Annotated in this window: 38 protein-coding genes, 3 tRNA genes and 1 pseudogene; 9 read left to right on the top strand and 33 right to left on the bottom strand. The window is 55.3% G+C overall.

The window, feature by feature from the left end; genetic code table 11:
* From N6P30_RS21000 to proB, 5 genes and pseudogenes are all read right to left on the bottom strand, one after another.
* Positions 1 to 802 (bottom strand): RNA-directed DNA polymerase (locus N6P30_RS21000; protein ID WP_260629975.1); only part of this gene is annotated, 802 nt, incomplete at its 3' end.
* A 315-nt stretch (positions 803 to 1,117) separates the two neighbouring features.
* Positions 1,118 to 2,290, bottom strand: a pseudogene (locus tag N6P30_RS21005) (tyrosine-type recombinase/integrase).
* 165 nt (positions 2,291 to 2,455) lie between these two features.
* Positions 2,456 to 2,531 (bottom strand) — tRNA-Thr (locus tag N6P30_RS21010).
* Between the two features lie 111 nt (positions 2,532 to 2,642).
* A complete protein-coding gene (gene proA, locus N6P30_RS21015; protein ID WP_023293205.1) occupies positions 2,643 to 3,896 on the bottom strand; it encodes a glutamate-5-semialdehyde dehydrogenase in 1,254 nt (417 codons plus the stop codon).
* 11 nt (positions 3,897 to 3,907) lie between these two features.
* Positions 3,908 to 5,011, bottom strand: a complete 1,104-nt coding sequence (gene proB, locus N6P30_RS21020; RefSeq protein ID WP_008501877.1) for a glutamate 5-kinase — start codon at positions 5,009 to 5,011, stop codon at positions 3,908 to 3,910.
* 304 nt (positions 5,012 to 5,315) lie between these two features.
* On the opposite strand from proB, the gene phoE reads away from it, so the two are divergent.
* Positions 5,316 to 6,368, top strand: coding sequence for a phosphoporin PhoE (gene phoE / locus N6P30_RS21025; RefSeq protein ID WP_008501878.1), 1,053 nt, complete (start codon positions 5,316 to 5,318; stop codon positions 6,366 to 6,368).
* Between the two features lie 135 nt (positions 6,369 to 6,503).
* Here the strand turns inward: phoE and crl are convergent, their stop codons facing one another.
* The 3 genes from crl to gpt form a co-directional block, all read right to left on the bottom strand.
* Positions 6,504 to 6,905 (bottom strand): sigma factor-binding protein Crl, encoded by a 402-nt coding sequence (gene crl / locus N6P30_RS21030; protein WP_008500249.1) that lies wholly within the window; start codon positions 6,903 to 6,905, stop codon positions 6,504 to 6,506.
* Positions 6,906 to 6,962: 57 nt separating this feature from the next.
* Positions 6,963 to 8,207 (bottom strand): esterase FrsA, encoded by a 1,245-nt coding sequence (frsA, locus tag N6P30_RS21035; protein ID WP_008500250.1) that lies wholly within the window; start codon positions 8,205 to 8,207, stop codon positions 6,963 to 6,965.
* A gap of 106 nt (positions 8,208 to 8,313) precedes the next feature.
* Positions 8,314 to 8,772 (bottom strand): xanthine phosphoribosyltransferase, encoded by a 459-nt coding sequence (gpt, locus tag N6P30_RS21040; RefSeq protein WP_003863205.1) that lies wholly within the window; start codon positions 8,770 to 8,772, stop codon positions 8,314 to 8,316.
* A 260-nt stretch (positions 8,773 to 9,032) separates the two neighbouring features.
* Between gpt and pepD the strand changes: the two genes are divergently transcribed.
* A complete protein-coding gene (pepD, locus tag N6P30_RS21045) occupies positions 9,033 to 10,490 on the top strand; it encodes a cytosol nonspecific dipeptidase (RefSeq protein WP_023293206.1) in 1,458 nt (485 codons plus the stop codon).
* A gap of 76 nt (positions 10,491 to 10,566) precedes the next feature.
* On the opposite strand, the gene dinB is transcribed toward pepD, so the two are convergent.
* The 8 genes from dinB to N6P30_RS21085 all read right to left on the bottom strand — a co-directional run bounded on the left by dinB (position 10,567) and on the right by N6P30_RS21085 (position 17,774).
* Positions 10,567 to 11,625: a DNA polymerase IV gene (gene dinB / locus N6P30_RS21050; protein ID WP_023293207.1), complete on the bottom strand. Its 1,059-nt coding sequence runs from the start codon at positions 11,623 to 11,625 to the stop codon at positions 10,567 to 10,569.
* A gap of 108 nt (positions 11,626 to 11,733) precedes the next feature.
* Entirely contained in the window at positions 11,734 to 11,937 is a 204-nt protein-coding gene (gene nqrM, locus N6P30_RS21055; protein WP_023615899.1) for a (Na+)-NQR maturation NqrM, read from the bottom strand.
* Positions 11,937 to 13,160 (bottom strand): NADH:ubiquinone reductase (Na(+)-transporting) subunit F, encoded by a 1,224-nt coding sequence (nqrF, locus tag N6P30_RS21060; RefSeq protein ID WP_023293209.1) that lies wholly within the window; start codon positions 13,158 to 13,160, stop codon positions 11,937 to 11,939. The genes nqrM and nqrF overlap by 1 nt, the downstream gene beginning before the upstream one ends.
* A 10-nt stretch (positions 13,161 to 13,170) precedes the next feature.
* Positions 13,171 to 13,767, bottom strand: coding sequence for an NADH:ubiquinone reductase (Na(+)-transporting) subunit E (gene nqrE / locus N6P30_RS21065; RefSeq protein ID WP_008500255.1), 597 nt, complete (start codon positions 13,765 to 13,767; stop codon positions 13,171 to 13,173).
* Between the two features lie 6 nt (positions 13,768 to 13,773).
* Positions 13,774 to 14,412, bottom strand: coding sequence for an NADH:ubiquinone reductase (Na(+)-transporting) subunit D (locus N6P30_RS21070; RefSeq protein ID WP_008500256.1), 639 nt, complete (start codon positions 14,410 to 14,412; stop codon positions 13,774 to 13,776).
* On the bottom strand, positions 14,405 to 15,199 hold the full coding sequence (locus N6P30_RS21075) for a Na(+)-translocating NADH-quinone reductase subunit C (protein WP_023293210.1): 795 nt from the start codon (positions 15,197 to 15,199) through the stop codon (positions 14,405 to 14,407). Before N6P30_RS21075 ends, N6P30_RS21070 begins: the two co-directional genes overlap by 8 nt.
* The gene (locus N6P30_RS21080) at positions 15,192 to 16,427 is read right to left on the bottom strand and encodes an NADH:ubiquinone reductase (Na(+)-transporting) subunit B (protein WP_023293211.1); all 1,236 of its coding nucleotides are present in this window, start codon (positions 16,425 to 16,427) and stop codon (positions 15,192 to 15,194) included. Before N6P30_RS21080 ends, N6P30_RS21075 begins: the two co-directional genes overlap by 8 nt.
* Before the next feature lie 3 nt (positions 16,428 to 16,430).
* Positions 16,431 to 17,774, bottom strand: coding sequence for a Na(+)-translocating NADH-quinone reductase subunit A (locus tag N6P30_RS21085; protein WP_023293212.1), 1,344 nt, complete (start codon positions 17,772 to 17,774; stop codon positions 16,431 to 16,433).
* A 298-nt stretch (positions 17,775 to 18,072) separates the two neighbouring features.
* On the opposite strand from N6P30_RS21085, the gene dpaA reads away from it, so the two are divergent.
* Positions 18,073 to 18,813: a peptidoglycan meso-diaminopimelic acid protein amidase gene (gene dpaA, locus N6P30_RS21090; protein ID WP_008500261.1), complete on the top strand. Its 741-nt coding sequence runs from the start codon at positions 18,073 to 18,075 to the stop codon at positions 18,811 to 18,813.
* Here the strand turns inward: dpaA and N6P30_RS21095 are convergent.
* Both N6P30_RS21095 and lpcA read right to left on the bottom strand, forming a co-directional pair.
* On the bottom strand, positions 18,784 to 19,551 hold the full coding sequence (locus tag N6P30_RS21095) for a class II glutamine amidotransferase (protein WP_008500262.1): 768 nt from the start codon (positions 19,549 to 19,551) through the stop codon (positions 18,784 to 18,786). The genes dpaA and N6P30_RS21095 overlap by 30 nt on opposite strands.
* 48 nt (positions 19,552 to 19,599) lie before the next feature.
* On the bottom strand, positions 19,600 to 20,178 hold the full coding sequence (gene lpcA / locus N6P30_RS21100; protein ID WP_008500263.1) for a D-sedoheptulose 7-phosphate isomerase: 579 nt from the start codon (positions 20,176 to 20,178) through the stop codon (positions 19,600 to 19,602).
* Between the two features lie 239 nt (positions 20,179 to 20,417).
* Between lpcA and fadE the strand changes: the two genes are divergently transcribed.
* Positions 20,418 to 22,862, top strand: coding sequence for an acyl-CoA dehydrogenase FadE (fadE, locus tag N6P30_RS21105; RefSeq protein ID WP_023293214.1), 2,445 nt, complete (start codon positions 20,418 to 20,420; stop codon positions 22,860 to 22,862).
* 108 nt (positions 22,863 to 22,970) lie between these two features.
* A complete protein-coding gene (locus tag N6P30_RS21110; RefSeq protein WP_008500265.1) occupies positions 22,971 to 23,741 on the top strand; it encodes an amidohydrolase in 771 nt (256 codons plus the stop codon).
* A gap of 57 nt (positions 23,742 to 23,798) precedes the next feature.
* Here the strand turns inward: N6P30_RS21110 and N6P30_RS21115 are convergent, their stop codons facing one another.
* The 9 genes from N6P30_RS21115 to dnaQ form a co-directional block, all read right to left on the bottom strand.
* Positions 23,799 to 25,400, bottom strand: a complete 1,602-nt coding sequence (locus tag N6P30_RS21115; RefSeq protein WP_023293215.1) for a gamma-glutamyltransferase family protein — start codon at positions 25,398 to 25,400, stop codon at positions 23,799 to 23,801.
* Positions 25,401 to 25,409: 9 nt separating this feature from the next.
* The gene (locus N6P30_RS21120) at positions 25,410 to 26,285 is read right to left on the bottom strand and encodes an ABC transporter permease (protein ID WP_023293216.1); all 876 of its coding nucleotides are present in this window, start codon (positions 26,283 to 26,285) and stop codon (positions 25,410 to 25,412) included.
* A 2-nt stretch (positions 26,286 to 26,287) separates the two neighbouring features.
* Positions 26,288 to 27,229 carry an ABC transporter permease gene (locus N6P30_RS21125; RefSeq protein WP_008500268.1) on the bottom strand — a complete coding sequence of 314 codons (942 nt, stop codon included), beginning with the start codon at positions 27,227 to 27,229 and terminating at the stop codon, positions 26,288 to 26,290.
* An 18-nt stretch (positions 27,230 to 27,247) separates the two neighbouring features.
* Complete coding sequence (locus N6P30_RS21130; RefSeq protein WP_023293217.1) at positions 27,248 to 28,762, bottom strand: ABC transporter substrate-binding protein; 1,515 nt, start codon at positions 28,760 to 28,762, stop codon at positions 27,248 to 27,250.
* Positions 28,763 to 28,764: 2 nt separating this feature from the next.
* A complete protein-coding gene (locus tag N6P30_RS21135) occupies positions 28,765 to 29,847 on the bottom strand; it encodes an ABC transporter ATP-binding protein (RefSeq protein ID WP_023293218.1) in 1,083 nt (360 codons plus the stop codon).
* Positions 29,844 to 30,857 carry an ABC transporter ATP-binding protein gene (locus N6P30_RS21140; protein ID WP_023293219.1) on the bottom strand — a complete coding sequence of 338 codons (1,014 nt, stop codon included), beginning with the start codon at positions 30,855 to 30,857 and terminating at the stop codon, positions 29,844 to 29,846. Before N6P30_RS21140 ends, N6P30_RS21135 begins: the two co-directional genes overlap by 4 nt.
* Positions 30,854 to 31,573: a FadR/GntR family transcriptional regulator gene (locus tag N6P30_RS21145; RefSeq protein ID WP_021242871.1), complete on the bottom strand. Its 720-nt coding sequence runs from the start codon at positions 31,571 to 31,573 to the stop codon at positions 30,854 to 30,856. Before N6P30_RS21145 ends, N6P30_RS21140 begins: the two co-directional genes overlap by 4 nt.
* Positions 31,574 to 31,959: 386 nt before the next feature.
* Positions 31,960 to 32,036, bottom strand: a tRNA-Asp gene (locus N6P30_RS21150).
* 132 nt (positions 32,037 to 32,168) lie between these two features.
* Positions 32,169 to 32,900: a DNA polymerase III subunit epsilon gene (dnaQ, locus tag N6P30_RS21155; RefSeq protein WP_025912581.1), complete on the bottom strand. Its 732-nt coding sequence runs from the start codon at positions 32,898 to 32,900 to the stop codon at positions 32,169 to 32,171.
* A 64-nt stretch (positions 32,901 to 32,964) separates the two neighbouring features.
* Here dnaQ and rnhA point away from each other — a divergent pair, with 64 nt between their 5' ends.
* Positions 32,965 to 33,432: a ribonuclease HI gene (gene rnhA, locus N6P30_RS21160; protein ID WP_008500276.1), complete on the top strand. Its 468-nt coding sequence runs from the start codon at positions 32,965 to 32,967 to the stop codon at positions 33,430 to 33,432.
* On the opposite strand, the gene N6P30_RS21165 is transcribed toward rnhA, so the two are convergent.
* The gene (locus tag N6P30_RS21165; RefSeq protein WP_008500277.1) at positions 33,433 to 34,149 is read right to left on the bottom strand and encodes a class I SAM-dependent methyltransferase; all 717 of its coding nucleotides are present in this window, start codon (positions 34,147 to 34,149) and stop codon (positions 33,433 to 33,435) included.
* 32 nt (positions 34,150 to 34,181) lie between these two features.
* Here N6P30_RS21165 and gloB point away from each other — a divergent pair, with 32 nt between their 5' ends.
* Positions 34,182 to 34,940, top strand: a complete 759-nt coding sequence (gloB, locus tag N6P30_RS21170; protein WP_021242868.1) for a hydroxyacylglutathione hydrolase — start codon at positions 34,182 to 34,184, stop codon at positions 34,938 to 34,940.
* A gap of 68 nt (positions 34,941 to 35,008) precedes the next feature.
* Positions 35,009 to 36,373 (top strand): murein transglycosylase D, encoded by a 1,365-nt coding sequence (mltD, locus tag N6P30_RS21175; RefSeq protein ID WP_023293221.1) that lies wholly within the window; start codon positions 35,009 to 35,011, stop codon positions 36,371 to 36,373.
* A gap of 52 nt (positions 36,374 to 36,425) precedes the next feature.
* Here the strand turns inward: mltD and N6P30_RS21180 are convergent, their stop codons facing one another.
* From N6P30_RS21180 to N6P30_RS21190, 3 genes are all read right to left on the bottom strand, one after another.
* On the bottom strand, positions 36,426 to 37,199 hold the full coding sequence (locus tag N6P30_RS21180; RefSeq protein WP_023293222.1) for a class I SAM-dependent methyltransferase: 774 nt from the start codon (positions 37,197 to 37,199) through the stop codon (positions 36,426 to 36,428).
* A 76-nt stretch (positions 37,200 to 37,275) separates the two neighbouring features.
* Positions 37,276 to 38,076, bottom strand: coding sequence for an endonuclease/exonuclease/phosphatase family protein (locus N6P30_RS21185; RefSeq protein ID WP_025912579.1), 801 nt, complete (start codon positions 38,074 to 38,076; stop codon positions 37,276 to 37,278).
* Between the two features lie 136 nt (positions 38,077 to 38,212).
* Positions 38,213 to 39,388, bottom strand: coding sequence for an MFS transporter (locus N6P30_RS21190; protein ID WP_023293223.1), 1,176 nt, complete (start codon positions 39,386 to 39,388; stop codon positions 38,213 to 38,215).
* Positions 39,389 to 39,492: 104 nt separating this feature from the next.
* On the opposite strand from N6P30_RS21190, the gene yafC reads away from it, so the two are divergent.
* The gene (yafC, locus tag N6P30_RS21195) at positions 39,493 to 40,398 is read left to right on the top strand and encodes a DNA-binding transcriptional regulator YafC (protein ID WP_023293224.1); all 906 of its coding nucleotides are present in this window, start codon (positions 39,493 to 39,495) and stop codon (positions 40,396 to 40,398) included.
* A gap of 29 nt (positions 40,399 to 40,427) precedes the next feature.
* On the opposite strand, the gene dkgB is transcribed toward yafC, so the two are convergent.
* Positions 40,428 to 41,231, bottom strand: a complete 804-nt coding sequence (gene dkgB / locus N6P30_RS21200) for a 2,5-didehydrogluconate reductase DkgB (protein ID WP_008500284.1) — start codon at positions 41,229 to 41,231, stop codon at positions 40,428 to 40,430.
* Between the two features lie 160 nt (positions 41,232 to 41,391).
* Positions 41,392 to 41,468: transfer RNA gene (locus N6P30_RS21205), tRNA-Asp, on the bottom strand.
* Between the last annotated feature and the right edge of the window lie 9 nt (positions 41,469 to 41,477).

Raw genomic sequence — 41,477 nt, forward strand, 5'->3', positions numbered from 1 at the left:
TTAGCCCTTCATTTTCCATTAATTTTTTACTAAGTAAAGTTAAAGTCTTATGAGCATCCTCTCTTGAGTTACAAAATATAATAAAATCGTCAACATAACGCTTGTAGTTAACCCTATTCATAGACAATAGCTTATCAATGGAATCAAGGGCTAGCTCTGCTAATATTCTTGATGAAGGACACCCAACTGGCACTCCATATGATTTTGTTTCACTAAATGTCTGTAGCAATTTCTTAATTTTACCAGAGTATTTTTTATTAGGATCTATTCTGTCTAGTGCATTTTCTAAACGATGGTGATATATACGTGGATAGAAATCTGCTATATCGCATGTAAGTACATACTTAATTTCATCTTTAGCACATTCGACAATGCTGTCTTCTTGGTATTTTCTCCATGAAATATCCTTATCAAAAAGTGAGCCCGCAGCAAGGTTTGGATTGAAACGATATGAATAAACAGACGTATTAGTAGATCTTATTTTCTCTATATCTTCAGCGATCTTCAAAACTAGACCAAGAAAAAAAGCATTCCAGAATGGATCAATTTGCGTTGCCCACCTGTAACCATAATAGCCGATGCTAGAAAAGCTATTAATCATGTTTGGTGGGACCTCTGTCCGTTTATTTTCAAAGTCATCAAATGTTTGCATTAATGCAGTTTTTACGATTTCCTTACGGTCTTCAAATAGCCGACTTTCAAATGGATATGGGAAAATATCTGTATCGCCGTGTCTAATAATATTTTCTAACGCGAGATCGAAACAATTCTCTAGCTTACTACTATCAAATTCATTGCTCATTACTATCTCCTTGAGTTAATTATTTCTTGTCCCACTATTGTAATAGGTGAGTCCATGATTATGAATAAAGCACATGACAATATGCTATACATACTTAAATTTCACTTTTTGAGAAAAGCAACTTATATTTCGCAAAAATACAGTTTCCATTCATTAGACGTGGTGCTTGGAATAGCTCAAAGGTTATATTCAACCATCGCGTAATAATATAATGCAAACAATGATAAGAAGAAATCAATACATTAATAACGGTTTTATAGGAGTTTTGGGAATAACCTTTATTTGAATGTGTAGCAATGTACATAATATTCTCACTTACCCCTTAATCAAAACGTAACTTGAATACCACTGCATCATATCCTGGCGCCGCTCAATATATTGAGCATGATTATAAGTACCTCTGATATTATTTTTATCTGTGTGAGCAAGCTGCATTTCAATCCAAGCCGAATCGTATCCTTTTTCATTGAGGATGGTAGATAAAGAATGTCTAAAACCATGACCGGTTACTTTCCCACCATAGCCAATACGTTTGATAATCTGATTTATACTCGCCTCACTCATAGGCTTGTTCGGATCGTTCCGTCAAGGAAAAACATAACGATAGTTTCCTGTCATGATCTTGAGTTCATTAAGTAAATCTAACGCTTGAGTCGACAATGGCACAAGATGCGCCCTACGCATTTTCATCCTTTCTGTAGGAATTATCCAAAGAGCGTTATCTAGATCAAATTCTGACCATGACGCTGCACGTAATTCGATGGTTCTAACACCTGTAATCATGAGTAATTTCGTTGCTATCTGGACAAGCTTACTCCCGGAGTAACCCTCTAAGGCACGCAGAAAATCAGGTATCTCATCAGCTTTTAGGAACGGGAAATGATTAGATTGGTGTACTTCGAGAGCGCTGTAAAGCTCTGCCGCAGGATTGTACTCCGCCCTACCTGTTGCAATTGCGTAGCGAAACACTTCGGAGCAAGGCTGACGTACTTTCCACACTTTCTACAACGCACAACGTTTCTCAATTTTACGCTGTACGTTCAGCAGCTCCAGCGGTTTAATCTTTCCCACAGGCCTTGTTCCAACATAAGGAAAAATGTCGTTCTTAAACGCTTCCATGATGTCTGATGCATATCCTGCCGACCATTTAGCAAATTTAAGTTGATGCCACTCTCTGGCTATCTTTTCGAAGGCGTTCTCTGACTCTGCTTGCATAGCCAGCTTTTGCTCTTTTCGAACCTCACAAGGGTTCTTTCCTTCTGCCACAAGTTTTCGCGCTTCATCACGACGGGAACGAGCATCGGCAAGGGTGATCGTTGGGTAAACGCCAAGCGAGATCATCTTGGGTTTACCGGCATAGCGATAGCGAAACCGCCAGCTCTTGCTTCCATTAGGTTCTATAAGCAATGACAAGCCTTGCCCATCCCCAAGCGTATAGGGTTTATCTTCAGGCTTAGCGCGGCGAATCTGCACATCGTTTAAAGGCATGTGTATAGGAATCCAGGACCGAACTGGACCATATACACAATCCTATACATATTCTGTATATATTCTGTATCGGTTTTTACTGGATGGTTACGGACAATGATGCACTAAAAAGACAGTAGAATTTTTACAAATCAGGCTATTTACGGACGTTTGAGGAATTTGAAATGGTGCCGATAATAGGAGTCGAACCTACGATCTTCGCATTACGAATGCGCTGCTCTACCAACTGAGCTATATCGGCCCTGAGAGGCCGGTTACGAGTGTAACCACGGGGCAAAAGGTTAGATCTATCCGGGTGATGCGTCAATGCCCTTTTGAATCAAACGGCTATTTTTGCATCACCCGTGATTATTTACGCACGAATCGTATCGTCGCCGAAGCCGATCCACTTGTACGTGGTCAGCGCTTCCAGCCCCATCGGACCGCGGGCGTGCAGTTTCTGCGTGCTGACCGCCACCTCAGCGCCGAGGCCGAACTGGCCGCCGTCGGTGAAGCGGGTGGAGGCATTCACATACACCGCAGAGGAATCCACTTCGTTCACGAAGCGATCGGCATTGCGCAGCGTACGCGTCAGGATGGCGTCAGAATGCTGCGTGCCATGCTCACGGATGTGCGCAATCGCGTCGTCAAGATCGCTCACGATTTTCACGTTCAGATCCAGTGACAGGAACTCGTCGTCGTACTGCTCCGCGTTGACGGGAACGACGTTAGCCGGGCCATCCTGCAGCAGCGAGAGCGCACTGGCGTCAGCGTGCAGCGTCACGCCGCTCTCTGCCATCTGTTTGCTCAGGGCCGGCAGGAAGGTGTTCGCTATGCCCTGATGCACCAGCAGCGTTTCAACGGTGTTACAGGTGCTTGGACGCTGGGTCTTCGCGTTCACGATAATCTTCAGCGCTGGTGCAATCTCAGCGCTGTCGTCTACCACGATATGACACACGCCGATACCGCCGGTGATCACCGGAATCGTCGACTGCTCGCGGCACAGCTTGTGCAGGCCCGCGCCGCCGCGTGGGATCAGCATGTCGATGTATTTGTCCATGCGCAGCATTTCGTTGACCAGCGCGCGGTCCGGGCTCTCAATTGCCTGCACGGCACCCGCCGGTAAGCCACACTCCCCCAGCGCCTGCTGAATGACTTTCACCGTCGCGGCGTTGGTGCGCCAGGTCTCTTTCCCACCGCGCAGAATGGCGGCGTTGCCGGTTTTCAGGCATAGGGAGGCGACATCCACCGTCACGTTTGGACGGGCTTCATAAATAACGCCGATAACGCCGAGCGGCACGCGACGGCGCTCCAGGCGCAAACCGCTGTCCAGCAGCCCACCGTCAATCACCTGCCCTACCGGATCGGGCAGATTGCAGACCTGACGAACATCGTCGGCGATGCCTTTCAGGCGGGCCGGGGTCAATGCCAGGCGGTCGAGCATCGCTTCGCTCAGACCGTTGCGACGCGCTTCCAGTAAATCCTGCTCGTTGGCGAGCAAAATCTCCTGGGACTGAGATTCCAGATAATCAGCGATTTTTTCCAGCACGCGGTTTTTCTCGCGGCTGGAAAGGAGCGCCAGTTTGTAAGAGGCGGCCTTCGCGGCGACGCCCATTTGTTCCAGCATGTTCTGGCTCCTTAACGAATAATCATGTCATCGCGATGCACGGCAACCGGGCCATATTCATAGCCCAGAATGGCGTCGATCTGCTGCGAATGGTGACCCGCGATGCGGCGCAGGGCATCGCTGTTATAGCGGCTTACGCCGTGGGCGATGTCGCGGCCTTCGAGGTTACGGATACGGATCACTTCACCACGGGAGAAGTTGCCTGTCACGCTTTTAATTCCTTTAGGAAGTAATGAACTTCCTCGTTCCAGAATCGCGGCGGTCGCCCCTTCATCGACGACGAGTTCGCCCGCAGGCGGCGCGCCAAATATCCAGCGTTTACGGTTTTCCAGCGGGGATTCCTGAGCGTGGAAGCGGGTGCCAACGGAGATGCCTTCCATCACGTCGCCAATCACGCCAGGGCGGCTGCCCGCGGCAATGATGGTGTCGATACCGGCGCGGCACGCCACGTCGGCGGCCTGCAGCTTGGTCCCCATGCCGCCCGTTCCGAGGCCGGACACGCTGTCACCGGCGATGGCGCGCAGCGCATCGTCGATGCCGTGAACGTCGGTAATCAGCTCGGCTTCCGGGTTAGAACGCGGATCGGCGGTGAACAGCCCCTGCTGATCGGTCAGAAGCAGTAATTTATCGGCGCCAGCCAGAATGGCGGCCAGCGCAGAGAGGTTATCGTTATCACCCACTTTGATTTCAGCAGTAGCAACGGCATCGTTCTCATTAATGACCGGAACGATATTGTTGTCCAGCAGCGCGCGCAGGGTATCGCGGGCGTTCAGGAAGCGCTCTCTGTCTTCCATATCCGCACGCGTCAGCAGCATCTGCCCGACGTGGATGCCATAGATAGAGAACAGCTGTTCCCAGAGTTGAATGAGTCGGCTTTGTCCCACGGCGGCCAGCAGCTGTTTAGAGGCGATCGTCGCGGGGAGTTCGGGGTAACCCAGATGTTCACGCCCGGCGGCAATCGCCCCGGAGGTCACAATTACAATACGATGCCCTGCGGCATGTAACTGAGCGCACTGACGTACAAGCTCAACAATGTGGGCGCGATTTAGGCGGCGCGATCCGCCTGTTAACACACTGGTACCGAGTTTTACCACCAGCGTCTGGCTGTCACTCATGATTCTCTGCCGTTCAACGATAAGGGAAAGTAATGTCGAACGAACGTTTTAGCAGGAGTCAGCCCCGTTGCCAACTGCCTTAGCACATCGCGAAACACTTTGTTGCGCGGGATCAGGAAGCGTAGCGGGAGAATTTGACACTTTTATTACCGAAATAATAAATCACAGTTTTTTAAAATTATTCTTAGTTTGTCATAAAAGTTTCATTCCAGAACGATAAAACCCTTCCTGTTTTTTCACGGGACTTAAGCATGAGCTTATCGTCCAGCGAATTTTTTAGCGCGTTTATAAGACAGGATCGAAAATGAAAAAGAGCACTCTGGCATTAATGGTTATGGGCGTAGTGGCTTCTGCATCCGTTCACGCAGCTGAAGTTTATAATAAAGATGGTAATAAGCTGGACGTGTACGGCAAAGTGAAAGCCATGCACTACATCAGCGATGATGCCACCAAAGATGGCGATCAGACTTACGTTCGTTTCGGTTTTAAAGGCGAAACCCAGATTAACGATCAGCTGACGGGCTATGGTCGTTGGGAATCTGAATTTGCGGGTAACAAAGCCGAGAGCGACTCCTCTCAGAAAACCCGTCTGGCGTTCGCGGGCCTGAAGCTGAAAAACTTTGGTTCTCTGGATTACGGTCGTAACCTGGGTGCGCTGTATGACGTCGAAGCATGGACCGACATGTTCCCTGAGTTCGGCGGCGACTCTTCCGCGCAGACCGATAACTTCATGACCAAGCGTGCGACCGGTCTTGCCACCTACCGCAACACCGACTTCTTCGGCGCGGTTGACGGCCTGGACATGACCCTGCAGTACCAGGGCAAAAACGAAAACCGTGACGCCAAGAAGCAGAACGGTGACGGTTTTGGTACCTCTCTGAGCTATGACTTCGGCGGCAGCGATTTTGCCGTCAGCGGTGCTTACACTAACTCTGACCGCACCAACGCGCAGAACCTGCTGGCGCGTGGTCAGGGGCAGAAAGCCGAAGCCTGGGCTACCGGTCTGAAATATGACGCGAACGATATTTATCTGGCAGCGATGTATTCAGAAACCCGCAATATGACGCCAATTTCTGGCGGATTTGCCAATAAAGCGCAGAACTTTGAAGTCGTTGCACAATATCAGTTCGACTTCGGTCTGCGTCCTTCCCTGGGTTATGTCCAGTCTAAAGGCAAAGATATCGAAGGTATTGGTGACGAAGACCTGGTGAAATATATTGACGTTGGCGCGACCTATTACTTCAACAAAAATATGTCCGCGTTTGTTGATTATAAAATTAACCAGATTGACGACGATAATAAACTGGGCGTGAGCAGCGATGATATCGTTGCCCTGGGTATGACCTACCAGTTCTAAGATTATCCGAATAAGAAAATCCCGGCAGATAAGCCGGGATTTTTTTGCCCGGTGGCGCTGCGCTTACCGGGCCTACGGGATAGTGCATTTTGTAGGCCGGGTAAGGCGAAGTCGCCACCCGGCGCTGTGACGCTATCAGGCAGTCAGCTTCACCGCTTCGCTGGAAAAATCATCCGCTGGCTCGAACTTAAGGTCCAGGGTGGCCAGCAGTGCGCTTGCTTTGTCGTGAAACTCTTTCAGGGTATATTCCAGGCGATCGATCACTTCCTGATCTTTAATGGTGGTGGCCTGCCAGTTACCGTCTTTATTAAACAGGCCAAACTGGTAGCTATACGTAAAGCGTTTTTCCTCTGCTTCCATTTCCATCCACCAGCCCCAGAATTCACGTTTTTCGGGTGCAGGCTTCACGTTGACGCATACAGCCAGGCAGTCGAAAAAAAAGCGATTCTCTTCACACTGCTCTTCTCGAATATACGGGCCAAGAGCCATGAACTTCTTAATCAATCTACTTTTCGGGTGTCCACTCGGTAACGTCATTGCGATCTCCTTTTGTGAAGCCACTGTTTTACCAAACCAGCGAAATTTAGCAATCTATTAACACAATCTCTGAGCGATCCAGCGCGTAATCTCTTTCAGAGCTTTATCGAAATTCTGATAGACCGGGCTGAACGGCACCTCAAGCAATTTGCCATCCGCAGATGACGACGTGATTAAGCGCGACTCTTCTTCCGGACTGAACGGATCGTTTTTCCAGAAACCCGACAGCATCGGCGTCGGGCAGCGACGTCCCAGCAACCCTTGCGTTTTTAACGAGTAGCGATTGAGCTCAACGCGCAGCGCTTCGTCTGATGCATCATGCATGCCAAGACGGCTGGCCAGCACATCAAGGTACATTTCGGGCACGCTCCCCTGGCGTGCGGGATCGCTGAGCAGAGCATGAACGACCGGTCCAAGGCAGGCGACAGCTTTCAGGCGGGAGGATTCAAGGTAAGCCAGACGCACCGCGACGTTTGCGCCAAAGCGGAAGCCGAATGCCGCCACGCGGGTGTGGTCAACCCACGGAATGTTTTCCAGCGCTTTTAGCGCATGCTGGTGCAGCAGGCTGGAATCCTGAGTCAGTTTCCATTTGGAGGAGAAGCCAATTGAGGGCATATCCAGCGTCAGCATCGCGATCCCTTTTGGTGCGAAGTAGCGCTCATACAGGCTGTAATAGTCAATTTGCAGAGAGTCGAGCCCGCCGCACATCAGCACGGTCGGGAACGGGCCTTCACCTTCGGGCATATGCAGGAACCCGGTAACGGGCGCCCCGCCCGGAACAGCGAACTCAAGCTCGCGCATCTGGCCCGGCAGGCGTTGAGCCGCCTCTTCGTAGGCGCGATTCGCCAGCGCCTGCGCCTGTTCGGCCAGCTCATCGCCTTTTAAATGCGGGTAGGCGGCAATGGCATAGAGGTTGGCCGCATGCAGCCAGTGTTTGCCGCTGCGCGTGGCATCCTCTTCCTGGCTGGCTTTTTGCTGCCAGAGCATCGCCTGTTTAGACCACTCGTAGATCCAGTTTCCGCCACGGTAGCCCACCACCGTATCATAGAGTTCGCTGTCGGTACGCTCGGCTTCACTCATCACGATACGTGCCTGCACATCAAGGATTTCACGGGGGTCGATACCGCGCCAGATCCACATCAGGCGGTTAATCATGCGATACCAGTGAGGCACGTTTTTACCGTCTAACGCAGACTGGACGGCAGGCTGAGTACCCGGATTGAAGCGACGCACCAGCGTCGACGTTTCAGGGTGTTTGAAACGGGGTTTGAAGAGAGTCTCGGTGAGATTCGCCTGCGTCATTGCATTGCCTCCATGAATACGTCGTATAGAGACTATTGTAACGCGCGTCAGACTAAAAAAAACAACGCCCGGCATCACCGGGCGTTAAATTAATTGCGGAACGTGATTAACGACCCGAGATTGGCGGTACGAAGACTACGCCCATATCCCATGGTTGTTCAATCCAGGTATCCTGCGGAATATCAATCACGTAATCGTCAACCAGCGGGCGGCCAGCAGGCTTCGCGAAGATAGTGACGAAATGTGCTTTCGGATACATTTCACGGATAGCCACTGCGGTACCGCCGGTATCCACCAGGTCATCAATAACGATGAAGCCTTCACCGTCGCCTTCCGCGCGTTTCAGCACTTTCAGCTCGCGCTGGTTGTCATGGTCATAGCTGGAGATGCAAACGGTATCGACATGACGAATACCCAGCTCACGTGCCAGCAGCGCCCCCGGTACCAGACCGCCACGGCTGACGGCAATAATGCCTTTCCACTGTTCGGAAGGCATCAGACGCGCAGCCAGTTTGCGTGCGTGAATCTGCAACATGTCCCAGGTGACGACGTATTTTTCGCTCATGTGAAGTGTCCCAGCCTGTTTTTATACGGCTTAAAAAGTGTTCGAGGGGGAAATAGGTTGCGCGAGATTATAGAGATCTGACGCACTAAAAACCAGTGTTTAGCGCCCTCTGCCTGAGTTTTTACATGCTTTATGCTACCAGCCAGCAGAGAAAGTGGTATTCTCAGTTTCATCTCGCAAGCCTGACTTGTGGTAACTATTAACCTGCTAACCCTGTGACCTGCAACCCTGTTTGCAGCGCCTCGACAAGGAGACTTATCGTGTCTGAACTGTCTCAACTATCTCCGCAGCCGCTGTGGGATATTTTTGCCAAAATCTGCTCCATTCCACACCCTTCCTACCATGAAGAACAGCTTGCCGAACATATTATGGGTTGGGCGAAGGAAAAAGGTCTGCATGCGGAACGTGACCAGGTTGGCAACATTCTGATCCGCAAACCCGCCACCGCAGGCATGGAAAACCGTAAACCGGTTGTGCTGCAGGCGCACCTGGACATGGTGCCACAGAAGAACAACGACACCGTTCACGACTTCACCAAAGACCCGATTCAGCCGTACATCGACGGCGACTGGGTGAAAGCGCGCGGCACCACCCTGGGTGCGGATAACGGCATCGGTATGGCCTCTGCGCTGGCCGTGCTGGCTGACGACAGCGTTGAGCACGGTCCACTGGAAGTGCTGCTGACCATGACCGAAGAAGCGGGCATGGACGGGGCGTTCGGTCTGCAGGCGAACTGGCTGCAGGCGGATATCCTGATCAACACCGACTCCGAAGAAGAAGGCGAGATCTATATGGGCTGCGCGGGCGGGATTGATTTCATCTCTACCCTGCCGCTCTCACGCGAAGCGATTCCTGCCGGTTTCCAGACCTTCAAGCTGACGCTGAAAGGGCTGAAAGGCGGCCACTCCGGCGGTGATATTCATCTGGGTCTCGGCAACGCCAATAAACTGCTGGCACGCTTCCTGGCAGGCCATGCGGCCGAGCTGGATCTGCGTCTGGTAGACTTCAACGGCGGCACCCTGCGCAACGCGATCCCGCGCGAAGCCTTCGCCACCGTAGCGGTTCCAGCGGCAAAAGCCGATGAGCTGAAAAAACTCTCCACCGTGTACCTGGATATCCTGAAAAACGAACTGTCGGCGAAAGAGAAGAACCTGACCGTGGTGCTGGAATCCGTCTCCACGGATAAAGCCGCGCTGACCGTGCAGTCTCGTGACACCTTCGTTCAGCTGCTGAACGCGACGCCAAACGGCGTAATCCGCAACTCTGACGTGGCGAAAGGCGTAGTGGAAACCTCACTGAACGTGGGCGTGGTGACCATGAGCGACGACAGCGCGGAGATCATCTGCCTGATCCGCTCCCTTATCGACAGCGGTAAAGAGTATGTGGTGAGCATGCTGGAATCTCTGGGTACGCTGGCGGGCGCAAAAACCTCCGCCAAAGGCAGCTACCCGGGCTGGCAGCCGGATGCAAGCTCTCCGGTGATGGCACTGGTGCGTGAAACCTACCAGCGTCTGTTCAACAGCACGCCGAATATTCAGGTGATCCACGCGGGTCTGGAATGTGGTCTGTTCAAGAAACCGTATCCGGATATGGACATGGTATCTATCGGGCCAACCATTACCGGTCCGCACTCGCCGGATGAGCAGGTTCATATCGAAAGCGTTGGTCATTACTGGACGCTGCTGACTGAACTGCTGAAGGCGATCCCAGTTAAGTAATACCCTCATCCCAGCCCTCTCCCACAGGGATAGGGTGAAAAACCCAGGCCCGGTAAGCGTAGCGCACCGGGCTTTTTTACAATCCTAATACCAGCTGTCGCTCTAACTGCGGATCCAGCAGCGTGACGTGCAATCCCACCAGCCTCACCCCTCGCCCTCCTCGTCGCTCTTCCCATGCCTTTTTTGCCGTCGCGATAAGATCGTCTTTATTCAGACGCGGCCAGACGTGTTCCTGCGTGGTCTGCTGAAAATCGTTGAATTTGAGCTTGATGCCCTGACGGGCAATCAGCAGGTCCGGTTTTAGCTTGCTTAAGCGTCGTTCCAGCTCAGGATAAAGCTGTTCCGTGATAATGGTTTCGCATTCGGACCAGTCATGAATATCTTCAATGAGGGTTCGCTCGACGCCGACGGATTTCCGCAGCCGTTCGCTGTTCACATCGCGATCGTCAATCCCCTGGCTGCGCTCCCACAGCACGCGGCCAAACTTCCCGAAGCGCTTGAGCAGCATGGCGAGGTCGCTTCGCTGCACGTCTTCGCAGGTGCGTAACCCCATGCTTTCCAGCTTTGCGGCGGAGACTTTCCCGACGCCGGGGATTTTGCCAAGCGGCAGCGTTTTTAAAAATGCAGGCACCTCTTCCGGCGTAATGACGTACTGGCCGTTGGGCTTATTTAAATCCGAAGCGATTTTGGCAAGGAATTTAACGGGCGCGACCCCCGCAGACGCCGTCAGATTCAGCTCGTTGAAAATCGTCTGGCGGATCTCCTGCGCCATCAGCGTGGCGGAGCCGTGGCAATGCACGCTGTCGGTCACATCGAGATAGGCTTCGTCCAGCGACAGCGGTTCTATCAAAGAGGTATAGCGGGAGAAGATTTCCCGAATATGAAGGGAAGCCTCTTTATAGGCGTCGAACCGCCCGGGCAGAAGCGTGAGATGAGGGCAAAGCTTTAAGGCCATCGCTGTCGGCATGGCGCTACGCACGCCAAATTTGCGCGCAGGGTAGTTGGCGGTGCTGATAACGCCACGCTGAACGCGGCTGCCGCCAATGGCGATGGGAATATCCCGCAGCGCCGGGTTGTCTCGCATCTCCACTGCGGCAAAAAAGCAGTCCATATCAACATGGATTATTTTGCGCATAGTAAGCCCTCACTCATCACTGGATAAGTATACAGTAAACAAATGAGGATTGAGAAGCAGATGTAAGAATGCCGGGTGGCGGCTTTGCCTTACCCGGCCTACAAAAACTTAAATAATGCGCTGCTGCTCGCGCGCCATGCGTTTTTTGCGGGCGTCGCACGGTTCCGGGCAGTCGCAGACTTTCTCCATACCTATGGAGGAAATACCGCCGCAGCTGCCCTGAATGCTTTTCCGCTTAACGATCCAGCCTAACGACATGCCAAAGATGACAAGTACAAAAACCACAAAGGTTGCCAGAAACGTCAGCATCATCAGCCTCCAAAGTCATCGAGCATGATGTTCTCATCTTCGACGCCGAGATCTTTCAGCATCTTAATCACGGCGGCGTTCATCATCGGCGGACCACACATATAGAACTCGCAGTCCTCGGGAGCCGGGTGCTGTTTAAGGTAGTTTTCATACAGCACGTTGTGGATGAACCCCGTATAGCCCGTCCAGTTATCTTCCGGCTGCGGATCGGAGAGCGCCACGTGGAAGGTAAAGTTCGGGTTTTCACGCGCCAGCTGTTCAAACTCATCATCGTAGAACATCTCACGCAGCGAACGCGCCCCGTACCAGAAGCTGATTTTACGCTTGCTGCCGAGCCGCTTGAGCTGGTCAAAGATGTGCGAGCGCATCGGGGCCATGCCGGCACCGCCGCCGATAAAGACCATTTCCGCGTCGGTATCTTTCGCGAAGAACTCCCCGAACGGGCCGGAGATGGTCACCTTATCGCCCGGCTTCAGGGACCAGATGTATGATGACATCACGCCCGGCGGCGCATCCGGCACATTCGGTGGCGGCGTGGCGATACGCACGTTGAGCATGATAATGCCCTTCTCTTCAGGATAGTTGGCCATCGAGTAGGCGCGCAGCGTCGGCTCTTTCACCTCAGATACAAAGCGGAAGAGATTGAATTTGTCCCAGTCGGCGCGGTACGCCTGCGGAACGTCAAAGTCCGCATACGCCACGGTATGCTCAGGGCACTCAATCTGAATGTATCCTCCGGCGCGGAACGGGACATCTTCCCCTTTCGGCACCCGCAGCTTCAGCTCTTTGATAAAGGTAGCTTTGTTATCATTAGAGATAACCTCACATTCCCATTTTTTGACGCCGAAAATCTCTTCCGGCAGTTCAATCTTCATGTTCTGACGCACTGCGACCTGACAGGCCAGACGGCAGCCCTCTTTTGCCTCACGCTTTGTGATATGCGACAGCTCGGTGGGCAGAATATCGCCGCCACCCTCTTTTACCGTCACGCGGCACTGCCCACAGGAGCCGCCGCCGCCGCAGGCCGAGGAGACAAAAATGCCGTTACCGGACAGCGTGTTGAGCAGCTTATCTCCCGCAGGCGTGCGGATCTGATTCTGCGGATCGTCGTTAATATCAATCACCACGTCGCCGGAATTCACCAGCTTCGCCCGCGCCGCCAGAATGAGCCCTGACAGCACCAGTACAATCAGCGTGAACATCACCACGCCAAGAATAATTTCCATCTGTTAGCCCTTATAGCTGCACACCGGAGAAGGACATGAAGCCCAGCGCCATCAGCCCGGTGGTAATAAAGGTGATCCCTAAGCCACGCAGGCCTGCAGGCACGTTGGCATATTTCATTTTTTCGCGGATCCCCGCCATGGTGACAATCGCCAGCATCCAGCCGATGCCGGAGCCGAAACCGTACACCACGGATTCACTGAAGTTGTAATCACGCTGAACCATAAACGAGACGCCGCCGAAGATGGCGCAGTTCACCGCGATCAGCGGCAGGAAGATCCCCAGCGCGTTGTACAGCGACGGGAAGTACTTATCGAGGATCATCTCCAGGATTTGCACCAGCGCGGCAATCACGCCAATAAAGGTGATGAAGTTCAGGAAGCTGAGGTCAACCCCTTCCACCAGCGCGCCGTCCCGCAGCACAAAGTTGTAGACCAGATTGTTAATCGGTACAGATAAGCCAAGCACCACGGTGACCGCGATACCCAGCCCAAATGCCGTCGACACTTTTTTGGACACCGCAAGGAACGTACACATGCCGAGGAAAAACGCGAGCGCCATGTTTTCAACAAACACCGCGCGCACAAACAAACTCAGGTAATGAGCCATCGTCGGTTACTCCTTTTCCTGCTGTTCTGGTCTCAAGGTACGAATCAGCCAGATCAACAAACCGATAATGAAAAATGCGCTGGGAGCCAGCAGGAACAGGCCGTTTGGCAGATACCATCCACCGTTTTGCACCGTGTCCAGCACCGTGATGCCAAACAGCTTACCGCTGCCAATCAGCTCACGCAGGAAGCCAACGGTCAGCAGGATCACACCGTAGCCGAGGCCGTTACCGATACCGTCCATAAAACTCGCCAGCGGCGGCATTTTCATGGCGTAGGCTTCCGCACGCCCCATCACAATACAGTTGGTGATGATCAGCCCGACAAACACCGAGAGCTGTTTGGAGGTTTCATAGGCGAAGGCGCGCAGCAGCTGATCGACCACGATCACCAGCGAGGCGATGATCGCCATCTGCACGATGATCCTCACGCTGTTGGGAATGTGGTGGCGGATCATCGAGATAAACATGCTCGAAAATGCCGTGACCAGCGTGACCGCCAGCGTCATCACCACCGCCGTTTCTAGCTTGGTCGTCACCGCCAGGGCTGAACAGACGCCCAGCACCTGCAGCGTGATCGGGTTATTGGCCAGCAGTGGGCCAATGAGCACCTTTTTGACTTCTTTCAGTTCACCGGTATCAGCCATTGTTCAGCGCTCCTTCACGTACGTTTTTCAGGAAAGGACCAAAACCCAGCTCGCCCATCCAGAAATCAAAACTGTGCTGCACGCCTTTGGAGGTGAGCGTGGCGCCGGACAGCCCGTCGACGGCGTAGTCGTCACCGGGACGTGCCGCCCCTTTCATCACCTTCAGCGCAGGCAGACCGTTATCGTCGAGCACTTTCTTACCGATAAACTGTGCCCGCCAGTTCGGGTTTTCGACTTCGCCACCCAGCCCCGGCGTTTCGCCCTGGTCGTAATACGTAATGCCTTTTACGGTACGGCCATCCGTATCAAGCGCCACAAAGGCATACATCATTGACCACAGGCCGTTGCCGTAGACAGGAAGCACCACTTCCTGAATGCGTTTTTGGGGGTCACGCACCAGATAAATTTCGGCGAGATTGCTGCGGCGCTTAATCCCGGCGGGATCTTGCGATGCCTCGAGCGTCAGGCTCATCTGCGGATCTTTCAGCGCCAGCGCCTGGTTATACTTCGCCGGATCTTTATCCAGCAGCTGGCCGGTTTTCAAATCCACCAGACGCGGTGAAATACGCTCCGCAAATACCGCCGAGACGTCGTCTGCACTCATCCCTTCCTGCATCAACCCGGCCACGGCCAGTATGTTGCGCTGTTTATCCAGCGCACGTTGCGCCTGCTGCAGGGGTTTTAACCCCACGGCAGAGCCGGCCACGACAATCGAACAGACCAGACAGAGCACCAGCACCACCAGCAGCGTTTTGCTGATACTGTCGTTATTTTTAACTTCAGCCACGCGCCTTCCTCCGCTTAATGTTGGCCCGCACCACCAGGTAATCGAAGAGTGGCGCAAACAGGTTGGCAAACAGAATAGCCAGCATCATTCCTTCCGGGTACGCCGGGTTGACCACGCGGATCAGGACACACATCGCGCCAATGAGCACGCCATAGCTCCATTTACCTTTGTCCGTAAACGAGGCTGAGACGGGGTCGGTTGCCATGAACATCATGCCAAACGCGAAGCCACCCAGTACCAGATGCCAGTACCAGGGCATGGAGAACATTGGGTTGGTGGTCGAACCGATAACGTTGAACATCGTGGCGGTCAGCACCATGCCGATCATCACGCCCGCCACAATTCGCCAGGAGGCCACGCGCCCAAACAGGATGATCGCTCCACCAATCAAAATCATCAGCGTTGAAACTTCACCAATGGAACCCGGAATGTTGCCAATAAAGGCATCAAACCAGGTTACAGGCTGACCCGTCGCGTTGTTCACCAGCGTTTCGCCACCGTGTGCCGCCCACTGTGAAAGCGGCGTCGCGCCGGAAAAACCGTCAGCCGCCGTCCAGACCAGGTCGCCGGAGATTTGCGCCGGATAGGCAAAGAAGAGGAACGCACGCCCCGCCAGCGCCGGGTTAAGGAAGTTCCGCCCGGTGCCGCCGAAGATCTCTTTGGCAATGACCACGCCAAAGCTGATGCCCAGCGCTGCCTGCCAGAGCGGTAGCGTCGGGGGGACAATCAGGGCAAACAGAATAGAGGTCACGAAGAAGCCTTCGTTGATCTCATGTTTACGGATGATGGCAAACAGCACTTCCCAGAAGCCGCCCACGATAAAGACCGTGATGTAAATCGGCAGGAAGAACACCGCCCCCAGCGTCATCATGCTCACCCAGCCCGCGTCTGGCGCAAAGCTCACCCCTAACGACTGGGCCAGGCGGTAGTGCCAGTCAGACTGAAGCACCTGCGTCAGCTGCTGCGCATCGTACATGTGGTGCAGCGCCGGAATGGTCTGCAGACCGACGTTGTACATCCCCCAGAACATCGCCGGGAAGACCGCAAACCACACCAGGATCATCATCCGCTTAAGGTCGATGGCGTCACGGACGTGCGCCGCTCCTTTCGTCACCAGCCCCGGCGTGTAGAAAATTGTCGCCGTGGCTTCATACAGCGGGTAGTACTTTTTGAGCTTCCCTTCGGTAAAGTGCGGCTCAATTTTTTCAAAGAGGTGTTTTAAGCCCATCGGTTATCCTTCCTGCTCAATGCGGGTTAACACCTCGCGCAATACCGGTCCATATTCGTATTTTCCCGGACAGACATAGGTACAGAGCGCCAGATCTTCTTCGTCCAGTTCCAGACAGCCCAGCGCCTGCGCGCTGTCGGTATCGCCGGCGAGCAGATCGCGCAACAGCATGGTCGGCAGAATATCCAGCGGCATGACGCGCTCGTAGTTGCCAATCGGGACCATAGCGCGCTCGCCGCCGTGCGTACTGGTCGAAAAGCTAAACAGCTTATTACGCAGGAAGTGCCCCAGCGTGGTACGGGTGACGGAGTATTTTTCCGCACCGGGCAGCACCCAGCCGAACAGCTCTTTCTCGCGGCCTTCCTGCACAATGCTGACCTGCAAATGGAAACGTCCCAGATAGGCGTGCGCCTGCACGGCATGGCGGCCACTGAGGACCGAACCGGAAATCAGCCGGTTTTCGCCTGCTTTGGTTTCTTCGTTCAGCAGTTCATTGATATTCGCGCCAATCAGCGTCTTCACCAGACGCGGGTTTGCAGCCTGCGGCCCACCGATGGCGATGATGCGTTCCGCGCACAGCTCCCCGGAGGTGAAGAGCGTACCGATGGCGATGACGTCCTGATAATTAAGATGCCAGACCTGTTTCGTCAGGCTCACCGGCTCAAGGAAATGGATGTGCGTCCCGACCAGACCCGCCGGATGCGGGCCAGCAAACTCATTAAACGTGACCTGCCCCTGAGGATGACCGCCAAGCTTGCCGCCACCGGCCTGGCAAACGTGGACTTTTCCCGACGTCAGACGGGTTAAAACGGTAAGCCCGGCATCAAAGGCTTTGCGCTGTGCCAGGATAACCGGCTGCGGATCCACGCTGAGCGGGTTGGTATCCATTGCTGTGACGAAAATCGCGGCCGGTTCCGTGCCGGGAACCGGGGATTTACTGAAGGGACGCGTGCGAAGCGCGGTCCATAAACCGGACGCCAGAAGCTGAGCCTGAACAGCCTCACGGCTCAGCGACGCGAGGTCTGCGGCATCGTAACGGGCGAATTCACGCTGTTCATCGCCTTCAATGCGGATCACCACCGACTGCAGAACGCGCCGTTCGCCACGGTTGATCGCCACAACGGTGCCGCTCGCGGGGGCTGTAAACATCACGCCGGGATTTTTTTTGTCCTCAAAGAGCGCCTGTCCTTTGATCACGCGATCGCCTTCCTGTACCAACATCGAAGGTCGCATTCCCAGGTAGTCGTCGCCCACAATGGCGACATGACGGACACTTGCGCCTGTCGAAACGTGCTGCGCGGGCACGCCTGCAATCGGCAGAACAAGTCCTTTTTTGATTTTAAACATGTGGTTAGCAGGTTTCCATGAACAACAATCCAGTGGCCGCGAAGTGTAACATTTTCCCCTTCTCGCGGGCAGCGAATCCGCCGTCGCGCGCGCCAAATTGCGAGCTAATGCGCAAAGTTCCTGGAGCCATCGCGATTTTGATGGTTTATAAAGTAAAACTAATTTGTAAACTCACCGCCCGGCTCTTGCGAAAATCTATAGCGGTGCTAATGTGAGCGCTCCTAACAGAATAATCTGATTTCGGGTCTCTTTTGCCGTCCTGGCAAGTTGGTCATGGTTTTATCAAGGAACTAGTAGTATGCGTAAAATCGCATTGTTCATTGCGATGCTTCTGATTCCGTGCATGTCGTTTGCCGGACTGCTCAGCAGTAATAGCTCAACGACGCCGATCAGCAAAGAATATAAACAGCAGTTAATGGGATCGCCGGTTTATATTCAGATCTTCAAGGAAGAACGCACTCTCGATCTGTTTGTAAAAATGGGTGAGACGTATCAGCTGCTTGATAGCTACAAAATATGTAACTACTCCGGTGGATTAGGGCCAAAACAGCGTCAGGGCGATTTCAAAAGTCCGGAAGGGTTTTACAACGTTCAGCGTAGCCAGCTCAAACCAGACAGCCGTTTCTATAAAGCCATCAATATCGGTTTCCCGAATGCCTATGACCGTGCACACGGTTATGAAGGTAAATACCTGATGATCCACGGTGCCTGCGTGTCTATCGGCTGCTACGCGATGACCGATTCCGGCATTGATGAGATTTTCCAGTTTGTCACCGGCGCGTTGGTCTTTGGTCAGCCAAACGTTCAGGTCAGCATCTATCCGTTCCGCATGACGGATGCCAACATGGCGCGTCACAAGTATTCGTACTACGCGGATTTCTGGAAACAGCTGAAACCCGGCTATGACTACTTCGAGCAGACTCACAAGCCGCCTGTTGTCTCGGTTGTGGATGGCCGTTACGTGGTCAGCAAGCCGCTGAGCCACGAAGTTGTCCATCCACAGCTGGCGTCAAATTACACGGTCCCCGAGACAAAATAGCACCCACTCGCCTGGCATAATCTTTTGCCAGGTTTCGTTGCCCGTCAGCGGCTGCGTTGCAATAACAGTGACCACATCGTTCGGTGTGGTCTCCTTCTGAAAGTCTATCTCCACATCCTGATCGAGCAGCGTTGCCACGCCAAACGGCGCACGGCGGGTGATCCAGAACAAATTCGTCGAGCAGAACGCCATCACATAGCGGCCGTCTGAGAGCAGCATGTTGAACACGCCTTTTTCGCGTAGCTCGGTCGCCAGCGTCGCGATGTATTTAAACACGGCAGCCATATTGCCTGGCGTGCGGGGATAGCGCTCCGTCAGCTTGTGCAGCAGCCAGCAGAAGGCTTTTTCGCTGTCGGTTTCGCCTACCGGGCGGAAATTGCCCGTTTCCAGCGACTTATAGCCCGTGAGTTGCCCGTTGTGCGCGTAGGTCCAGTTTCGGCCCCACAGCTCACGGGTAAACGGATGGGTATTTTCCAGCGCCACTTCGCCACGGTTAGCCTGGCGAATATGGGCGATCACCGAGCGGGACTTGATAGGATAGTCCTGCACCAGTTTGGCAATCGGTGAGTTAAAGCTGGGCTGTGGATCTTTGAACGTGCGACACCCTTTGCCTTCGTAGAAGGTGATGCCCCAGCCGTCTTTATGCGGCCCGGTTCCCCCACCGCGCTGAACCAGCCCGGTGAAGCTAAAGCAGATATCGGTTGGCACATTGGCGCTCATCCCGAGCAGTTCGCACATACATCACCTCCACAACAGCGGGGGGCACCGGCGCCCCCCAGCGAAGTCTTACTTAGCCATCTCTTTTTCGATCAGCTGGATCAGGATGTGGATCACTTTGATGTGAATTTCCTGAATGCGGTCAGCATAACCGAAGTGCGGAACGCGAATTTCAACATCCGCCGTACCGTCCATCTTACCGCCATCTTTGCCCGTCAGGGTGATGACTTTCATCCCTTTTTCACGTGCAGCAGTAATCGCTTTGATCACGTTACCGGAGTTGCCGGAGGTAGAAATCCCCAGCAGCACGTCGCCTTCACGGCCTACCGCTTCAACGTAGCGAGAGAAGATGTGGTCGTAACCGAAGTCGTTGCCTACGCAGGAGATGTGGCTCACGTCGGAAATCGCAATCGCCGGGTAGCCAGGACGGTTTTCGCGATAGCGTCCGGTCAGCTCTTCTGCGAAGTGCATCGCGTCACAGTGAGAGCCGCCGTTACCGCAGGAGAGCACTTTGCCACCCGCTTTGAAGCTGTCGGCCAGCAGGACCGCCGCGCGCTGAATAGCGTGAATATTGGCATCATCTTTCAGAAAGTTCGCCAGCGTTTCCGCCGCTTCGTTCAGTTCGTTACGAATAAGATCCTGGTACATGAGGATAATCCTTCAGTATTGATGAAATAACACAGTGGAGTGTACCGGATAGCGGGAAAAGCGAGAAGCTAAAGCCATGCGAAACGTCCGGCGTTTTGCTTTTTCGTGCCGGGTAAAACGCGAACAATGTGAACCAGGTTGTAATTATTTTGTAAACACATTGCTAAAGGAAATAACATCAACTACAACCATATCATCACAAGTGGTCAGACCTCCTACAAGCAAGGGAGCTTTTCTTTATGATGATTTTGAGCATTCTCGCAACCGTTGTTCTGCTCGGTGTGTTGTTCTATCACCGCGTAAGTTTATTCCTGAGCAGCCTGATTCTTCTGGCCTGGACGGCTGCGCTTGGCGTCGCAGGTCTCTGGACTATCTGGCTTTTAGTCCCTCTTGCCATCATCCTTCTGCCGTTTAACTTTGCCCCGATGCGTAAATCAATGATCTCTGCACCGGTGTTCAAAGGCTTCCGCAAGGTGATGCCGCCCATGTCGCGTACTGAAAAAGAGGCGATTGATGCGGGCACCACCTGGTGGGAAGGCGACCTGTTCCAGGGCAATCCAGACTGGAAAAAGCTGCATAACTACCCGCAGCCGCGTCTGACCGCGGAAGAGCAGGCGTTTATTGACGGCCCGGTAGAAGAAGCCTGCCGTATGGCGAACGACTTTGCCATCACCCATGAAATGGCCGACCTGCCGCCAGAGCTGTGGGCGTACCTGAAAGAGCATCGCTTCTTCGCGATGATCATTAAGAAAGAGTACGGCGGTCTGGAATTCTCCGCCTACGCTCAGGCTCGCGTGCTGCAAAAGCTGGCAGGCGTTTCCGGCATCCTGGCGATTACCGTTGGCGTACCGAACTCCTTAGGCCCAGGCGAACTGCTGCAGCATTACGGTACGGAAGAGCAGAAAGATCATTACCTGCCGCGTCTGGCTCGCGGTCAGGAAATTCCTTGCTTCGCGCTGACCAGCCCGGAAGCAGGCTCCGATGCGGGCGCGATTCCGGATACCGGCGTGGTCTGCATGGGCGAGTGGCAGGGCGAGCAGGTGCTGGGCATGCGCCTGACCTGGAACAAGCGTTATATCACGCTGGCCCCTATCGCCACCGTGCTGGGTCTGGCCTTTAAGCTCTCTGACCCGGAAAGACTGCTGGGCGGCGAAGAAGATCTGGGCATTACCTGTGCGCTGATCCCAACCTCCACCCCAGGCGTTGAGATTGGTCGTCGTCACTTCCCGCTGAACGTGCCGTTCCAGAACGGTCCAACCCGCGGCCAGGATATCTTTGTGCCGATTGATTACATCATCGGTGGTCCAAAAATGGCCGGTCAGGGCTGGCGTATGCTGGTGGAATGTCTGTCGGTGGGCCGCGGCATTACCCTGCCGTCGAACTCAACCGGCGGTCTGAAGTCGGTGGCGATGGGGATTGGTGCCTACGCGCACATCCGTCGTCAGTTCAAAATCTCCATCGGCAAGATGGAAGGTATCGAAGAGCCGCTGGCGCGTATCGCGGGCAACGCCTACGTAATGGACGCTGCCGCCACGCTGATTACCTACGGCATTATGCTGGGCGAAAAACCAGCCGTACTGTCGGCCATTGTGAAGTACCACTGTACCCACCGCGCGCAGCAGTCAATTATTGACGCGATGGATATCGCGGGCGGTAAAGGCATTATGCTCGGCGAAGGCAACTTCCTGGCGCGCGGCTATCAGGGCGCACCGATTGCCATCACCGTGGAAGGGGCAAACATCCTGACCCGCAGCATGATGATCTTCGGTCAGGGCGCAATTCGCTGCCATCCATACGTGCTGGAAGAGATGGCCGCGGCGCAGAACAACGACGTGGATGCCTTCGATAAGCTGCTGTTCAAACATATCGGTCACGTGGGCAGCAACAAGGTGCGCAGCTTCTGGCTGGGCCTGACGCGCGGCCTTACCAGCGCCACGCCGACCGGCGATGCAACCAAACGTTATTATCAGCATCTGAACCGTCTGAGCGCCAACCTGGCCCTGCTGTCTGACGTTTCCATGGCGGTGCTGGGCGGCAGCCTGAAGCGTCGCGAACGTATCTCTGCCCGTCTGGGCGATGTGCTGAGCCAGATCTTCCTGGCCTCTGCGGTCCTGAAACGTTACGACGACGAAGGCCGTCAGGAAGCGGATCTGCCGCTGGTGCACTGGGGCGTGCAGGATGCGTTGTATCAGGCTGAACAGGCGATTGACGATCTGCTGGCGAACTTCCCGAACCGCTTCGTGGCAGGCGCCCTGCGCGTGGTGATCTTCCCGACCGGTCGTCACCATCTGGCACCGTCCGACAAGCTGGACCACAAAGTGGCGAAGATCCTGCAGGTTCCGAGCGCAACCCGTTCCCGCATCGGCCGCGGTCAGTACCTGGCACCGACGCCGCATAACCCGGTGGGTCTGCTGGAAGAGGCGCTGCTTGACGTGATGGCCGCCGATCCGATTCACCAGAAGATCTGTAAACAGCTGGGCAAAAACCTGCCGTTTACCCGTCTGGACGAACTGGCAAAACAGGCGCTGGCCGGTGGCATTATCAGTAAAGATGAGGCCGCTCTGCTGGTGAAAGCCGAAGAGAGCCGTCTGCGCAGCATTAACGTGGATGATTTCGAGCCGGACGAGCTGGCGACGCAGCCGGTAAAGCTGCCGGAGAAGCACCGCAAACCTGAAGCGGCATAACGCGTTTCGCTTACCTAAACCCCGCCTCGCGCGGGGTTTTTTATTGCCACATTTTCTCGTTATGTCGTGCTACAGTGTCAAAAAGTGGTCGTTTGAGGAGCCTGTATCGTGCCTGGTCTGAAGATTTCTATTTTGCAGCAACCTTTAGTGTGGATGGATGGCCCCGCCAACCTGCGCCACTTTGATCGTCAACTCGAAGACATTACCGGACGTGATGTGATTGTCCTGCCGGAAATGTTCACCACCGGCTTCGCCATGGAAGCGGCAAAACAGTCAATGCCGCAGGAGGAGGTGGTCGCCTGGATGCATGCCAAAGCGCAGCAGACCAACGCGCTGATTGCCGGTAGCGCCGCGCTGCAAACGGAGCGCGGCCCGGTGAACCGCTTCCTGCTGGTCGAGCCGGAAGGAAAGGTGCATTTCTACGACAAGCGCCACCTGTTCCGCATGGCGGATGAGCACCATCACTATGAAGCCGGTAACGAACGCGTGGTGTTCGAGTGGCGCGGCTGGCGTATTCTGCCGCTGGTCTGCTACGACCTGCGCTTCCCGGTGTGGTCGCGTAACCGCAACGATTACGACCTGGCGCTGTATGTTGCCAACTGGCCTGCACCGCGCTCCCTGCACTGGCAGTCGCTGCTCGTGGCGCGCGCGATTGAGAACCAGGCGTACGTGGTGGGCTGCAACCGCGTGGGGACGGACGGCAACGGGCATCACTATCGCGGCGACAGCCGGGTGGTGAATCCGCAGGGCGAGATTATCGCCACCGCCGAGCCGCATCAGGCGACGCGTATTGATGCGGAGCTGTCCTTGACGGCGCTGAAGGAGTACCGGGAGAAGTTTCCGGCGTGGCAGGATGCGGATCCTTTTAGCATTGAGTGAAAAAAAAGCCGGGTGGCGGCTACGCCTTACCCGGCCTACCAATGTTGCTCGCTTCTTTTAACTCACCAACGCCTGCCCGTCTTTGCGGCTTTCCGTCGCGGCCACGTAGTGTCCTTCCGGCAGGCGGTAAATCACCTGCGCACCACCGAAGTTGTAATCCTGAAGCGGATCTTCCACCACGATCTGATGCCCGCGCTCGCGCAGCGCGGCAATCGTGTTGCGATCGAACGTCGATTCAACGATCACCTCCCTGCCCTGCACCACGCGCCAGCGCGGCGCATCGATTGCCGCCTGCGGGTTTTGCCCGTGCAGCATGATGCGCAGCGCCATCTGCATGTGCCCCTGCGCCTGCATCGGGCCGCCCATCACGCCGAAGGACATCAGCGGCTTGCCGTTGCCGTCCATCGCAAAGCCCGGAATGATGGTGTGGAACGGGCGCTTGCTCCCCGCCAGCGCGTTCGGGTGATTTGGATCCAGCACAAAGCCGCAGCCCCGGTTTTGCAGGCTGATCCCGGTATCCGGCACCACAATGCCTGAACCGAAGCCCATATAGTTGGACTGAATAAACGAGACCATCATCCCGCTGGCGTCCGCGGTGCTAATGTAGACCGTGCCGCTCTGCGTCGGGGAACCGTAGACAAAATCGGACGCGCTGTCGTGGTTGATCAGCGCCGCGCGCGACTTCAGGTAATGGTCGCTCAGCAGCTCTTTCGCCGCAAACGCCATGTGTGCTTCGTCTGCCACGTAGCGGTCGAGATCCGCCAGCGCCAGCTTCATTGCCTCGATAGAGAGATGCAGAGACTGCACGGAATCCGGATGATGCTTCTCAATGCCGCACTGCTCAAGAATGCCGAGCGCAATCAGCGTGGCGATCCCCTGCCCGTTTGGCGGCAGCTCCTGCACCGAGCCGCCCGCAAAGTCGCGTGACAGCAGTTCTACCCAGTCCCCGCGGTGGTTGGCCAAATCCTCGGCCGTCAGGTGCGCGCCATGCTCTCTGGCGAAGGCGGCAATTTTCTGCGCCAGCTCACCGCGGTAAAAGGCTTCGCCGTTGGTGCGGGCAATCAGCTCAAGCGAATTCGCCTGCGCCGGGTTAAGGAAGATCTCCCCCACGCGCGGGGCGCGGCCTTCCGGCGCGAAGCAGGCGCTGAAGCCCGGCTGATCTTTCAGCTTGTTATAGCCGCGCTGCCAGAGATGCCCAATCAGCGGGGAGACCGGGAAGCCGTTGCGCGCGTAGTCAATGGCGGGCTGCGCCAGGGTGGTCAGCGGCAGCGTGCCGAAGCGTTCCGCCAGGGCGACCCAGCCGGATACCGCCCCCGGCACGGTTACCGCGTCCCAGCCGATTTCGGGCACCGCGGTTTTTCCGGCAAACAGATCCGCGTGCCAGCTCGCAGGCGAACGACCTGAGGCGTTCAGGCCGTGCAGCTTTTCACCGTCCCAGACGATAGCAAAGGCGTCGCTGCCGATGCCGTTGCCGGTCGGCTCGACCACCGTCAGCGCCATGGCGGCGGCTATGGCCGCATCCACGGCATTCCCGCCCAGCTGCAGCATCTTCATTCCCGCCTGCGCCGCCAGCGGCTGAGACGTCGCAACGGCGTTATGGCCCAGCATCGGCGGGCGGCGTGAAGCGTAACCGGACGTAAAATCTAGCGCTTTGGTCATCATGACTCCTTAGTCGTGGCGCGGATCGAGCGCATCGCGCAGCCCGTCGCCGAGTAAATTAAAGCCCTGCACGGCAAGGAAAATCGCCACGCCGGGGAAAATGGACATCCACGGGGCCTGTTCAAGAAAACCTTTGGCGGTGTTGAGCATGGAGCCCCAGGATGGATTGGGCGGCTGCTGTCCCAGCCCCAAAAACGACAGGCTGGCTTCAGCGATTATCGCCGAGGCAATCGCCAGCGTGGCCTGCACCAGAATCGGCGACATCACGTTGGGCAGAACGTATTTGATGATGATCCAGCGATCCGGCAGGCCAATTGCCCGCGCGCCGTCGATGTACTCTTCGTTGCGAATGGCGATCACCTGGCCGCGCGTCAGGCGGGCGAAGATCGGCATCGCGGAAAGGCCGATGGCGATCATCGCGTTGGTCAGGCTCGGGCCCAAAAACGCCCCCAGCGCGATCGCCATGATCAGGAACGGGCAGGCCAGCAGCGCCTCGATCACGCGCGAGATGACGCCGTCCCAGATTTTCTGGAAGTAACCCGCCACCAGCCCCAGCGGTACGCCGATAACCACGGCAATCACCACAGACATACAGCCCGCCATCAGCGAGGTGCGCGCCCCCCAGATAATGCGGGATAGGATGTCTCGCCCCAGCTCGTCGGTGCCGAACCAGTACATCGCCGACGGCGCTTTGCGCACCGCCAGGAAGTTGGCTTTGACCGGGTCGAACGGGGCGATCCACGGCGCCAGCAGCGCCACCAGCACAAACACCCCCACCACTGCCGCGCCAATGACCGCGCTTTTATTGGCGAGGAATTTTTTCAATACCCGGTTTTGCGCCCGCGGCAGTGCGGGCACAACGGTTTGGGTCGTCATTTCCGCCATCGTTAGCCTCGCATTTTCGGGTTGATAAGGACGTAAAGCACGTCGGCCAGCAGGTTGAGCATCAGGAAGCCGATGGCGACGATCAGCACCACGCCCTGCACCACCGCGTAATCACGGTTAAATACCGAATCGACGATCATCTTGCCGAAGCCCGGAATGGTGAACACCTGCTCGGTCAGCACCGCGCCGCCCAGCAGTTCGCCAAACAGCAGCGTGGTGAGGGTAATCACCGGCACCAGCGCGTTGCGAAAGGCGTGCTTTAAGATCACCGCCTTCGGCAGCAGCCCTTTCGCCCGCGCGGTGCGGATGTAGTCCGCCTTCAGTACCGCAATCATCGAGGCGCGGGTGTGGCGCATCAGCGTTGCCGCCAGGCCCGTTCCGAGCACGGACGCGGGCAGCAGCAGCGTGCGCAGGTTCTGGAGCGGATCTTCACTGAACGGCACGTAGCCGGACGCAGGGAGCCACTGCAGGTTTACCGAAAAGACCAGAATCAACAGGATCCCCAGCCAGAAGTGCGGGATCGAGATCCCCGAGATCGCCACGAAGTTCGCCCCGTGATCGACCCAGCTGTTTTTGTTCACCGCCGCGAGGATCCCCATGCTGATGCCAAACACCAGCGCGATAATCATCGCCAGCAGCGACAGCTCAAGCGTCACCGGTAGCTTGCTGGCAATCAGCTGCGTCACCGGCTCGTGCGTGCGTAAGGAGACGCCCAGATCGCCCTGCAGCGCCCGCGTCAGCCAGTGGAAATACTGCACCGGGATCGGGGCATCGAGGTTCAGCTCCGCACGCAGCTGAGCGATGACTGCCGGGTCGCGCTCCTCGCCTGCCATGGCGATCAGCGGGTCGCCGGGCAGCAGCTTTTGCAGCCCAAACACCATCATGCTCACCAGCAACAGCGTCGGGACGGCCAGCAGCAGACGTTTGCAAATCAGTTCCAGCATGGGCTCTCCTCAGGACGTTTATTTCACCAGCGTTAAGCCAGCCAGACGCACGATGCCGTCCGGGTACGGCTTAAATCCCTGCACGCTTTTATTCAGGCCAAAAATACGCGGCTCGAAGTAGAGGTAGGCAATCGGCATGTCGGTTTGCAGCTGCTTCACCACCTTGTCGTACAGCGGCTGGCGCGCGGCCTGGTCGGTACTCTGGCGCGCCTGGGTCAGCCACTCATCGACCTGCGCGTTGCTGTAGCGGCCGTCGTTCAGGGTGCCTTTGCTGTTGATAAAGCCGTAGATGCTGCCGTCCGGATCCGGGCGCCCCGACCAGCCGGAGAAGCTCAGCTGATAGTCCCCGCTCTGCTGGCGGTCCAGCAGCGTGGCGAATTCGGTCATCTGCAGGTTCAGGTTAAAGCCCGCCTCGGCGACCATCGCCTGCAGCACCTGCCCCACCTGCTGCGAGGTTGGGTTGTTCGGCACCAGCAGGTTGACGGTCAGCGGCGCGGTGACGCCTGCCGCTTTGAGCAGGGCTTTGGCTTTATCGACGTCACGCGGCGGGACCGGCAGGTTGACGTGATACGGACTCACCGTGGAAAACGCCTGGTTGGCTGGCGTATACAACCCTTCAAAGACCACCTGGTTTAGCGCATCGCGGTCAATGGCCTGAGAAAACGCCTCGCGCACTCGAGCGTCCTTGAACGGATCGTTGGCGGGCACCTTACCGTTATTGATGTTGAAAGTGATGCCCTGATAGCCCAGACCGGTCACCTTCGCCAGCGCCAGCTTGCTGTCGGCTTCGACGGTTTTAACGTCGCTGGCGGCGATGCCTTCGGTCAGATCAAGATCGCCCGCGCGCAGGTTCGCGAGGCGCACGGAGGCATCCGGGATCGGCAGATAGATGATTTTGTCGAAGTGGTAGGCGTCTTTGTTCCAGTAGTTGTCGAAGCGGGTCAGAACGATGCGGTCCTGGGACACGCGGCTGTCGAATTTATACGGGCCGGAACAGACCGGATGGGCGGCAAAGTCAGGCTTTTTTGCCGCTTCAGGGGCCATCATCGCGCCCGCGCGGTCGGTGAGCTGCATCAGCAGTGCCGCATCCGGCGTTTTCAGGTGCAGGGCAATCTGCATCGGACCGGTGACCTCGACCGATTCAACGGAGGAGATCTCGCTTTTACGCAGGGAGCCTTTTAAGGTCAGGGCGCGGTCGAGGTTGTATTTTGCCGCGGCGGCATCGAATTTCTCACCGTCGTGGAAGGTCACGCCTTCGCGCAGGTTGAGCGTCAGGGTTTTACCGTCGTCACTCCACGCCCAGTCTTTGGCCAGACCTGGGACGACCTTCAGGTTTTCATCCACATCCACCAGCCTGTCGCACAGGGAGGCAAAGACGAAGCGGCCATAGTAGGTGCGCGCCAGATGCGGGTCGAGCATGTCCGGGTCAGCCCCCAGGCCAATACGCAGCACGCTTTCAGAATGGGCGGGCAGCGCCGCGCCAAGCAACATAACACTTCCCAGTACGGTCAAAAGAGAATTACGCATTGTCATTATCATGAGTTCCTTGAAGGAAGGGACGAGTGGGTGGCCGCGTGTTCAAACAGCGCGCGGCGGCGCAGAAAAGCAGCGGATGGCGGTGCGATCTGGATAACGCTGCGATCGCGGTTGATCTCCTGCCAGCGATGACAGGCAACCTGACGCCCGCCGTCGAGCACCTGATTAATCGGCTCGACCTGACGGCATTCGTCGGTGACGTACGGGCAGCGGGTGTGGAAACGGCAGCCGGACGGCGGACTGGCCGGATTCGGTAAGTCCCCCTGCAGCAGCGGCGCGTCGCGTTCAGCGCCCGGCTGCATCTGCGGCGCCGAGGCGATCAGCGCCTGGGTATAGGGGTGCAGCGGTGCGTCAAAGATCTCATCGACGCTGGCAAGCTCGACGATTTGCCCGAGGTACATGACCGCCACGCGGTCGCTCATATGGCGAATAACAGCCAGACCGTGGGCGACAATCACCATCGTCAGCCCCAGCTGGTGCTTCAGGCTTTCCAGTAAATTGACCACCTGCGCCTGCACCGACACATCCAGCGCGGATACCGGCTCATCGCCCAGCAGCAGCTTTGGTCCTGAGGCCAGCGCGCGCGCAATGCCGATACGCTGGCGCTGCCCGCCGGAAAACTCGTGCGGGTAGCGCCCGGCCCAGGCGGCGGGCAGGCCCACGGTCTTAAGCAGTTCGGCAACGCGGTACTGCCGGTCCCCTTTCTTCATGTTCTGGTGCAGCCACAGCGGCTCACCGACGAGCTGCTCCACCGTCATGCGCGGGTTCAGGGAGGCGAAGGGATCCTGAAAGATGATCTGCAGCTCGCGGCGGAGCTGATTGAGGCGCGCGCCCGAGGCGTGGGTGATCTCTTCCCCCTGATAAAACACGCGCCCTTCGCTGGCGGCCAGCAGGCGCAGCAGCAGGCGGCCAAGCGTGGATTTTCCGGAACCGGACTCGCCGACAATCGCCAGCGTTTCGCCCGGCATGACGGCAAGCGACACGCGATCGACCGCCGTCACAAACCGGGCGGGGGTAAAGAGTTTTTTCGGGCCGGGGAACAGCTTGCTGAGGTCCCGAGCTTCCAGAATGGGCGTGGTCATGCGGTCTCTCCCAGGGCGATGTGGTGTTCGAGCGGCACGCGGAAGCAGGCAACCCGATGGCCCGCGCCGAGCGTGGCGAGCGGCGGTTTTTCGTCATGGCAGCGCGACTGCGCAAACGGGCAGCGCGTTGCGAAACGGCAGCCTTGCGGCATGGATTCCGGCAGCGGGACCGATCCGGGAATAGTGGAAAGCGGGCCCTTGCGTGCGCTAAGGGAGGGGATCGAGCCCATCAGGCCGATGGTGTACGGGTGCTGCGGGTCGGCAAATATCGCCTCGACGCTTCCCTGCTCTACCACCTGTCCGGCATACATCACCGCCACCTGCTGCGCCACTTCGGCCACCACGCCTAAATCATGGGTGATCATCAGCACCGCCGTGCCGGTTTCCTCTTTCAAGGTGTTGAGCAAGGCGAGGATTTGCGCCTGGATGGTGACGTCGAGCGCGGTGGTGGGTTCGTCGGCAATCAGCAGTTTAGGGTGGTTGATCAGCGCCATGGCAATCATCACGCGCTGGCGCATACCGCCGGAAAGCTGGTGCGGATACGCCTTGAGGCGCATCTCTGCTGCCGGAATCTGCACTTTCTCGAGGATCTGCAGCGCGATCTTCATCGCCTCTGCGCGCGAGACGTCCTGATGACGCATAACCGCCTCGCTCAGCTGATCGCCCAGCGTAAACGCCGGATTGAGCGAGGTCATCGGCTCCTGGAAAATCATCGCCAGCTCGCTACCGCGCAGATCGGCATATTCCCGCGGCGAGAGCTTGCGCAGATCATGGCGACGAAACTGCATCTCCCCGCTGACGATCCGTGCGCTGGCGGGCAGTAACCCCATCAGCGCCAGGGAGGTGATACTTTTCCCACAGCCGGATTCTCCCACCAGCGCCAGCGTTTCGCCCGCCCTGACGGTCAACGAGATACCGTCAAGCACGCTTACCGGCGAGCCCGCGAACGTAACGTTGAGGTTTTTTACTTGCAATACGGGCGTGGCGTCCTTAAAGGGGATTGTCGTCATGGCGTGAAGTCGTCCTCGAGGTGGATCGCCTGAATCAGGGCGGTTTGCAGGCTGAGCAGGTGTTCGCGCATCGCGGTCGCGGCCTCGTTAGGCTGGCGATGGATAATGGCAGCCATGATCTTGTGGTGGTGGTCGTTATAGCTATCGACACGCTCGGGGGTGCGTGCCAGCTCGCGCAGATGCTGCCAGCCCGGTTCACGCCGCACGGCATCAATGGCATCAAACAGGCCGAGCATCAGGCGGTTGCCCGCCGCTTCCGCAATGGCGCGGTGAAAAGCGCTATCCCACAGTTCGTTGAGATCGCGGTCATCCGGGCTGACCTTGTCGATGCGTTCCAGCATGCGCTGCATGAGCGCAAGGTTTTCCCTGGTGGCACGCAGTGCCGCAAGCCGGGCTAAGCCGGGTTCGAGCTGCAGACGAGCTTCCATCACTTCCAGAAGGTTGGTTTGCTGAACCAATCCCTGAAGGGCCAGCGGTTCAACGGGTGCAGCCGGGCCGATAAAGGTCCCTTTGCCCTGCTTACGCCAGATGCGCCCCTCTTCTTCCAGCACGTCCAGCGCGCGACGCACTTCACGTCGTCCTACGCCGAGTGTGTCCGACAGCTCACGTTCCGTGGGCAGCGGAGTGCCTGGTGTTGACTCGTGCTGGTTGATTAGCCCGCGCAGCTGTTCAAGCGCGGTGCTGGAATTTGCCAGAAACCGTGACGGTTTTTCCATATTGGTTCGCTCGCTTTCATCATTGCTTTATTTTTATTAACGATAAGTTATTGATATGGAATGACGCTTATCGTGCTAATGATTAAGCAATAACCAAACCAATCTGCAATTGGTTCAGTAATTTTTTGCATAGCGGGTTATAAGCAGATGATTCTGTATGAATTCTTTTTTACAGAGAGACACAATCTGACTCGTGCCTGAATAGCCGGCGGTGGAAAAATGCACAACGGCAGTGCAAAGAATGCACTAATGGCGTGCATTTGTTAATTAATTGCACTATTGATATTAGCTTTTTGTTAACTATAAATCAGAAGAGAGGGAATGGAATCACAGCTGGCTGAAACGACGAAGGCCTGAATCATTTCTGATTCAGGCCTTCTGAATAGTGGCGGAACGGACGGGACTCGAACCCGCGACCCCCTGCGTGACAGGCAGGTATTCTAACCGACTGAACTACCGCTCCACTGTTCCCGTTTGGGGAACGAGGCGCATATTACGGTGCGCCTCCGATCTCGTCAACGCTTTTTCTCGCGTTTTGAATCGTTTGCTGCAAAAATCGCCCAAACGATGTTTTTACAGGCATTCCGGCGTTTTTTCAGGCACGCCAGAGACAGCTGCCGCCCTTCTTCTGCACCAGATCAAGACGGGATTCGTGATTAAGCAGCTCTTCATCACTGGCTAAAACAACCCGCAGCCGGCTTGCCTGACGGACGACACGCTGAATACCCGCTTCGCCCTGCGTTTGCTGCGACTCATTTTCCATACTGAACTTCATAGACGTCTGCCCACCGGTCATCGTCAGATAGACATCGGCGAGGATCTGGGCATCGAGCAACGCCCCGTGGAGCGTTCGTTTGGTATTATCTATCTCGTAGCGCGAACACAGTGCATCCAGGCTGTTACGCTTGCCGGGGAACATTTTCCTCGCCAGCGCCAGACTGTCTGTCACCTTACAGAAGGTGTTCGTCTTCGGGATATCACGATTAAGCTTGCTGAATTCATAATCCATAAAGCCGATATCGAACGAGGCGTTATGGATAACAAGCTCAGCGCCCCTGATGTATTCCAGGAATTCGTCAGCCACGTCCGCAAAAGTCGGCTTGTCCAGCAAGAACTCATCGGCAATACCGTGAACGCCGAACGCTTCGGGATCCACCAGCCGATCGGGCTTGAGATAGACGTGGAAGTTGTTCCCCGTAAGACGACGGTTCACCACTTCAACGGCGCCGATCTCAATGATCTTATGCCCTTCGTAGTGCGCGCCGATCTGGTTCATACCGGTGGTTTCGGTATCGAGGACGATCTGGCGAGTAATTGCAGTGCTCATAGCGGTCATTTATGTCAGACTTATCGTTTAACTGAACGTTTCAAATACAGGAAGTCTACCAGAGATGCGTAAACAGGTAGAAATTTTCACCGATGGATCTTGTCTCGGCAACCCGGGTCCCGGCGGCTACGGCGCGATTATGCGTTATCGCCAGCATGAAAAAACTTTTAGCGAAGGCTATTTTCTGACCACCAACAACCGGATGGAGCTCATGGCGGCCATTGTGGCGCTGGAGGCACTAAAAGAACATTGTGACGTGGTGTTAAGTACCGACAGCCAGTACGTTCGTCAGGGAATTACCCAGTGGATCCATAACTGGAAAAAACGCGGCTGGAAGACTGCCGATAAGAAACCGGTCAAGAACGTCGATCTCTGGAAACGGCTTGATGCAGCCCTGGGCCAGCACCAGATTAAGTGGGAGTGGGTTAAAGGGCACGCCGGTCATCCGGAAAACGAACGCTGTGACGAACTGGCGCGTGCGGCAGCCGCTAACCCTGCGCATGAGGACGCGGGCTATCAGCCTGAATCCTGATCAGGGCTTTCTGTACTGCCGCGTGGCGCCAACGGTCTGGCGGATCGGCGTTTTCGATTTGCTCTGCTTCATGGGATTAAGCGTAAGGGGAATGGTTCGCTTACGCGCGACGATAAACTGCATGCAGCCTAAGGCAGGCAAATGCGTGCTCAACAAGACGCCCCCCTGCCGCGCCCAGGGCAGCACCTGAAAACCGCCGTAGCAGAGCACTTCGAAGTTAAGCAGTGACAGCCAGTCGAGCTGGCGCATCATGGTGAACATCCGGCTGTTGTAAGGCGGCGTCCGGCGCAGCACCGGTACCAGCTTTCGCAGGCCCATCAGGCTCAGCGGGTTGAATCCGCTCAGCACCAGCCAGCCGTCATCAATCAGCACGCGATCGGCTTCGCGAAGCAGACGGTGCGGATCGCTGCACCAGGGTAACGTATGTGCGAGCAAACACGCATCAACGGATTTTTCCGCAAACGGCAGATGTAACGGGTCTGCTTTCACCTGAACCGGCGATCCGCCGAGAGAGACGTTCACCTGATGCGAGATAGCGCAGCTTTCGGTATTGATTTCCGCGCTGAGATTGCCAATCTTAAGCAGGTGAAAGCCATACATTTTCGCGAGCCAGGGCTTCAGCTGTTGCTCTAACGCCTCGCGATAGTATTCACCCCAGGGCAGTTCCGCCCAACGTTCCGGTGCTGCGACAGTCTGAGGTATCCTTGCCGGTTTCATCAACACACCCGCCACGCTATAAGAGGTAATGTATGAATCTTATCAGTATTTCTGCTTTTGAGGACAATTACATCTGGGTTTTGGTTGACGATGAACGTCGATGCGTCATTGTCGATCCCGGAGAATCCGCCCCCGTATTGCGCGCAATAGAAGAGAACGGCTGGCAGCCGGAAGCCATTCTGTTGACGCATCACCATAACGATCATACGGGCGGTGTACCTGAACTGCGTACCCATTTTCCGCATGTTGTGGTTTACGGACCGTCAGAGGCACAAGATAAGGGTGTCACGCAAGTAGTCGAAGAAGGCGAAAAAATCCTCATACGCGAGTGGGAGTTTTCCGTATTTGCCACACCGGGTCACACTTTGGGACATCTGTGTTTCTACAGTAAGCCTTATCTTTTTTGCGGTGACACGCTGTTCTCAGGGGGCTGCGGAAGGTTGTTTGAAGGAACACCAGCGCAAATGTATCAGTCTTTACAGAAGATTAACGCATTACCCGATGACACCGTTATTTGTTGCGCACATGAGTATACATTAGGAAATATGAAGTTTGCCGTCAGCCTGTTGCCTGAGGATCGGGCGATTCAGGATTATTATCACAAAGTGAAGGAGTTACGTGCAAAAAACCAAAACACACTCCCCGTAATTCTGAAAAACGAGCGCCAAATTAATTTATTTTTGCGAACAGATGATATTGATTTAATTAGCAAAATTAACCAAGAAACAAATTTGCAACAACCAGAACAGCGATTTGCATGGTTAAGGTCAAAGAAAGATAACTTCAGATAATTGCTGGTTGCCTTTTCAAAAATTCGCCGTTATCATCGCTCGTCTTTTAAGCAACTATTGACACACACATGAAGGCAAAAGCGATATTACTCGCCTCTGTCCTGCTTGTAGGTTGCCAGTCGCAGAACGGCAGCAACGTACAACAGCACGCACAGAGCCTTTCTGCAGCTGGTCAAGGGGAAGCAGGGAAGTTTACAAGTTCGGCGCGCTGGATGGACGATGGGACATCTTTCGCGCAGGAGCAAGACTTGTGGACCTCTATTGGCGACGAGCTAAAGATGGGAATTCCGGAAAACAGCCGGATTCGCGAACAGAAACAGAAGTATTTAAGTAATAAGAGCTATCTCCACGATGTAACGTTACGGGCAGAGCCGTATATGTACTGGATAGCCGGGCAAGTTAAGAAACGTAACATGCCTATGGAGCTGGTACTCCTACCCATAGTGGAGAGCGCTTTTGACCCACACGCGACGTCTGGCGCCAATGCCGCAGGCATTTGGCAGATCATTCCGAGCACCGGGCGAAACTATGGTCTGAAACAGACCCGCAACTATGATGCGCGTCGCGATGTTGTCGCTTCAACGACAGCCGCTCTCGACATGATGCAACGTCTGAACAAGATGTTTGACGGCGACTGGCTGTTAACGGTCGCAGCGTACAATAGCGGCGAAGGTCGTGTACTGAAGGCAATGAAAGCGAATAAAGCACGGGGTAAATCCACCGATTTTTGGTCGCTCTCACTGCCACAGGAAACAAAGATTTACGTACCGAAAATGCTGGCTTTGAGCGATATTCTCAAGAACAGCAAGCGTTACGGTGTACAACTGCCAACACCAGACGAAAGTCGTGCACTGGCGCGTGTTCGCCTCAGCAATCCGGTTGATATTCAACAGGTTGCTGATATGACGGGTATGTCGGTAAGTAAATTGAAAACCTTTAATGCTGGCGTTAAAGGCTCAACGCTGGGGGCGAGTGGCCCGCAGTATGTAATGGTTCCGCAGAAACATGCTGAGCAGTTACGTGAGTCTTTAGCTTCGGGTGAAATCGCCGCCGTTCAGTCAACGCTGATCGCGGATGCATCATCAGTTAACAGCCGCAGCTATAAGGTTCGTTCAGGTGATACGCTTTCGGGCATTGCGTCACGTCTTGGCGTGAATGCGAAAGATCTGCAGCAGTGGAATAACCTGCGCAGTTCAGGCCTGAAAGTGGGTCAAACTCTGACGGTGGGTGCAGGTAGCAGCGCACAGCGTCTCGCCAGCAACAGCGATAGCATAACCTATCGCGTGCGCAAGGGTGATTCGCTGTCCAGTATCGCAAAACGTCACGGCGTGAACATCAAAGATGTGATGCGCTGGAACAACGATACTGACAATCTGAAACCGGGCGACCAGCTAACGCTGTTTGTGAAGAACAGCGCGACGCCAGACTCCTGATAACACGACCGAAAGATAAAAAGGCACCGATTCCCCTCGGTGCCTTTTTTGTTTATCCCGCTTTTTGCGCTTCAGCCATGATGGTATCGCTGGTAAATGAACCATCGTCCTGCAGTTCAAAATACGCCTTCACCTCTGCCGACGCACTCTCCTGATACAGCCTGATAGCCTGGCTTAATGCTTCCGGGGTGCGCATACGCGCTATCCACGAGCTAAATTCCAGCGGTAAACGGTCTGTGATTAACGAACGCGCTATCAGCCCCGCTTCAGCGATCAGCGATAACCACTCTCCGCTGGCGTAGTTTTGCACATGGGAGGTGTCGCGCAGCGCTTCCACCGTCTGCAGCCAGATATTACGTACCGGATGCCCAGGTGACATGACATCCATAATAATGAAGATGCCACCCGGCTTCAGAACGCGCTTGACTTCGCGTAATGCCTGGCCAACATCATGCCAGTGGTGCGCGGAATAACGGCTGATCACCACCTCAAACGAGGCATCATCAAAAGGTAAGGATTCGGCATAGCCCTGACGCGTATCAATGTTGCCCAGTCCCTTCGCTTTCGCCGCTTCAGCAACCACCTCCAGCATCTGGCTGGATAAGTCATATGCGGTTACGTGCGCCACCTGCTGCGCAGCCGTGAAGCTGGCATGCCCTGCCCCGCAGCCTAAATCCAGCACGTGCGCCTGCGGGAATGCCGACAGACGTTCACCGAGACGCACCAGATCGCGACCTGAAGCGTGCACGGCGCTGCTCAGATAGGCATTTGCCTGAGAACCAAACTGTTTTTCTACGTTGTCATGATGGGAGTGTGTTGTTTTCATCGCACTGTCCTTTGTGGGTTAAAAATAGAAGGGCAGCACCCGCGCAGGTCTGCCCCACGGCAGACCTGACACACCATTATTTATCAGGTTTGCCGGGACTGAATTCGACTAGTAGAGGGTTATGATCGGAGGCGCGCGTCACCAGCACAGAGGCGTCGTGCACGCTTAAACCACGGTAGAAGACAAAATCGAGAGGACGACCAAAGGCTTTTTTGCGCTGGTCATCGCTAAAACGGACTTCACGCAGCGACATTTCGCGCGCAAAGCGGTACAGCGCATTCATGCGCGGGCGGCTCCAGGCATTGAAATCACCGGCCATAATGATCGGCCCACTATGATGCGCAATCTGATCGCCGATCGGAAGTAACTGCTTACTATATACATCCACGCCCAGGCTGAAGTTTACCGCGTGGATATTCACGACCATCAGCATACGGGTATCCGGCAGTGGATAGACCGTCACCAGTGCCGATTTCGCCAGACGCAGGATAGGCTCGCGTTCGCGCAATGGACAACAATAGACCGGATGTGCTGCTGAAAGCGTCATCACCCCCGAGGGGTGCTGAGGCAGAACAAAGGCCGGTACCTGGTCGGCGGCAAGATAGTGAGTGGTGGCAAACCGGACCAGCTCAGGGGTGGTTTGCGCCTCCTGGAGCAGAACCAGATGGGCATCTTTGCCAAAATTCTTGAGTACCGATAACCACTCCGCACGCTGCTGCTTAAAGATATTCCACACCAGTACGCGGATTTTTTCATCGCTGCTTAACGGTGTGCCGGCGGGTAATGCCTGACTGATGCTCGCAAACGACCCCGGAGGCAAGATCCTCTCCGCGGGCATTCCGGCAACATAACGCATGGCATAGGTATTTTTTCGCACTTTTGGAAACAGCCTCTGTAACATGAACCAGTCCGGAAAACGGACTGGTTCTAATGTTATAGGGACTTTAGGTCACACTTTCAACGCAATTTCTGAGAAACCGCTTTCCAGTTTTGTAAGCCAGCGCTTACTGATGTTACCCCAGCGCAATGCGGGCTGGCTTATCCAGACGTCCGCTCAGGCCAATCAGCAGGAAGGCGATCAGGACAATCACCGCGCCAATCCACGGGGTCTGGGTCAATCCGAAGTGCTCGACGGTTTGTCCGCCAATAATTGAACCCAGCGCAATACCAATATTAAATGCGGCAATGTTCAGCCCCGATGCCACGTCCACCGCATTTGGCGTATAAAGCTCAGCTTTCTGTACAACGTAAACCTGAAGCCCTGGCACATTACCAAAAGCGAAGATCCCCATGACCAGTACCGTGACCAGCGCGGCGTACTGTATCGAGGCGGTGAACTGGAAAATCATCAGCAGAACAACCAGCGCGGCGAAGATGAATTTCAGCGCCGGTACCGCACCATGCTTATCCGCAAGCTTGCCGCCCCAGATATTGCCAATCGCAACGGAAATACCGTACCCCAGCAAGATCCAGCTCACGGCGTTGGGAGAGAAGCCCGCCAGGTCCTGCATCATCGGTGCCAGGAAGGTAAAAGCAGTGAATACGCCACCATAGCCCAGCGCCGTAACCGCGTAGATGATCAGCAAACGCGGATGCGTAAGTACCTTCAGTTGATCGCTCAGGCTAGCGCTGGCCCGGCCAGGAATATTCGACGGCACCAGCAGCAGGCTGGTCACCAGGGCAATGACGCCCAGTAGGGAGACGGCCAGGAACGTTTCACGCCAGCCGAAGTGTTGTCCGATAAACGTGCCCAACGGTACGCCCGTAACGAGTGCAACGGTCAACCCACCGAACATGATCGCAATGGCGGATGCCGCTTTCTCTTTGGGTACCAGGCTGGTTGCAATAGTAGAACCAATCGAGAAGAACACCCCGTGAGCAAGGCCGGTCAACAGCCGAGCGATGACCAGCGTGGTGTAGTCCGGCGCCTGCCAGGCCAGAATGTTGCCAGCAGTGAACAGCACCATCAGTGCGACTAACAGCTGCTTACGTGGGAAACGTCCAGTCAGGGCCGTCAGGACTGGCGCACCGACGGCAACGCCCAGGGCATAGATAGACACCAGCAATCCGGCAGAGGGCAGCGAGATCGCAAGCTGGTTAGCAATGGTGGGGACCAGCCCCACGATAACAAATTCGGTCGTGCCAATTGCGAAGGCACTGATCGTCAGGGCAAGTAGCGCCAGTGGCATAAAATACTCCGTATCATCAGGATTAAGATGACAGGCAGTATGCGCCAGTGCTTAAATAACAAAAATGGTCAAAATCTCAATAGAATTTTGCGGGTGGTGCAACAATGAAAGCAACGTCAGAAGAGCTGATAATCTTTGTCGCCGTGGTTGAAAGCGGCAGCTTTAGCCGCGCTGCCGAACAGCTGGGACAGGCTAACTCAGCCATCAGCCGCTCGGTAAAAAAGCTGGAGATGAAGCTTGGGGTGAGTCTGCTCAACCGAACGACGCGGCAGCTGAGCCTGACGGAGGAAGGTGAGCGTTATTTTCGCCGCGTGCAGTCGGTACTGCAGGAGATGGCGGCAGCGGAGACGGAGATTATGGAGACCCGCAGCACGCCGCGTGGGTTGCTGCGCATTGATGCGGCCACACCGGTGGTTCTGCACTTTCTGATGCCGCTGATCAAACCTTTTCGTGAGCGTTATCCGGAAATGACACTCTCTTTGGTCTCCTCCGAGACCTTTATCAACCTTATCGAACGTAAAGTGGATGTGGCGATCCGGGCGGGAACCCTGACGGATTCAAGCCTGCGTGCGCGTCCTTTGTTTGCCAGCTACCGTAAAATTATCGCCTCGCCGCAATACATCGCTGAACATGGCAAACCTGAAACGGTTGAAGAGTTGAAACAGCATCTGTGTCTGGGCTTTACGGAACCCGTGTCGCTGAATACCTGGCCTGTCGCCTGCCCTGACGGTCAGTTGCATGAGATCACCTGCGGGTTGTCGTCCAACAGCGGGGAGACGCTGAAGCAATTGTGTCTTGAAGGCAACGGTATCGCCTGTTTGTCTGACTATATGATTGATAAGGAGATTGCGCGGGGTGAACTGGTGGAATTGATGGCCGATAAACGCCTGCCAGTCGAAATGCCTTTTAGCGCGGTGTATTACAGCGACAGAGCGGTGAGTACGCGCATTCGTGCCTTTATCGATTTTCTGAGTGAACATATAAAAACAGCTCCCGGAGGAGCTGTGTGAGGGTTCAGGTTACAGAGGGTGGGTCAAACTTAATCCCAGTTTGGCGCTAAGCCTTCCGGGCTGACCAGGCGATCGTTGCACTCCAGGGCTGCGATCGCTTTTTTATCGTCAGCATCCAGATGAAGATCCGTTGCTAACAGGTTGCTCGCCAGGTTTTCACGCTTAGTGGATGATGGGATCACGGCATAACCTTCACCCATTGCCCAAGCCAGTATTACCTGCGCAGCCGTCGCATTATGCTTTTCGGCGATACGGATAATCACCTCATCTTTCAGCGCCTTACCGTAGGCCAGCGTCATGTATGAGGTGATGTGGATCCCATGCTGTTTTGCCCAGTCCACCACTTTGCGGTTTTGCAGATATGGAGAGAGCTCAATCTGGTTGGTCGCAATATTTTCTGCGCCAACAGCAGCAATGGCCTTTTCCATCAGCGGGATCGTGAAGTTGGAGATCCCAATTTCACGCGTTAAGCCCTGTTTTTTCGCTTCCAGCAGCGCCTGCATGAATTCTTCCACGGAGACGGCATCGTTCGGTGATGGCCAGTGGACCAGCGTCAGATCCACGTAGTCAGTACGCAGTTTTTTCAGGCTCTCTTTCAGGCTTGGGATCAGCTTGTCTTTGCTGAGATTCTCAATCCAGATTTTCGTGGTAATAAACAGCTCATTACGCGGTACACCGCTCTCTTCGAGAGCTTGTCCAACGGCAGCTTCGTTTTCATAGATCTGCGCCGTATCAACAGCACGATAACCCAGTTCGAGTGCGGTTTTAACTGATGCGATAACAACGTCGTCTTTCAGGCGGAAAGTGCCCAGACCAAATGCAGGGAGAGTCATACTATTCCTCAATCATTATGTTCGTAAACTGAGGACGATTATCGCTGGCGGTGTTATAGAGAAAAAGATCGCAAAATGCAGAGGATTTTTGCTGATTTCGCAATAATTAAACGTCAGATAAGAAAAAAGCCCTGAGCTAATGCTCAGGGCTTTTAATAAGTGGCGGAACGGACGGGACTCGAACCCGCGACCCCCTGCGTGACAGGCAGGTATTCTAACCGACTGAACTACCGCTCCACCGAAGAT

This window comes from Enterobacter sp. PL1 (genome assembly GCF_945957325.1).
GTDB classification, from domain to species: Bacteria; Pseudomonadota; Gammaproteobacteria; order Enterobacterales; family Enterobacteriaceae; genus Enterobacter; species Enterobacter roggenkampii.

What these genes read in the sequence shown, in the direction of transcription:
- N6P30_RS21190 (WP_023293223.1), bottom strand. Translation starts at nt 39,388, where the DNA reads ATGCCACTGGCGCTACTTGCCCTGACGATCAGTGCCTTCGCAATTGGC.
- dinB (WP_023293207.1), bottom strand. Translation starts at nt 11,625, where the DNA reads ATGCGCAAAATAATCCATGTTGATATGGACTGCTTTTTTGCCGCAGTG.
- rnhA (WP_008500276.1), top strand. Translation starts at nt 32,965, where the DNA reads ATGCGTAAACAGGTAGAAATTTTCACCGATGGATCTTGTCTCGGCAAC.
- N6P30_RS21070 (WP_008500256.1), bottom strand. Translation starts at nt 14,412, where the DNA reads ATGGCTGATACCGGTGAACTGAAAGAAGTCAAAAAGGTGCTCATTGGC.
- gpt (WP_003863205.1), bottom strand. Translation starts at nt 8,772, where the DNA reads ATGAGCGAAAAATACGTCGTCACCTGGGACATGTTGCAGATTCACGCA.
- dpaA (WP_008500261.1), top strand. Translation starts at nt 18,073, where the DNA reads ATGCGTAAAATCGCATTGTTCATTGCGATGCTTCTGATTCCGTGCATG.
- dkgB (WP_008500284.1), bottom strand. Translation starts at nt 41,231, where the DNA reads ATGACTCTCCCTGCATTTGGTCTGGGCACTTTCCGCCTGAAAGACGAC.
- proB (WP_008501877.1), bottom strand. Translation starts at nt 5,011, where the DNA reads ATGAGTGACAGCCAGACGCTGGTGGTAAAACTCGGTACCAGTGTGTTA.
- proA (WP_023293205.1), bottom strand. Translation starts at nt 3,896, where the DNA reads ATGCTGGAACAAATGGGCGTCGCCGCGAAGGCCGCCTCTTACAAACTG.
- gloB (WP_021242868.1), top strand. Translation starts at nt 34,182, where the DNA reads ATGAATCTTATCAGTATTTCTGCTTTTGAGGACAATTACATCTGGGTT.
- N6P30_RS21120 (WP_023293216.1), bottom strand. Translation starts at nt 26,285, where the DNA reads ATGGCGGAAATGACGACCCAAACCGTTGTGCCCGCACTGCCGCGGGCG.
- lpcA (WP_008500263.1), bottom strand. Translation starts at nt 20,178, where the DNA reads ATGTACCAGGATCTTATTCGTAACGAACTGAACGAAGCGGCGGAAACG.
- frsA (WP_008500250.1), bottom strand. Translation starts at nt 8,207, where the DNA reads ATGACGCAGGCGAATCTCACCGAGACTCTCTTCAAACCCCGTTTCAAA.
- nqrE (WP_008500255.1), bottom strand. Translation starts at nt 13,767, where the DNA reads ATGGCTCATTACCTGAGTTTGTTTGTGCGCGCGGTGTTTGTTGAAAAC.
- N6P30_RS21140 (WP_023293219.1), bottom strand. Translation starts at nt 30,857, where the DNA reads ATGACGACAATCCCCTTTAAGGACGCCACGCCCGTATTGCAAGTAAAA.
- dnaQ (WP_025912581.1), bottom strand. Translation starts at nt 32,900, where the DNA reads ATGAGCACTGCAATTACTCGCCAGATCGTCCTCGATACCGAAACCACC.
- crl (WP_008500249.1), bottom strand. Translation starts at nt 6,905, where the DNA reads ATGACGTTACCGAGTGGACACCCGAAAAGTAGATTGATTAAGAAGTTC.
- N6P30_RS21180 (WP_023293222.1), bottom strand. Translation starts at nt 37,199, where the DNA reads ATGAAAACAACACACTCCCATCATGACAACGTAGAAAAACAGTTTGGT.
- nqrM (WP_023615899.1), bottom strand. Translation starts at nt 11,937, where the DNA reads ATGATGCTGACGTTTCTGGCAACCTTTGTGGTTTTTGTACTTGTCATC.
- N6P30_RS21115 (WP_023293215.1), bottom strand. Translation starts at nt 25,400, where the DNA reads ATGACCAAAGCGCTAGATTTTACGTCCGGTTACGCTTCACGCCGCCCG.
- N6P30_RS21130 (WP_023293217.1), bottom strand. Translation starts at nt 28,762, where the DNA reads ATGACAATGCGTAATTCTCTTTTGACCGTACTGGGAAGTGTTATGTTG.
- N6P30_RS21085 (WP_023293212.1), bottom strand. Translation starts at nt 17,774, where the DNA reads ATGTTTAAAATCAAAAAAGGACTTGTTCTGCCGATTGCAGGCGTGCCC.
- phoE (WP_008501878.1), top strand. Translation starts at nt 5,316, where the DNA reads ATGAAAAAGAGCACTCTGGCATTAATGGTTATGGGCGTAGTGGCTTCT.
- N6P30_RS21125 (WP_008500268.1), bottom strand. Translation starts at nt 27,229, where the DNA reads ATGCTGGAACTGATTTGCAAACGTCTGCTGCTGGCCGTCCCGACGCTG.
- mltD (WP_023293221.1), top strand. Translation starts at nt 35,009, where the DNA reads ATGAAGGCAAAAGCGATATTACTCGCCTCTGTCCTGCTTGTAGGTTGC.
- N6P30_RS21080 (WP_023293211.1), bottom strand. Translation starts at nt 16,427, where the DNA reads ATGGGCTTAAAACACCTCTTTGAAAAAATTGAGCCGCACTTTACCGAA.
- nqrF (WP_023293209.1), bottom strand. Translation starts at nt 13,160, where the DNA reads ATGGAAATTATTCTTGGCGTGGTGATGTTCACGCTGATTGTACTGGTG.
- N6P30_RS21145 (WP_021242871.1), bottom strand. Translation starts at nt 31,573, where the DNA reads ATGGAAAAACCGTCACGGTTTCTGGCAAATTCCAGCACCGCGCTTGAA.
- yafC (WP_023293224.1), top strand. Translation starts at nt 39,493, where the DNA reads ATGAAAGCAACGTCAGAAGAGCTGATAATCTTTGTCGCCGTGGTTGAA.
- fadE (WP_023293214.1), top strand. Translation starts at nt 20,418, where the DNA reads ATGATGATTTTGAGCATTCTCGCAACCGTTGTTCTGCTCGGTGTGTTG.
- N6P30_RS21095 (WP_008500262.1), bottom strand. Translation starts at nt 19,551, where the DNA reads ATGTGCGAACTGCTCGGGATGAGCGCCAATGTGCCAACCGATATCTGC.
- N6P30_RS21135 (WP_023293218.1), bottom strand. Translation starts at nt 29,847, where the DNA reads ATGACCACGCCCATTCTGGAAGCTCGGGACCTCAGCAAGCTGTTCCCC.
- N6P30_RS21165 (WP_008500277.1), bottom strand. Translation starts at nt 34,149, where the DNA reads ATGAAACCGGCAAGGATACCTCAGACTGTCGCAGCACCGGAACGTTGG.